47 protein-coding genes, 7 tRNA genes and 1 pseudogene (2 of these 55 running past the window's edge) are annotated in these 57,671 nt (G+C 45.5%); 29 read left to right on the plus strand and 26 right to left on the minus strand.

Annotated features, from left to right (window positions below; translation table 11 throughout):
* The 7 genes in view from MMG82_RS01945 to MMG82_RS01975 are tightly spaced (at most 16 nt apart) and all read left to right on the plus strand, a layout consistent with a single transcriptional unit that may run on beyond the window.
* On the plus strand, positions 1-188 hold the 3' portion of the coding sequence (locus MMG82_RS01945; RefSeq protein WP_037418002.1) for a response regulator. The gene continues 178 nt to the left of window position 1, outside the view; the window shows 188 of its 366 coding nt (coding positions 179-366); its start codon lies off the left edge, out of view; the stop codon is at positions 186-188.
* A 16-nt stretch (positions 189-204) separates the two neighbouring features.
* Positions 205-2,310, plus strand: a complete 2,106-nt coding sequence (locus MMG82_RS01950; protein ID WP_047537583.1) for a chemotaxis protein CheA — start codon at positions 205-207, stop codon at positions 2,308-2,310.
* A gap of 14 nt (positions 2,311-2,324) precedes the next feature.
* On the plus strand, positions 2,325-2,837 hold the full coding sequence (locus MMG82_RS01955; protein ID WP_037418008.1) for a chemotaxis protein CheW: 513 nt from the start codon (positions 2,325-2,327) through the stop codon (positions 2,835-2,837).
* Between the two features lie 5 nt (positions 2,838-2,842).
* Entirely contained in the window at positions 2,843-4,813 is a 1,971-nt protein-coding gene (locus tag MMG82_RS01960; protein ID WP_047537580.1) for a methyl-accepting chemotaxis protein, read from the plus strand.
* The gene (locus MMG82_RS01965) at positions 4,814-5,665 is read left to right on the plus strand and encodes a CheR family methyltransferase (RefSeq protein WP_047537577.1); all 852 of its coding nucleotides are present in this window, start codon (positions 4,814-4,816) and stop codon (positions 5,663-5,665) included.
* Positions 5,646-6,266, plus strand: a complete 621-nt coding sequence (gene cheD / locus MMG82_RS01970; protein ID WP_037418018.1) for a chemoreceptor glutamine deamidase CheD — start codon at positions 5,646-5,648, stop codon at positions 6,264-6,266. Before MMG82_RS01965 ends, cheD begins: the two co-directional genes overlap by 20 nt.
* A gap of 3 nt (positions 6,267-6,269) precedes the next feature.
* A complete protein-coding gene (locus MMG82_RS01975) occupies positions 6,270-7,322 on the plus strand; it encodes a chemotaxis response regulator protein-glutamate methylesterase (RefSeq protein WP_241406394.1) in 1,053 nt (350 codons plus the stop codon).
* A 30-nt stretch (positions 7,323-7,352) separates the two neighbouring features.
* On the opposite strand, the gene MMG82_RS01980 is transcribed toward MMG82_RS01975, so the two are convergent.
* A complete protein-coding gene (locus tag MMG82_RS01980) occupies positions 7,353-8,984 on the minus strand; it encodes a diguanylate cyclase (protein WP_037429090.1) in 1,632 nt (543 codons plus the stop codon).
* A 351-nt stretch (positions 8,985-9,335) separates the two neighbouring features.
* Here MMG82_RS01980 and MMG82_RS01985 point away from each other — a divergent pair, with 351 nt between their 5' ends.
* Positions 9,336-10,481 (plus strand): DUF1570 domain-containing protein, encoded by a 1,146-nt coding sequence (locus MMG82_RS01985; protein WP_241406395.1) that lies wholly within the window; start codon positions 9,336-9,338, stop codon positions 10,479-10,481.
* 115 nt (positions 10,482-10,596) lie between these two features.
* A complete protein-coding gene (locus tag MMG82_RS01990; RefSeq protein ID WP_241406396.1) occupies positions 10,597-11,046 on the plus strand; it encodes an SRPBCC family protein in 450 nt (149 codons plus the stop codon).
* Positions 11,047-11,176: 130 nt separating this feature from the next.
* Here MMG82_RS01990 and MMG82_RS01995 read toward each other — a convergent pair whose 3' ends face one another.
* Positions 11,177-12,769: an ABC-F family ATPase gene (locus MMG82_RS01995; RefSeq protein ID WP_047537566.1), complete on the minus strand. Its 1,593-nt coding sequence runs from the start codon at positions 12,767-12,769 to the stop codon at positions 11,177-11,179.
* A gap of 1,005 nt (positions 12,770-13,774) precedes the next feature.
* On the opposite strand from MMG82_RS01995, the gene MMG82_RS02000 reads away from it, so the two are divergent.
* From MMG82_RS02000 to MMG82_RS02020, 5 genes are all read left to right on the plus strand, one after another.
* Entirely contained in the window at positions 13,775-14,743 is a 969-nt protein-coding gene (locus MMG82_RS02000; RefSeq protein ID WP_144344985.1) for a helix-turn-helix domain-containing protein, read from the plus strand.
* The gene (locus MMG82_RS02005) at positions 14,740-15,945 is read left to right on the plus strand and encodes an EAL domain-containing response regulator (protein ID WP_037418632.1); all 1,206 of its coding nucleotides are present in this window, start codon (positions 14,740-14,742) and stop codon (positions 15,943-15,945) included. The genes MMG82_RS02000 and MMG82_RS02005 overlap by 4 nt, the downstream gene beginning before the upstream one ends.
* A complete protein-coding gene (locus MMG82_RS02010; RefSeq protein ID WP_241406397.1) occupies positions 15,938-16,246 on the plus strand; it encodes a hypothetical protein in 309 nt (102 codons plus the stop codon). Before MMG82_RS02005 ends, MMG82_RS02010 begins: the two co-directional genes overlap by 8 nt.
* Positions 16,236-18,170, plus strand: coding sequence for an ATP-binding protein (locus MMG82_RS02015; RefSeq protein WP_241406398.1), 1,935 nt, complete (start codon positions 16,236-16,238; stop codon positions 18,168-18,170). The genes MMG82_RS02010 and MMG82_RS02015 overlap by 11 nt, the downstream gene beginning before the upstream one ends.
* 85 nt (positions 18,171-18,255) lie before the next feature.
* A complete protein-coding gene (locus MMG82_RS02020; RefSeq protein WP_241406399.1) occupies positions 18,256-19,038 on the plus strand; it encodes a CLCA_X family protein in 783 nt (260 codons plus the stop codon).
* A gap of 10 nt (positions 19,039-19,048) precedes the next feature.
* On the opposite strand, the gene MMG82_RS02025 is transcribed toward MMG82_RS02020, so the two are convergent.
* On the minus strand, positions 19,049-19,975 hold the full coding sequence (locus tag MMG82_RS02025) for a hypothetical protein (RefSeq protein ID WP_241406400.1): 927 nt from the start codon (positions 19,973-19,975) through the stop codon (positions 19,049-19,051).
* A 476-nt stretch (positions 19,976-20,451) separates the two neighbouring features.
* On the opposite strand from MMG82_RS02025, the gene MMG82_RS02030 reads away from it, so the two are divergent.
* The 3 genes and pseudogenes from MMG82_RS02030 to MMG82_RS02040 form a co-directional block, all read left to right on the plus strand.
* Positions 20,452-21,621 (plus strand): PepSY-associated TM helix domain-containing protein, encoded by a 1,170-nt coding sequence (locus MMG82_RS02030; protein ID WP_241406401.1) that lies wholly within the window; start codon positions 20,452-20,454, stop codon positions 21,619-21,621.
* Complete coding sequence (locus tag MMG82_RS02035) at positions 21,621-22,085, plus strand: hypothetical protein (RefSeq protein WP_203431776.1); 465 nt, start codon at positions 21,621-21,623, stop codon at positions 22,083-22,085. Before MMG82_RS02030 ends, MMG82_RS02035 begins: the two co-directional genes overlap by 1 nt.
* A gap of 97 nt (positions 22,086-22,182) precedes the next feature.
* Positions 22,183-22,437, plus strand: a pseudogene (locus MMG82_RS02040) (hypothetical protein); the annotation flags it as partial.
* 179 nt (positions 22,438-22,616) lie between these two features.
* On the opposite strand, the gene nth reads toward MMG82_RS02040, so the two are convergent.
* From nth to MMG82_RS02100, 12 genes are all read right to left on the minus strand, one after another.
* A complete protein-coding gene (gene nth, locus MMG82_RS02045) occupies positions 22,617-23,258 on the minus strand; it encodes an endonuclease III (RefSeq protein ID WP_037429074.1) in 642 nt (213 codons plus the stop codon).
* 65 nt (positions 23,259-23,323) lie between these two features.
* Positions 23,324-24,022, minus strand: a complete 699-nt coding sequence (locus tag MMG82_RS02050) for an electron transport complex subunit E (protein ID WP_241406403.1) — start codon at positions 24,020-24,022, stop codon at positions 23,324-23,326.
* On the minus strand, positions 24,015-24,653 hold the full coding sequence (gene rsxG / locus MMG82_RS02055; protein WP_088585647.1) for an electron transport complex subunit RsxG: 639 nt from the start codon (positions 24,651-24,653) through the stop codon (positions 24,015-24,017). The genes MMG82_RS02050 and rsxG overlap by 8 nt, the downstream gene beginning before the upstream one ends.
* 54 nt (positions 24,654-24,707) lie before the next feature.
* A complete protein-coding gene (gene rsxD / locus MMG82_RS02060) occupies positions 24,708-25,757 on the minus strand; it encodes an electron transport complex subunit RsxD (RefSeq protein ID WP_069455019.1) in 1,050 nt (349 codons plus the stop codon).
* Between the two features lie 80 nt (positions 25,758-25,837).
* Positions 25,838-28,441, minus strand: coding sequence for an electron transport complex subunit RsxC (gene rsxC, locus MMG82_RS02065; protein ID WP_241406404.1), 2,604 nt, complete (start codon positions 28,439-28,441; stop codon positions 25,838-25,840).
* Positions 28,442-28,444: 3 nt separating this feature from the next.
* Complete coding sequence (rsxB, locus tag MMG82_RS02070; protein WP_011626120.1) at positions 28,445-29,026, minus strand: electron transport complex subunit RsxB; 582 nt, start codon at positions 29,024-29,026, stop codon at positions 28,445-28,447.
* Positions 29,027-29,605: an electron transport complex subunit RsxA gene (gene rsxA / locus MMG82_RS02075; protein WP_023267235.1), complete on the minus strand. Its 579-nt coding sequence runs from the start codon at positions 29,603-29,605 to the stop codon at positions 29,027-29,029.
* Positions 29,606-29,730: 125 nt separating this feature from the next.
* Positions 29,731-31,635 carry a GGDEF domain-containing protein gene (locus MMG82_RS02080; protein ID WP_241406405.1) on the minus strand — a complete coding sequence of 635 codons (1,905 nt, stop codon included), beginning with the start codon at positions 31,633-31,635 and terminating at the stop codon, positions 29,731-29,733.
* A 202-nt stretch (positions 31,636-31,837) separates the two neighbouring features.
* Positions 31,838-31,913 (minus strand) — tRNA-Asn (locus MMG82_RS02085).
* Between the two features lie 45 nt (positions 31,914-31,958).
* Positions 31,959-32,034 (minus strand) — tRNA-Asn (locus MMG82_RS02090).
* Between the two features lie 31 nt (positions 32,035-32,065).
* Positions 32,066-32,141: transfer RNA gene (locus MMG82_RS02095), tRNA-Asn, on the minus strand.
* A 49-nt stretch (positions 32,142-32,190) separates the two neighbouring features.
* Positions 32,191-32,266: transfer RNA gene (locus MMG82_RS02100), tRNA-Asn, on the minus strand.
* Between the two features lie 1,079 nt (positions 32,267-33,345).
* Between MMG82_RS02100 and uvrB the strand changes: the two genes are divergently transcribed.
* Positions 33,346-35,367: an excinuclease ABC subunit UvrB gene (gene uvrB / locus MMG82_RS02105; protein ID WP_241406406.1), complete on the plus strand. Its 2,022-nt coding sequence runs from the start codon at positions 33,346-33,348 to the stop codon at positions 35,365-35,367.
* Between the two features lie 148 nt (positions 35,368-35,515).
* On the opposite strand, the gene rrtA is transcribed toward uvrB, so the two are convergent.
* Together rrtA and queC are read right to left on the minus strand one after the other, a co-directional pair.
* Positions 35,516-36,130, minus strand: a complete 615-nt coding sequence (gene rrtA, locus MMG82_RS02110) for a rhombosortase (RefSeq protein ID WP_037429541.1) — start codon at positions 36,128-36,130, stop codon at positions 35,516-35,518.
* Positions 36,127-36,846, minus strand: coding sequence for a 7-cyano-7-deazaguanine synthase QueC (gene queC, locus MMG82_RS02115; RefSeq protein WP_047533484.1), 720 nt, complete (start codon positions 36,844-36,846; stop codon positions 36,127-36,129). The genes rrtA and queC overlap by 4 nt, the downstream gene beginning before the upstream one ends.
* 188 nt (positions 36,847-37,034) lie before the next feature.
* Here queC and queE point away from each other — a divergent pair, with 188 nt between their 5' ends.
* Positions 37,035-37,703 carry a 7-carboxy-7-deazaguanine synthase QueE gene (queE, locus tag MMG82_RS02120; protein ID WP_188870409.1) on the plus strand — a complete coding sequence of 223 codons (669 nt, stop codon included), beginning with the start codon at positions 37,035-37,037 and terminating at the stop codon, positions 37,701-37,703.
* Between the two features lie 180 nt (positions 37,704-37,883).
* On the opposite strand, the gene MMG82_RS02125 is transcribed toward queE, so the two are convergent.
* The 3 genes from MMG82_RS02125 to MMG82_RS02135 all read right to left on the minus strand — a co-directional run bounded on the left by MMG82_RS02125 (position 37,884) and on the right by MMG82_RS02135 (position 38,294).
* Positions 37,884-37,968, minus strand: a tRNA-Tyr gene (locus MMG82_RS02125).
* A gap of 117 nt (positions 37,969-38,085) precedes the next feature.
* A tRNA-Tyr gene (locus MMG82_RS02130) sits at positions 38,086-38,170 on the minus strand.
* 39 nt (positions 38,171-38,209) lie between these two features.
* Positions 38,210-38,294 (minus strand) — tRNA-Tyr (locus MMG82_RS02135).
* Positions 38,295-38,419: 125 nt separating this feature from the next.
* Between MMG82_RS02135 and MMG82_RS02140 the strand changes: the two genes are divergently transcribed.
* From MMG82_RS02140 to MMG82_RS02150, 3 genes are all read left to right on the plus strand, one after another.
* Positions 38,420-38,908, plus strand: coding sequence for a VC2046/SO_2500 family protein (locus MMG82_RS02140; RefSeq protein WP_055648246.1), 489 nt, complete (start codon positions 38,420-38,422; stop codon positions 38,906-38,908).
* 164 nt (positions 38,909-39,072) lie between these two features.
* The gene (locus MMG82_RS02145) at positions 39,073-39,360 is read left to right on the plus strand and encodes a DUF406 family protein (RefSeq protein WP_037418691.1); all 288 of its coding nucleotides are present in this window, start codon (positions 39,073-39,075) and stop codon (positions 39,358-39,360) included.
* A gap of 189 nt (positions 39,361-39,549) precedes the next feature.
* Positions 39,550-41,733 carry an EAL domain-containing protein gene (locus MMG82_RS02150; protein WP_037418694.1) on the plus strand — a complete coding sequence of 728 codons (2,184 nt, stop codon included), beginning with the start codon at positions 39,550-39,552 and terminating at the stop codon, positions 41,731-41,733.
* A 117-nt stretch (positions 41,734-41,850) separates the two neighbouring features.
* On the opposite strand, the gene MMG82_RS02155 is transcribed toward MMG82_RS02150, so the two are convergent.
* Both MMG82_RS02155 and MMG82_RS02160 read right to left on the minus strand, forming a co-directional pair.
* Complete coding sequence (locus MMG82_RS02155; RefSeq protein ID WP_047538457.1) at positions 41,851-42,345, minus strand: YchJ family metal-binding protein; 495 nt, start codon at positions 42,343-42,345, stop codon at positions 41,851-41,853.
* Between the two features lie 29 nt (positions 42,346-42,374).
* A complete protein-coding gene (locus MMG82_RS02160) occupies positions 42,375-42,950 on the minus strand; it encodes a hypothetical protein (protein WP_037418700.1) in 576 nt (191 codons plus the stop codon).
* 132 nt (positions 42,951-43,082) lie between these two features.
* On the opposite strand from MMG82_RS02160, the gene smrA reads away from it, so the two are divergent.
* On the plus strand, positions 43,083-43,673 hold the full coding sequence (gene smrA, locus MMG82_RS02165; RefSeq protein ID WP_037418703.1) for a DNA endonuclease SmrA: 591 nt from the start codon (positions 43,083-43,085) through the stop codon (positions 43,671-43,673).
* A 140-nt stretch (positions 43,674-43,813) separates the two neighbouring features.
* On the opposite strand, the gene MMG82_RS02170 is transcribed toward smrA, so the two are convergent.
* Positions 43,814-45,664: a M2 family metallopeptidase gene (locus tag MMG82_RS02170; protein ID WP_047538460.1), complete on the minus strand. Its 1,851-nt coding sequence runs from the start codon at positions 45,662-45,664 to the stop codon at positions 43,814-43,816.
* A gap of 218 nt (positions 45,665-45,882) precedes the next feature.
* On the opposite strand from MMG82_RS02170, the gene MMG82_RS02175 reads away from it, so the two are divergent.
* Entirely contained in the window at positions 45,883-46,521 is a 639-nt protein-coding gene (locus tag MMG82_RS02175) for a TetR/AcrR family transcriptional regulator (RefSeq protein WP_037429545.1), read from the plus strand.
* 16 nt (positions 46,522-46,537) lie between these two features.
* Positions 46,538-48,817, plus strand: coding sequence for an acyl-CoA dehydrogenase (locus tag MMG82_RS02180; protein ID WP_099458141.1), 2,280 nt, complete (start codon positions 46,538-46,540; stop codon positions 48,815-48,817).
* A gap of 140 nt (positions 48,818-48,957) precedes the next feature.
* On the opposite strand, the gene pyk is transcribed toward MMG82_RS02180, so the two are convergent.
* Together pyk and MMG82_RS02190 are read right to left on the minus strand one after the other, a co-directional pair.
* The gene (gene pyk, locus MMG82_RS02185; RefSeq protein WP_047538466.1) at positions 48,958-50,397 is read right to left on the minus strand and encodes a pyruvate kinase; all 1,440 of its coding nucleotides are present in this window, start codon (positions 50,395-50,397) and stop codon (positions 48,958-48,960) included.
* A 185-nt stretch (positions 50,398-50,582) separates the two neighbouring features.
* Positions 50,583-51,437, minus strand: coding sequence for a MurR/RpiR family transcriptional regulator (locus MMG82_RS02190; protein ID WP_011072455.1), 855 nt, complete (start codon positions 51,435-51,437; stop codon positions 50,583-50,585).
* Positions 51,438-51,749: 312 nt separating this feature from the next.
* Here MMG82_RS02190 and zwf point away from each other — a divergent pair, with 312 nt between their 5' ends.
* The 4 genes from zwf to MMG82_RS02210 are packed head-to-tail and all read left to right on the plus strand — an operon-like array spanning position 51,750 to position 56,431.
* Positions 51,750-53,222, plus strand: a complete 1,473-nt coding sequence (gene zwf / locus MMG82_RS02195; protein ID WP_037418717.1) for a glucose-6-phosphate dehydrogenase — start codon at positions 51,750-51,752, stop codon at positions 53,220-53,222.
* A gap of 9 nt (positions 53,223-53,231) precedes the next feature.
* Positions 53,232-53,930 (plus strand): 6-phosphogluconolactonase, encoded by a 699-nt coding sequence (gene pgl, locus MMG82_RS02200; protein WP_037418721.1) that lies wholly within the window; start codon positions 53,232-53,234, stop codon positions 53,928-53,930.
* Between the two features lie 12 nt (positions 53,931-53,942).
* Positions 53,943-55,769, plus strand: coding sequence for a phosphogluconate dehydratase (gene edd / locus MMG82_RS02205; protein WP_037418724.1), 1,827 nt, complete (start codon positions 53,943-53,945; stop codon positions 55,767-55,769).
* Between the two features lie 20 nt (positions 55,770-55,789).
* Positions 55,790-56,431, plus strand: coding sequence for a bifunctional 4-hydroxy-2-oxoglutarate aldolase/2-dehydro-3-deoxy-phosphogluconate aldolase (locus tag MMG82_RS02210; RefSeq protein WP_037418729.1), 642 nt, complete (start codon positions 55,790-55,792; stop codon positions 56,429-56,431).
* A 65-nt stretch (positions 56,432-56,496) separates the two neighbouring features.
* On the opposite strand, the gene MMG82_RS02215 is transcribed toward MMG82_RS02210, so the two are convergent.
* On the minus strand, positions 56,497-57,671 hold the 3' portion of the coding sequence (locus MMG82_RS02215) for an anti-phage deoxyguanosine triphosphatase (protein ID WP_218738532.1). Its footprint extends 166 nt past the window's final position; only the last 1,175 of its 1,341 coding nucleotides appear in the window; the start codon falls outside the window, past its right edge; it ends in the stop codon at positions 56,497-56,499.

The following is a 57,671-nucleotide window of genomic DNA, read 5'->3' on the forward strand; positions in this document are numbered from 1 at the left end:
ATGGTTTAACCTTAATTAAATCTTTGCGAGGGATGTCCGCATATATGCGAACCCCAATCATAATGCTAACCACTGAAGCGGGAGAAGATATGAAAGCCCAAGGAAAAGCGGTTGGTGCAACGGGATGGATGGTTAAGCCTTTTGACCCGCAAAAATTATTAGCAATAACCGCCAAAGTGCTGGGTTGAAGGTATCGGGGGCAATATGTCCATTAATATGGCTGAGTTTCATCAAGTCTTTTTTGAAGAAAGCCATGAGCATCTTGAAAGCATGGAGCAACTGCTTATTGCCCTCGATCTTCAGTCGCCAGATCCCGAGGAGTTAAATACTATTTTTCGAGCGGCGCACTCTATTAAGGGAGGCAGTGGTATTTTTGGCTTTACGGCGCTCACCAGTGTCACTCACGTAATGGAAAACCTACTCGATAAAGTGAGAAAGGGTACATTTGAGTTATCTTCCGGGGTCATTGATTTACTTTTGAAGACGGTTGACACGCTATCCCACATTCTTAGCTTGTATCGTGAAGATTCACCAATTGATTGGCAACAGGTTGAATTTGCTAAAAATCAATTAATTGCAGCATTAAATGGTGAGCCTTTTTCGATTACCCATTCTAACGAAACGTTCACTTCGCCAATTCAAACAGCAGTGCCACACACAGCAACGGTTTTACCCAAGGCCTGTGACGAGAATGATCTCGGCTTTGGTTTTTTTGAAGATGATGTCAAATTAACCTTAGCCATTGAAAATCAAGATTTTGGTTTTTTTGATGAAGCGTATATTGCGAAAGAAATTAGTATTGATGATTTAAGCAAAACGGTCACAAATAGTCAGCAACTTAGTACAGCGCCTGACGATGACTTAGGTTTTGGTTTCTTTGAGTCTTTAACAGCTGAAAGCATTGACAGTGAAATTGATGCTTTAGTGCAGATTAAAACTAATCCAGCACATCCCATCATTGAGCCAATTGCAGAGCCTATTAGTCATCATTCCGGTGCTAAAGTGCCTCGTTATACAGGCAAAGTCACGCAAACCGAAAAAACAGAACCCACAGATTTGGTTACTTCAAATGCATCAAATCAGCATGTGGCTTCTGCGGTCACATCACCACAAACAACTGTTGCGACTAAAAAAGTCAACACGACCACTCAAGATGCCACATTAAGAGTCGAAACCTCCAAAATCGATACCCTAGTCAATCTTGCGGGTGAATTGGTTATTACCCAGTCAATGTTGACCCTCATTGGTAATGAGCTGTCGGGTGAATTGGGTGAAAGGCTTAAGACTGCATTGGTCGAACTTGAGCGAAATACGCGGGAGATGCAAGAGGCTGTGATGTCGGTCCGAATGTTGCCAGTTTCCTTTGTATTCAACCGGTTTCATCGATTAGTCAGGGATTTATCAGAACAACTCGGCAAAAATGTCAATCTCGTGATCGAAGGTGGCAACACGGAAATCGATAAGGGCATGATTGAAAAGCTGGTCGATCCGCTCACGCATCTAGTACGCAATAGTTTAGACCATGGTATTGAAAAACCAGAAGTCAGGCGTGCGTTGGGTAAAGCTGAAACGGCCCAATTATCGCTTAAAGCAAGTCAGCGGGGGGGCTGTATTGTCATTGCTGTGCACGATGATGGTGCTGGATTACATCGCGAGAGGATCTTACAAAAAGCCCGAGAAAATAATATGCCAGTTGCGGATAACATGCCGGATAAACTGATTTGGCAACTGATTTTTACCGCCGGATTTTCGACCGCCAAGGAAATTACTGATGTTTCTGGCCGTGGTGTCGGGATGGATGTTGTTCGTCGAAATATTGAAGCACTAGGCGGACGAATCGATATCGATTCCGTGGCGGGTCATGGGGCTACCTTTGAAATTCAATTGCCACTGACCTTAGCCATTGTTGATGGGATGAGTGTGAGTGTGGGGAATCAAATCTATATTTTACCGCTTGTCCATATTATCGAATCAATACAACCCCATAATGAGCAGCTAACGTCCTTCGCTCACGAGCGTTTAATCCGAGTCAGGGAAGAATATTTACCCCTATTAAACCTGCATCAATTGATGGAAATCGATCCGTTTGCCAAGCGTCCCGAAGAGGGCATTGTGGTGCTCCTTGAAAGCAACAATAAACGTTTTGGATTGTTTGTTGATGCATTGGTTGGTCAGCAGCAGGTTGTGATTAAAAGTCTTGAAAAACATTATCGTCGGATCCCTGGCGTGTCTGGAGCCACCATCATGGGAGATGGTAGTGTCGCTTTAATTCTCGATGTGGAATCACTGGCCCAGCATATTAAGCATTAACTGAGGACATGCTAATGGAAAGTCGCACATTGCTCGGCCCTAAACCGGAATTTAGTGCCCATGATGAAGTAGAGTTTTTAAGTTTTGTGCTGGGTGAAGAACACTATGCATTGGACATTATGTCGGTAAAAGAAATAAGAGGTTACGAGCCTGTCACAAAAATTGCCAATGCGCCCAGTTTTATTAAAGGAGTGCTTAACCTGCGTGGTGATATCGTACCGATTGTCGATTTACGAATGAAATTTAATGTCGGAACAGCTACTTATGATGAGTTCACGATAGTGATTATGCTCAATGTTTGTGACCGAATTGTCGGCATCGTGGTCGATGCTGTTTCAGATGTCATTAAACTGGCGAGTGAAGCTATTTTACCCGCCCCGCAATTTGGCGCTGCCTTTGATAGTCGCTATCTCAAAGGTCTCGCAACCGTTGAAGAAAAAATGATTATTTTGGTCAATATTCAAGCTCTTATCAGCAGTGATGAGTTGGGGCTAATGGATACAAACAGTCTTTCTGAGCAGGAGTAAACACTATGGGTATCTTAGATATTTTCGGTAATACCGAAGAGCGCCAACGTCGAGATGAAGAGCGCCAACGTTATTTCCAATTGCTCGATAACAGTGGTAATAATTTCATGATTGCCGATAGTGAGCGCAATATCATTTACGCCAATAAAGCCGTACTGAATATGCTGTCAGAGGCTGAGGCTGATATCCGTAAACAGTTACCCCAGTTTTCCGTTGCCAAGATCGTTGGCAGTAATATCGATATCTTCCATGTTAATCCCGCTCATCAGCGCAATATGCTAGAAAGATTAACACAACCACATACGGCACAAATCAGCATTGGTAAGCGTACCTTTAAATTGATACTGACACCTATTATTTCCCGTGATAATAAGCATTTAGGGACTGGTGTTGAGTGGATTGACCGCACTGAAAGTATTGAAGCTGAACGGGCAACCCAACGCATATTAGAAGCGCTCAATAACACAAGCACCAATGTGATGATCGCCGATGCCAATCGAACCATTATTTATATGAACCGTTCAGTTGAAGCCATGTTACGCCGCTCTGAAAGTGAAATTCGCCAGGTTTTACCCCATTTCGCCGTGGATAAGATCATCGGTAGTTCTATGGATATCTTCCACCGTAATCCGGCGCATCAAGCGAGTCTGCTTGACAAGCTCGATCGTAAATATGAGTCGCAGATCAAAGTGGCGAGTTGTCATTTCCGTCTAACGGCAAGCCCGATTATTGCAAAGTCAGGTGAACGGTTAGGCACAGTTGTTGAGTGGCTCGACCGTACTGAAGAAGTACAAGTTGAACAAGAAATTGCTCGGATCGTTGGGGCAGCCGCTGCGGGAGACTTTACCCAACGTGTTGATAGTCAAAGTAAGCAGGGTTTTTTCTTAATGTTAGCGAATAGCCTCAATGCTTTGATTGAAACCTCTGATAGAGGATTACAAGATGTTGCTCGTGTGCTAATGGCCATGGCTGAAGGGGATTTGACCACGAGGATTTATAACGAGTATGAAGGCACCTTTAATGATTTAAAAAACTATTCAAACCAAACCGCTGAAAAGCTCTCTTACATGATAAGAGATATTCAAAAAGCAGCTGATACCATCAATACCGCATCTACTGAAATCGCTCAAGGCAATGCCGATCTGTCCAGTCGAACAGAGGAGCAAGCCTCGAGTCTCGAAGAAACTTCCGCCAGCATGGAAGAGTTAACGGGAACTGTAAAATTAAATGCTGATAATGCCAGCCAAGCCAATGCCTTAGCTTCAAAAGCTGCCGATGTGGCTGAAGATGGGGGAGAGCTTATCCAGCAAGTCGTGCAAACCATGGCGTCAATCAACGAATCCGCGCGCAAAATTGCCGATATTATTGGCGTGATCGATGGTATTGCCTTTCAAACCAATATATTGGCGCTCAATGCTGCGGTCGAGGCAGCCAGAGCCGGTGAGCAGGGGCGGGGGTTTGCGGTCGTGGCCTCAGAAGTGCGAAGCTTGGCTCAACGTTCTGCAAATGCAGCGAAAGACATTAAGGCATTAATCTCTGACTCGGTCAGTAAAATTGAGAGCGGCAATAGCCTCGTCGGAAAATCCGGCGATACCATGAAGGAAATTGTCATTGCAATCAAACGAGTGAACGACATTATGGCGGAAATAGCCTCCGCCTCTAATGAGCAAGCGATTGGGATCGATGAAATAGGCAAAGCCGTTGTGCAAATGGATGAAATGACGCAGCAAAATGCGGCGTTAGTCGAAGAAGCCGCTGCGGCAGCTGAAAGTATGCAATCTCAGGCGCAGCAACTAGCTGATAGTGTTGCAAATTTCAAAGTCGATGAGGAAACAAGCGTAATTGGCCGCACCTCTGAGCTTAAAAAAATAGCGACTAAAACCCCCTCATTAGCACGAGTGTCCACGAAACCTAAAGCAATGACGCCTAAGCCTAGGTTAAATAAAGTCGATCAAGATGAATGGGAAGACTTTTGATTGAGTGATCTCAGACCGCTAGGTAAGGAATATGTGTTTACATTGGCTCACTTTAAGGCGGTGAAGACCCTGCTGTATCGGTTCGCTGGTATAAAATTAGCCGACAGTAAAGACGCTATGGTGTATAGCCGATTAGTGAGGCGAATTAGGGTACTGAAATTGTCGGGATTTACGGCTTATTTAGAGTATTTACAAGCGAATGAATGCGAACACCAGGAATTTATTAATGCACTCACGACTAATCAAACCGCGTTCTTTCGTGAGCCGCATCATTTTGAGGTGTTAAAACGCTATTTACAGACTCATCCACACACAAAACGGATCTGGTGTGCTGCAAGTAGCACGGGTGAAGAACCTTATTCGATAGCTATGGTCGTCGCTGAGCATTTTGGTCGATTTAATACGCCGATTGAGATAATAGCGTCAGATATTGACAGTGCCGTCTTAAAAAAAGCGCAGACGGGGATTTATCCGATAGAGCGTATTGAGACGGTGAGCGATGAGCGTAAAACGTTATTTTTTCAGCGGGGTAAAGGGGCGAAACTCGGTCAAGTCCGTGTGATCCCGGAATTAAAGCAAATGTTGCAGTTTACTCGAATCAACTTAGTTGATTCTTTTTGGTCGATTAAAACCCCCGTCGATATTATTTTTTGCCGAAATGTAATGATTTATTTCGATAAAGCAACTCAAGAAGCCATTTTAAAACATATGGTGCTGTCACTAACGGAAGAGGGGTTATATATCGCGGGACATTCTGAAAATTTCAATATGTTTCCACAGATCCTCACCCCTGTAGGACAAACTACTTATCAGGCCGTAAAGGGAAAAACGAGTGCTAAGACCGAATATTGAATATCCTGCCCTAGGGCCAAATCGGTATTTTGATCACTTGTTTGATTGTGAAGCCGTGAAAATTATGCCGGGTGAATATTATGCCACTCGGGAGGGTAACTTAATTGTGACTGTATTAGGGTCGTGTATTGCCGTTTGCTTATATGATCTCGAACGGAAAATTGGTGGCATGAATCACTTTTTATTGCCCAGTTGCGATAATCATGGAAATGGTATTTTAGCTGAATCAGCGCGTTATGGTGTCTATGCGATGGAGTTGCTGATCAATGATTTATTGAAATTAGGTGCAAGACGGCAGTTCATTGAAGCGAAGGTGTTTGGTGGTGGCAACATGCTATCAGGATTAACATTACACAATATTGGCGAGCGTAATGCTGAATTTGTGTTGGATTACTTGCAGATAGAGCAAATACCCGTCATCGCTGCGGACTTACTCGATATTTACCCGCGTAAAGTGTACTTCTTCCCGGAAACAGGATTAGTTAAAGTTAGAAAAATCAAGACGATGCATAATAGCACTATTATGGATAGGGAAAGTGAATACCGCTTACGGATTAAAAATCTTCCGAGTGGTGGGGATGTGGAACTCTTTGGTGAATAGCAGATGGCAATAAAGGTATTAGTGGTAGACGATTCAGCCTTAATCCGCAGTCTGTTGGGCAGGATGGTCGAGTCCGATCCTGAGTTGTGTCTCGTTGGCATGGCTGTCGATGCCTATATGGCCAAGGATATGGTGAATCAATTTCGGCCAGATGTGATTACCTTAGATATTGAAATGCCAAAGGTTGATGGACTCACGTTTTTAGATCGATTAATGAAGGCAAGACCAACAGCTGTCGTGATGATTTCTGCCTTAACCGAAGAGGGCGCAGATGCGACATTCAATGCACTAGCTCTGGGAGCTGTGGATTTTATTCCTAAGCCTAAGCTGGATTCACCTCAGGGATTTAATGAATATCAGGATTTAATCCTCGAAAAAATTAAGTCTGCGGCAAAGGCAAAGTTGCAAAGCCTGCCTGCGCCGACCATAACGCTGAAACCCAGTTTAAAATCTGCCTTAAATCAACGTACTGTTAATACCCAGTTAGTGGCTATTGGAGCTTCCACTGGCGGGACCGAGGCTATTTTGCATCTTTTACAACAATTTCCTGCGGTTATGCCGCCAATTGTGATTACGCAACATATGCCTGCCGGATTTACCCGTACCTTTGCAGAACGACTAAACAAACTCACTCGCCTTAATGTAAAGCAAGCTGAGGAAGGGGAGCGGTTATTACCTTGTTATGCCTACATTGCACCAGGGGATCAGCACTTAGAAATCATCAAAGTTGGTGGGAGTTTTAAAGCAAAGCTTAGCCAAGGTGACAAAGTCAGTGGGCATAGGCCATCGGTGGACGTGTTATTCCATTCAGTGGCTCAATATGCAGGCGCGAATGTGACAGCTGTGATCCTAACTGGTATGGGTAAAGATGGGGCCGATGGGATGGAAGCGATAGATAAGCAAGGTGGCAAAACCTTTGCCCAAGGAGAGCAGAGTTGTGTGGTATTTGGTATGCCTAAAGAGGCGATCAAACGCGGCGCGATTCATCATATAGTAGAATTGCCTCAATTAGGGGATAAACTGCTCCAGTATTTGGCATCATTAAAACGAGACTAGGTCATACTGATTTTTACCCTAGGTAATACATTAAACTAAAGTATTGATAATACAATTTCGTCCGCTTCGTTTGGCTTCATACAAGTTTTTATCCGCTAATAATAAACACTCTTGAAACTGATGACATTCGGTTGAAAATGCCAAACCACCACTCAATGTGACTTTAAATTCGGCGCCTTCTTCAACAAACACAATATGGCTAAAGCTTTCGCGAATGGCATTAATTTTGGCAATCGCCAGCGGTGCGGGCATGTCAGGTATGACCAGCATAAACTCCTCGCCGCCATAACGCCCCATAAAATCCGCAGGGCGTAGGGACTGTTGTAACAGGTGCGAAAAAGCTAATAGAACCTTATCACCACCTGAATGGCCATAAGTATCATTCACTTGCTTAAAGTGATCTAGATCCAGCATCGCGATACATACGCAAGAGTTTGCTCGTTTGGCTAAGCTGAAACTATGACGAGCCGCAACAAGGATTTGAGTATGATTCAATAAGCCCGTTAAACTGTCACGGCTGGCAGAACTGCGTATATCATGGCCACGTTGCGCGCGGGAAATCACTTGGGTAACAAAGAGGCTGGGGGCCGTTTGTTTAGAGATAAGATCATCGGATCCCGCCTGAATAATGCTGACTTTATTTTGCATGGTGTCATCTGAGCTCAACACTAAAATAGGGCTTGAAGTATATTTATCGAGCTGACGGATCATTCTTGCCAGTTCTAAGCCATTTACCTCCGGCATATAGAGATCAAAGATAAATAAATCCGGTTCAAATTGCTCCAGGGTTGGCATGACGTGCTCGGGTTTGGTCATGCCTCTAACCATTAACCCATGGCTACGTAACAAGCTCGAAAAATAATCCACCATCGATTGCTGATCATCCACTAACAGCACTTTGAGGGGAGGCTTATCGGACATTTTGAGCCATTGATGAATTTTACGAACCAACAATGTTGTTTCGGCCGGTTTAACAAAATACTCGCTGACATTGGCACGAATCGCTAATAAACGCATATCAAAATCGCCACGAGAAGATAATACAAATACCCGAGTATTATTTTTCTCAAATTCGGTGGCAGCTTCGAATAGTGCCTCTTCGGTATAATCGGGCAAGATAAGATCTAATAAAATTAAATCGAATGGACTTGAGTATTGCACCTTGAGAAAGTCGGTAAAATTTAAGAAATGTTGCACATTAAAACCAAACTCGTGTAGTTGTTTTGTGATCATTAAGCCCACATTACTGTCATCTTCGATGATGGCAATACAGTATTCATGGCGAGACTTTGAGGGTTTATAGGGGCTTTGTTGCATTTGCGCCTCAACCACGGGGGCCGCAGGCTGACAATGCTGATTATTTTGCAGTAACTGGTGAAAAAGCGTATCTAGGCCTTTGATCACATTTAGCGTTGGTGCTGGGGTGTCGAGAAGATGTTTCAATTGAAGCTCAAGCTTATCGACTAGATCTTTGGTCTCGATTAAGCCAAAGGTTTCACAGGAACCTTTTAAATTATGCACTTCGCGATAAACGGCTGACAGCATATGTCCTTGCCAGTTTTTCCGTAGTGAGATCCATAACGTAATGATTTGTTTCTTTTTATCAGGCAAAGCATGTAAGTACTGACGTTTGAGTTGTTCTAAGGATTCTTCAAGACTCATAAAACCATCACCATGATAAGGATTTACAGAATAAACTGGTGCACCGGTGCTGCGTATGCAATACCCCTTAAGGATTAATTAACCCAATTCATTTAGTTGTGTTTTGTTGGGTACCTTATGAGTGTAAACCAATGGAGAAAAAATGCGGCAAAACAAGTCTTTTTCGATGGATATTTTGTTTAGTCTTAAGTGAATATTATAGTGTTGTGTATTTTGATGTTGTAGCTTGCTGACTGATCAAATAATGTCTTATTTCAACACATCTTGGTATTGAACTTTTGCCTATTGAAGAGAAGGTTTATGTGTTCACTCGTGAGCTTAATCGTCATTGAATCTTAGGGAGTGGTGGCAATGGAAAGCCGCACAAAGCATATTTTTGTAACGTTATTTTCAATGGCCATTATCGCTTTGCTAGTCGATTACTTTCACTATCAAGGTCGATGGAGCCGCATTGAGACCAGCCAACTAGTGACTAATATTATGAAGCCTGTTCATCACTACTGTGCTGCTTATCAATGGGATTGGTGCACTGCATCAGATGTTCCGCCCACAATCAGTCAAATAACACCTCGGATTGTGGAAAATGAAACACACCAAATGGATTTTGATGGATGTAATGACTTGGTAGTAAAACAGGGAGAAGAGGCTAAGCAAAGAAGAATATATACTTGGGTTGATGAAAAAGGGCTGACACATTTCTCTGATAGTAGCCATGCAATTAAGAATAGTCAGCTGACACTTTACACAGAGCCGCAATATAGTTTTGAGTTAAAAATTGATTCATTGGCTACGACTCCTCCACCATTTTTTCGAGATCGTCTTAATGCAACGATTAAAGACATTGATAGTATTTACCGAAAATACTTACCAAAACGTCAGCTTCATCCAATCAAAGTCAACTTAATGTTGGCTGGAAACCTGTCCGCTTATAACAAATTAAAGGCACGTTATGCTTCTCAAGTAGGTGCAAGCCAAGGATTTTATTCCGGTCAACATAACCTAGCAGCAGTATGGCATCGTGAAGATGCCCAAGCATTTAGAACTGCAATCCATGAGAGTGTTCATGTAATCAATGCCGGACAATTTGGTGGTATACCTCGCTGGTTAAATGAAGGACTTGCTGAGTACTTTGAATCTTCAGAATTCTTAGAAACCGTTGAGTTAAATACTCGATATGAATCAATTATTAACAATAATACTCGGAACAAGTCGAATATGGTTTTTGTAGATGATAAAGCTCATTTATCAATGGGGCTTGTTGAGCTACTTGTATCAGAACAAGATTGGCAAGGACAGATGCAAGATGCGCTCTATCAACATTCTCACAGTTTTGTTCGCTTCTTGTTTCAACATAAAAATGGCAAACAGTTATTAAGGCGGTTATTTGAGCACCTTAGTACGCAGCGTTGTGGAACTAAGAATGTTGACGAAATACTCGCTTCTTACCCAGGGGGGATCAGTCAATTAAATAGAGATTGGCTGGGATGGAGGCAATAATAGATGGAGAATTTTAACTATAGAAATTACACGAGCAACTATAATCTTGTTTTTTGCTCGTGCTAAATACTGATGTTAGACACGGTGCTTAAACGTCATTTTAAAGGATAAGGATATGTCGGATAACAGAGGTACAGTGAGATTACATAGGGTGTTGCGTGCACCAGCGGCGTTAGTCTACAAAGCATTTACCGATAAAGCGGCGTTAGAACGTTGGTTACCACCTTATGGCTTTGTCGGGACAATTCATGAGTTTGAGTTGGCTGTCGGTGCAGGGTATTCCATGAGTTTTACCCAATTTGCGACCGGGTACAGTCATTCTTTTAAGGTGACTTATACCGAGCTAATCCCTAATACACTTATCCGCCATAGCGACCAATTTGATGATACTAATCTACCCGGGGTGATGCAGGTGACAATTGAACTTGCCGAGGTAGCCTGTGGTACCCGCTTGCAGATAGTACAGGAGGGCATTCCTGCGATCATTCCTGAGGAGATGTGTTACTTAGGCTGGCAAGAGTCACTACTGCAACTTGCGGCTTTGGTGGAAGCGAAGACGGAATGAGGTCGTCAGTCACTGGGTGATATAAAAAGGGTGATATAAAAAAGACGCTTATCTCGAGTAGAGTGAAGCGTCTTTTTTATTGGCAAAGGATAAAGCCTTTAAAAAGGCTTAGTACCTAGTACCCGTAGGGCTACGCACTGGCAAGGTTTGCCAGATACTCATCAAACGTCCCTTGAAAGTTCACCAATTTTCTATCACGAATATCAATAATGCGAGTCGCTAACGAAGAAACAAATTCGCGGTCATGACTGACAAAAATCAGCGTGCCTTCAAAATCTTTGAGGGCATTATTGAGCGCTTCAATTGCTTCCATATCCATATGGTTAGTCGGTTCGTCCATAATGATGACGTTGATATCTTGCATCATTAACTTACCGAAAATTAAACGGTTTTTCTCTCCGCCGGAGCAGTTTTTAGCCTTTTTATTGGCATCATCTTCGGTAAACAGCAAACGACCTAACATGGCGCGTACCATCAAATCGTTATGTTTGGGTTGGCGCCATTGGTCCATCCATTCAATAATAGTCAAGTCATTATCGAAATCGCTGGTACTGTCCTGTGGGCAATAGCCGATAGCGGCATTTTCGGACCACTTAATCGTGCCTTCATTATGGATTAATTCATTGACTAAACAGCGTAATAGGGTGGTTTTACCCACACCGTTCTCGCCAATAATTGCTAGTTTTGCGCCAGCTTCGAGAATTAAATCACCTCCTTCGAATAAGTTTTCGCCATCAAAACCATGGCCAAGATTTTCCAGCACTAAGGCTTGACGATGCATTTTCTTGCCAGCAGCGAAACGAATCGATGGGGTAATTCGGCTGGAGGATTTCACTTCATCCAGTTTAATTTTGTCCATGCGTTTGGCGCGCGAGCTGGCTTGTTTTGCCTTAGAAGCGTTGGCACCAAAGCGGTTAACAAAGTCCTGTAATTCTTCAATCTCGGCGCTCTTTTTGGCGTTGCCAGCTAAGAGTTGTTCACGCAACAATGCCGATTGCGCTAAAAAGTAGTCATAGTTGCCGGGATAAATACGCAGTTCGCCGTAATCGATATCCGCCATATGGGTACACACTGCATTAAGGAAATGCCTATCGTGGGAGATGATGATCATGGTACATTTGCGTTTATTCAGCTCAGTTTCAAGCCAACTAATGGTATGAATATCTAAGTTGTTTGTCGGTTCGTCGAGTAGCAAGATATCAGGGTTAGCAAACAGCGCTTGGGCTAATAACACCCGCAGTTTCCAGCCTGGCGCAACCTGAGACATAGGACCGTAGTGGAAAGACTCTTCGATACCGGCTTCGATGAGGATTTCGCCCGCGCGGCTCTCGGCGCTGTAACCGTCCATCTCGGCAAATTCGCTTTCAAGATCGCCTACACGCATACCGTCTTCTTCGCTCATATCTGGCTTGGCGTAGATGGCGTCCCGTTCTTGTTTGATTTTCCACAGCTGGGTATCACCCATAATCACTGCATCAATAACCGTGTATTGCTCGAAGGCAAATTGATCTTGGCTTAGGGTGCCGACCTTTAAGCCCGGCGTGATAGACACGTTGCCCGATGTCGGGGCGAGGGCGCCACTTAAGATTTTCATAAAGGTGGATTTGCCGCAGCCGTTAGCGCCAATCAAACCATAACGGTTGCCGTTGCCAAATTTTGCCGAGATATTTTCAAATAATGGCTCGGGGCCGAATTGCATGGTGATATTTGCGGTAGAGATCAAGGGTATGTCCTAGGGGTAACGTCTTAATAAAAGGCTTAAACCGGCTGCGTTGCTGACAAATGCCGCTGCAACAATCATGCTGATGCCAGCAAGGTCTTGGCCAAGATAATTTGGCCGCGCAGTATAGCGATTTCACGCACAATATGCGAGTTACAAACAAATCCTTAAAGATAATAAACTTTGCCGTTGAAGCCCGTTTAATAAGCACGCTGTGTCTCTTGGCTCCGCGCGGGAAGAGCATCTACGGAAGCGCCTTAATCCTTGAGTGATGCCCGTGATTAGCACTATCCATCTAAACCTTGGAGTGGTTAATTACTGCTTATTTCCACTATGGGTTCGCCTCGTTTACCCCCTAACGCGGGGTTTTGCTCACCAAGCGCATAGGTTATTTTGAATTACTATTCACTAATGTGCATATCCTTTAGCAAAATTCCCGAGGTTAGCTTTTTATTTATGCAAATTTTAGAATAAAAAACCGCTTAGGGTTTCAGTACCTTCCTCACTGTCATGCCCCCTTGATTCGATAATTAGTCTCGTTAGTCGGCATGAGTTGCCGTCGTTGTCTGCTTATCGAAATACTGGTGTTAGCGATTACGCCTTTATTTTCTTTGAGGCCGATATTTAACTGAATGGTAATAAAACATTGCAATTCTATGTTTGATTTCTGTATCTATTTGTATCGTCAGTAATATAGCTTGTTCGAATAGATATTACCGCATGGATCACTAGACACTTTTTCCCATGACACACTGTAATAGTGCCATGGTCTTATTTAAAAGATGACACTTATACTGCTATTACCGTAGCAAAAATATGGTTATATGGCTAAATCTATAAAGGTATAAGTGATGCAAGAAGAGAAAATCACTGGTCTCTATTTTGTGGAAGAACAGCAACGTATCTGGATTATCTATACCCTAAGGTATCCAGAACCAATAGATGATGTTGACCTTGAGACATATATGGAGCTGCTTGAGAAAATAAAAAAGACTGATGGAACACGCTATGATTTGTACACCTATCTCCTATCAAAGCAAAACAAGTGCACAGACATTCTCCAATTTCTTAAAACACACACGCACTGAAAATCAACTTTCACAGGAGGATTTATGTTGTTTACTCAGGGAAAAAAGTTGTTTATTTGATGCGTTAGATGCGATTACGATTAGCCGTTGGGAGCGAGGAGTCAATATCCCATCGCTAGCAAAACAGGCAGAAATTGTAGAAATTTTTGGTTCAGAATTATTTGATATTTATCGGCAGGATAAAAGTTTTGTTAGTGAAGGACTCGCCTCGATTAATTTATTTGATTCGAGTGTCGAACGTAGCGAACATCCTTATTATCGTAATAAACCTTATCGTGTCGAATTTATTGATAACCATCATGATAACTTTTTGACCTTACTACAGTTGAGCCTGGTGTATGAGAGTAACCCTCGGCTTTGTTTGAATAATTGTCAATTATCGCAACCCTTTTTTTTGGGATTATCGCTCGTTGTTGCATTTAGTTTTGGTGAGCAGATTGTTGGGCATTGTTTGTTTTGCCGTACGCACGCTAAGGTTGCGCTCGAGTTTATGAATGATGAAGTGGATTTGTTTGAGGTCATTAGCCATAACAGTCAGTCTAGCCCCGATACCTTAATGGTGTTTTCTTCTTTTGGTGTCACACCTCATATTGAAAACTATATGATGTCTGTCTACCTGAATGAAATGGCTTTATGTCGTTCGATAAAGTACTTAAGTTTCAGCATCTGTGATGAATCCTTAAAAAGGAAGCTTTCCCAATTCAAGTTACCTATTTTTAAAATTAGAACCTTAGAAAACAATCATAGATCTATAAAGAATTATTCCTTTTTCGCCAGTAGAACCGAAGTCATGGCTAATCGAAATTTGCTGAAATTATCAGTTATTCCTTCGGCTAAGTCTCAGACAATCGATCCTATTTTCTTTATGCAGCTAGAGACCAATATATGAATATACTCATTATTGATGATCAAAAATTTATCCGAGAAACGCTCAAAGCGGATATCAATAAATGTTTAGCCGAAAATGAAATTAATATTTATGAAGCCAGTAATGGCAATCAAGGGATTGATTTAATTATGGGGTTAAATGTATCACTCGATCTCATCATTATCGATTTGAAGATGGAGCAGGGTGATGGTATTGCTGTCATCAATATGTTGGCGACAGAGCCTCGGTGGATGTCGATTCCGATTGCCGTGATCAGTTCTTCCGATAAACGAACTCTTGAATTGGTAGACTGTATTATTCATACACTCAGGTTAAACCTATTGGGTGTGTTTGCAAAGCCTGTCAATGCCAGTGATATCTTAATGCCATTGCTGACGACCGACACCGAAGATGTGCCTGAGTCAACTACGCATCGTCATCGAGGTCAGCGACATGCAAATATCAACGTTCAACAGTTACTTAAGGATGAACAGTTGATCCTCTGTTACCAGCCAAAGATTAATTTAAAAACCCAAGAAATTACTGGTTTTGAGGTGTTGTCTCGTTTATGTGATCGCCACCATGGTTATATTTATCCCGACGTATTTTTGCCTTTAATCAATCAACAGGGATTAAACAGTATTTTTTCGCGGATGGTGATTTCTCAGGCGTTGCAGTGTTGGCTACGCCAGCCGCTACTCACCCCATTTTCATTATCAATCAATATTACGGCAGATGATCTCACTTGTGAGGAATTAATTGAATACATTATCGAGTCTAGTCGTGCTCATACGGGGATTCACTTAATTTTAGAGTTAACTGAATCACAGGAAATCATTAATCAAGATCGAGTTCTTAATTCAATTGCCCGACTCATTATTAATAATATTGATATTTCACTGGATGATTTTGGTAAAAGCTATTCGACCTATGATCGTCTTGATGCTATTCCTTTTAAAGAAATAAAAATTGATAAAAGTTTTGTCTCCGATATGGATATCAATCATCAACATTATTTAATTGTTGAGTCGACCATTGCCCTAGCGCAAAAGATGCACGTAAAAGTGGTTGCCGAAGGCGTAGAAACTGCCGCTATTGCCGCTATTTTGACAGCCTTAGGTTGTGATGTGGCACAGGGATATTTGTATAGTCCACCCATTGAAGGTCGTTACCTTATTAACTGGATAGGCCATTATCAAAGTGAGTGTTTAATACATGAATAATCATGGGCTTGAACACCAAGTGAAGCAAGCGCTGTCTGTTTTTTTGGCGCAATATCAACAGCCGCAGCAACAAGTGTTAAGGCGAGCTTTACTCATAGAGCTTGAACGCATGAGTCTGCAACTTATGTCACTCAACGCTGAAGAATGTTTTTCTGACCTTAGGCATGAGTTTTTGGGGATGACGAGTTATCTCGGCTTGGATGAGACGTTGTGTGTTTCAAATTTGGCTTCAGTATCGGCTTTTAACACCCAGATCCAATTGTTGTTAAATGCCGTAAAGGAGCAAGATAATGGGGAGTAAATATACTTCAAGCATGTACTTGCTTACCGGGTTATTTATTACGCTGATTATTATTTGCTTAACACTTGCCCATTCAATTAATGAATTTAAAGCGGTTTATCAAAAAAAAGCTCAGGCAGTATTTTCATCATCCCAAGATATGTTTTTACAACACCGTATTATGTTAGACGCATTGCGATCGTTTTTTAATGCTTCCGCTGCGGTGACCACAAAAGAATTTGAAGTATTTGCTAAGGATTTGCTGAAGATTAAATCTGCCGTTGCCTTCACATTAACCCCTGAACTCGAACTGGCGTATATTTCTGATCCGTCCGTCTTACCAGAACTTAAATCATTAACATTAAGTATGATGGACAACGGGAGTTTACACGCCAGGCTAATTAATTATACCCTTTTGACCGTTAAGATTGATGAACCTCAGATGCCTTATTTGATTTATGCCATTTCCCAAAAAAGGATTTTGACGCGTATCGATCAAGAGCAAGATATATGCATTACGTATCAGTTCGAGCATTCAATTTTACGAAGCGCTTTTTGTGATATCCCTGCTGCAACGGGGATTTGGCGCTTATTTGCCTATTCAGATCGTCAGTTTATTACATTGAACGAATATCAGACCCGTTTCAATTTACAGGTTTATTATCAGGTACCTCGAGCGGAAGTGATTGAGCTTTTCGTTATAATCCTATCGATTGCGCTTCTTGGGCTAGCATTTTCGCTACTATGGTTTTTTAAAGCGAAACATCAACAGCTTATTGAACGCATCGAATGTGAAAATCGTTCGAAATTAGCGGTAATGGCCAGTATTAATCATGAGATCCGTACGCCAATAAATGCGTTGCTTGGTTATAGCCGGATGCTCAAGAAAACTCTTTCAATACCATCCGAGCGAGCGCAGCAGGGCACATCAAAACAGGAGCTAAGCCATATTGTCGATAAAATGATCTGGTCAGCAAATTTGCTTTATTCGGTTGCTGAAAACACATTAAATTACAGTAAGGCTGAAGTTGGAAAACTCACATTAGATCAGCATGCGATTAACCTCAGAGAATATGTTGGTCGCATTCAGGAATACTATCAAGCTTTCAATACTACTTCGGGTAAAACCCTCACGGTGTCGGTGAGTGATACGTTACCTGACTTGCTTAAGCTTGATGGCACTAAGCTATTCCAACTTGTCACCAATATTATTAATAATGCTTTTAAATACAGTACTGGTGAGCAGGTACACTGTTATATGGATTTACATCCTTCATTTAATCAAGCTTCAGCTTCACCTATGTTGAGGGTGTTGATCCGTGATTTTGGTGAAGGTATGCCTATGCAGGCAAAGCGGGCGTTAGATAGTCCCTTTATTTATCAATCACTGTCCAGCTCCTATGGTATTTCGGGAATAGGGCTTGGGCTTTATACCTGTAAGCGATTATTGGAGCAGATTGGCGGTAAATTACGGATACGCAGTCAGCAAGGACGAGGAACCACGGTATTAATGCACTTTCCGTGTCAGTTTTATCACCAGAAGCAGGAGCCAATACACCGTTATACCCAGCAACCATTACTATTAGTGGACGATAATCTGTTTAATCTTGAGATTTGCCGTGGAGCGCTCGAGTCCCATTTTGCCCAAATCCACTGTACAGATCAGGCTGAATCGGCGTTAAGGCTATTTAAAACGCTGCGGCCACGATTGGTGATTGTCGATTATCGGTTAAAGGAGACTGACGGATTAGTATTAATCCAACAAATGCGCCAGATTATCATTGAGATGGATGATAGTACTTGGGAATGCCAGTATTTTCTGCTCTCAGCCAATGATAGTGATGAGATCCCAGCACTTGGGCGATTCCCCGATGTGGTCTTTATCCAAAAGCCCTTTAGTTTAGAAGTGTTTTTGAGCAAATTAGCGGCAATTACGCCAGTATAGGATGGCTACTGGAACACTATAAATGCATTCGGCTTTCACATAGAATGGCCTTTATACATTACTTAACCGACGATTCTAACGGATTGTGCTAATCCATCAGCAATACCACCGTCATGGCCCCGATTATCGCTTTGGGGAGCAAATGACTTTTCTCGACGTGAAACAAACCTTTGGCTTTAGTCATGTGCGCGTAGGGCGTTGGGTTACGCGGGAAGAATCCTTAATTGCCGCTAATTTAGTGTTTGATTCGCTGGCAGACCTTGCCTTTATCCTGCATTTACCGCCCTTAACCTTAGGGCTAAGGCAAACCTTAAGTCTTGCCTTTGGTCATGGCGGGCAAAAGGGTGTGCAAGCCCATTATGCTCCCGCGGCTAGAGAGCTGGCATTAGCAAAAAATGCCGGCGCTGGCGCCTTGGCCCATGAGTTTTGGCATGCGTTTGACCATTATGTGGCGCCTAAGGCGTTTTCGCGAACCACGGGACGTTTTAAGTGCGCCAGTGAGCTCTGGCTTGCTGATCTGCCGCTCATTGATCATCCGTTAAATCATCGTTTAGCAGAAATTTTTCGAGTGACATTACTCTCTGAGGACAATCTAGCGCCGAGCGATTATGTACGCCGTGCAATAGCATTAGATAAGCGTTATGGTGCGCAGTATTTTGCTAAACCCACCGAAATGATGGCTCGGGCCTTTGAAGCGTGTATCGAATCCTATCAAGGGATCCAAAATCCATATTTGGTGTCTGGCACACGTTACTCTGCGCAGGCAAAGGAAGGAGCTTATCCCGATGAATCACATAGACAACGTATCTTTAATGCCTTGATAGCCTACTTTGAGCCATTAGGCATAGCGTTAGGGAAAGTTGGATAAGCGATCAGTGTTAATCGGCGAGTTGCTGCTGGCAGTAGGCAAGTTGGTGGCGAATGGCATCGAGCCATTGTGAGGCGCGGTAATCCATTAAATACCAAGGGCTGAGCTGTGTTTCGGGCTGATGATTAAAAAACAGCGACTCACATGCGATGAGTTTAGCTTTATCCGCACACTGCAACCAAATAGCGCTTGGCGTATGTGCTAACTCGGCTAAATGCTGTCGTACTCCTTGTTTGGTATCCTCATTTACACACTCAATGAGACGATATTGTCTCAATAAATCCAGTTTGATAAAGGGATCTTCACTTTCACTGATAAAGTTTATTTGGTGTGTTGCCTCCGTTGTTTGCTCCCAAGGTTTAAGCGTAAATTCAGTCCAGTCTAAGCGATCACAGAGTAGGGCTTTAGCGATTCTTCTTTCCCCTAACCAGTTATGAACCATGCAGGGGAGATGGACCGTCTCGGGCAGTTCAACACTGCGCCGTAAGCTGGGCAGTAGCGACATGCGCTGAACTTGTAGTTGTTGTGCCAAGGTCATCATAAGAACGATCGCCGTTAAGCCCGATGATGGCCAGCAACCGAGAGTTGCAGTGAGATCGGTGGCGACTTGGGTTAATGCTTTCGCCAGTTGCACACCTTGGGGATGACCTTGTACTTCAAAAGCATATTGCGATTCGGCAAAGCCACCATTGGCAATCGTAACCACATGACCATGGGGCGTGAAATGCTGCGGACATTGCGTACCATTAAAAATAAAGGTGAGACCTTTCGCGGCAGGTTGCCATTCCCCTGACGCATTGCCAATGATGGTGGCTTGCTCAAGCTTGAGTTGCTCGGCAAGTGCTTTGAGGGAAATCCTAGGTTGCGGCTTAGCCAATTGACGGTGCATATGCGTATGTGGCTGAGGCGCATCGGCTAAGGGGTGTGAATAGGGCATACTCGCAAGGACTCTCTAAAGCAAAGAGGGCTAGTGTACTGGATCTTCTGTGCTGACTAAAGAATTATTGCCTACAAGCTATCGGTAAAATAATTAATAAAATTTTATAATAACAGTACGTTACACTGTTTCGTTTACCAGTATTACTTATTCACTAATCATCATAAACACAGATATCTCAGCAAGAAACCTAAACCAATTGCTCCTGAGTTTTATCTAGGCGCGCCTTCGACAGTCTAAGGAATATATGTCGATTTGAATCGGTGGTAATCAGCAGCATGCTATAAACATTTTCATTTAAACCTATCTTACTTCATCCATCCTGAGCGCTGCTTGAGTTGAATATCCAGAGGCTGGCTGTCCCAAAATGTGTGACTGATCTTGTAAATATAGTAGATTACCCATATACCGTATTGATAATAATTCGTATTAACTTTACACTGACAGGATTTTAAAAGAGGTAGGAACAACTCCCCATGGCGAAAATAAGTAATCGCTTCTGGTTTATGTTACACGGCTGGGTATCATTGCCCATCTGGATTTTATTCAGTTTCATCTGCTTAACGGGCACGGTTGCAGTACTTAGTCATGAACTGACTTGGCTGACTAACCCTGCAGCCCGTGCGACCAATCCGAATGAGCTACCCGCTAAACCCGTTGATGAATTAATGCTGGTGGTGGAAAAGGCCTATCCGAATGCGCAAGTCATGGGAGCGATGACCTTTGAGCCTTATATAGTCAATGCCATTACTTTTACCGATGCCGATAAGCCTTATGCTATCGCCTATGTGAATCAATATACGGGTGAGATCCAGCAGATCAACGAAGGCATCACTTTTATCGGCTTTATGCGTTCATTACATGGTTGGCTGTTGTTTCCGTGGCAAGGCGGTTATAGCTTGGGGTATTACCTAGTGTGCTCTATGGCGCTCTTGATGCTTGCCTCATTAGTGACAGGGCTCATTGTGTACAAACGCTTTTGGCGCAGCTTTTTTGCACCTAAATTACGTCTAATGCAAGGAAAGAAGACCTTGTTGTCGGATCTGCATAAGTTATCGGGTGTTTGGTCGATTTGGTTTATCGCGATTATGAGCCTCACTGGGCTTTGGTATTTAGTCCAAGCTATCTTCTGGCATGCGGATATTGATATCGAGCCCCATGCATCATTGATTGCTGCCGAGCAAGTGCCGCTAGTACAGGCTGGCGATTCAAAAGTGCCAAGCGCCAATGTCTCTTTTACCGAGGCTTTAAGTTTAGCCAAACAGCGTTTCCCCGATTTTCAACCAAGTTATGTGATGCTGCCTGAGCATCAACGGGATATGTATCATTTAAGCGGCAGCGGCGATCATATTTTTTATGATCAATATTCCTATAATCTCAGCATTAATCCATGGACCGGCGAAATTGCCAGTGTCAGCTCGCCAGAAACCATGACAGGTATGCAAACCTTAATGCATATTGCCGATCCGCTGCATTACGGCACCTTGGGAGGGATTTGGACTAAGTTTATTTGGTTCTTTTTTGGTCTGGTGCTTTCTGGAATGTCAATCACTGGTTTTATGATGTGGGGATTGCGCCATGTTCGCGCCTTTAAACAGGCCGAAACCACAGATTTGGCTGCAGATATGATTGGGGAGGCTCGCTAATGGCAAAATCAGTATTTTGGTTAAAGCATAAATACAAGCTCAGTGGCTTGATTTTAATCTTACCCTTAGTGTTCCTCTATCAGTCGCTTAGCCCGAGTTTTCCACCAGCTTGGCCGAGTAAGCAACTGGGGGAGTTTAAGATTGCGCCTATGCCGTTAGATTTAAAGTCGCCCTATAAACACCACGATGATTACGTTAAAGATTTTATGTTGATCTTTGAACAGGGAGATGTGGCCCATATTCGTCAAGCTTATGCCAATATCGGCCCAGTGGCACTGCCATTAGAAGCCCTACAAAAAGGTGAAAATGGGGTGTTACATGGCAGCAAACATGGCCAGCATGTGCATGCGATTACGGGCGCTAAGTTAGCGGCAACGGACAGCTTGTGGGTGTCGATTCAAAATTGGCAGGGCGAATGGTTGGTTAGCCAATGGCCCGTGCCCGAGGCGGTGTTAGTTCAGTAATAACGCTATAAAATTGTTTGCAGTAAAACCGCCCTCAGGTGCAAACTGTGCCTGAGGGTTATTTTTATCGGGTAGGTTTTACTGCATAGGATGTGATATGGAATTTACTGAAGCAGAACTCGCGTTAATCGCGGCCGCAACACAAAAAGTGCAAATGGCGCAGCGGGTGCGGATGGGTGTGATTATTTTGCTTATCTTAGGTACGTTCACGTTGCTGGCAGGATTTTGGAGTCACCCGTACGCGATTTATATTGCCTTTGCGCTGGTGGTCTTTGCGGTCGCGCTACCTCAGTTTGGCCAAGGGCCAAAATATGAAGAATTGCTAGCCCTATTGCAGCAAAAAGCCGCTCAAGCAAAACGATTAATCTGCACTACAGGGCTAATATCAATAGGGCTAATAACAGTGTTAAAGACAACGCTAATAACAAAGGGCTTTCAGCTTAACTAGCCGAAAGTATTCTCTAGCCTGAAAGCCCTTGTTACTTACTCATTCCGTTAGTTAGAGTGCTTAACGACCGCATTGTGGAGCCCTTATTCTTCGGGATAGACCTTTTCCTTAAACTCGCAAAGGTCCTCAATTATACAGCTGCCACAGCGCGGTTTGCGAGCCAGACAGGTATAGCGACCATGCAGAATAAACCAGTGGTGCACATCGACCTTAAATTCAGCGGGAACAACCTTTAACATACGCTCCTCGACGTCGACCACGTTTTTACCTGGGGCGAATTTAGTGCGGTTTGCGAGGCGAAAGATATGGGTGTCGACGGCGATGGTTGGCCAGCCAAAGGCGGTATTGAGCACCACGTTGGCGGTTTTGCGGCCGACACCGGGAAGCGACTCTAGCGCTTCTCTGTCCTCTGGGACTTCGCCATTGTATTTTTCAATCAAGATCTCACAGGTTTTAATCACATTGATAGCCTTGTTGTTATACAGGCCAATCGTCTTGATATATTCCTTTAATCCTTCCACGCCTAAGGCATAAATGCTGTGGGCGGTATTGGCCACCGGAAACAGTTTATCGGTCGCCTTATTCACGCTCACATCAGTTGCTTGTGCCGACAAGGTCACCGCCACCAGTAATTCAAAGGGACTGGAGAAATTCAGCTCAGTTTCGGGTTTGGGATTGTTTTCACGTAGGCGGGTGAGGATTTGGATGCGTTTTTGTTGATTCATAGTGATCCTTGTCAGTAGTGGGTTTAACGTTAAACCCACTACTTAAGCTGTTATCTCAATGAGGCTTAACTCACTTTGGTGATCCGCGCCCGTGTCACACTAGGCTGAGCTGCTGCTTGTGGCTGGCGCTCTTTAAGCTTTTTATCGATAACGTTTTTAAGGGCGATAAGCAGGCCCATCACGATAAAGGCACCAGGCGGCAACATAGCGAGCAAGAAAGGGGTATCGACTTGCCATACTTGAATGGTTAAAGCCTTTGCCCATGGGCCGAGCAATTGGTCGGCGCCGTCAAATAGCGTGCCTTGGCCAAGAATTTCCCGCGTAGCCCCAAGCACGGCTAATACTAAGGTAAAGCCTAGTCCCATCATCAAGCCATCGAAGGCCGAGCTAAAAGCATTATTACGGGAAGCAAATGCTTCGGCGCGGCCAATGATAATGCAGTTGGTCACAATCAGCGGTAGGAAGATCCCTAACGACATATACAACCCATAGGCGTAGGCATTGACTAACAGTTGCACCGCTGTCACCAGCGCCGCAATGATCATCACAAACACGGGGATACGGATTTCCTTCGGCACATAGTCGCGCACTAACGAGACTAAAACGTTTGAGCCAATCAGCACCAGCATTGTTGCGATACCTAGGCCAAGGGCGTTGGTGAGGGTTGCGGTTACGGCTAACAGTGGGCAAAGCCCCAGCAGTTGCACTAACCCTGGGTTATTTTTCCACAGTCCTTGCCACGCAATTTCACGATAATTAGTCATGCTTGGCCTCACAATTCAGTGGTTGGCTGAAAATTTCTGTTTGATGCTGAGTAAAGTACCACACGGCGCGTTTAACGGCTTTCACATAGGCGCGTGGCGTAATTGTCGCGCCAGTGAATTGGTCGAAATCGCCGCCGTCTTTTTGCACCTGCCACTGCTTATCATCTTCAGATGTAAGCACTTTACCGACAAATTTGGTGACCCAATCGGATTTACGTAACTCGATTTTATCCCCAAGCCCGGGCGTTTCTTGGTGGGAAAGCGTACGAACGCCTAATACTTCACCTTGGGTGTTGATACCTACAATCAGCTTAATATTACCGTTGTAACCATCGGGAGCGATGGCTTCTAAGGCGATAGCAACGGGTTTACCCGCTGCGGTGGCAATATACGCAGGCAAGGCATCTTCAGTGCCGAGCGCCTCTTTATTTTGCAGTAACGTGCACTGCGCGGTCAGCTCATTGTCATGGAGTTCATCTGGGATAAGTTGATGTAAGATGCCCATCAGTTCTTTCTGCTGTTGCAGCTTTATTTCATCAAAGGTCTGTTGATTAACCACAGCCACTAAGCCGGTGCAGAGCAGGGCAAATAGGGCAAGTAGCAGACCATTTTTAATCATTGGGTTATTCAATTTTTTTCCTCAAGAGTCTTTGTTCAAGCTCGCTTGATTCTCTATTTCACAGGTCTAGCCCGCTGAGTGGCCATAGGCACGCGGACGCACATAATAGTCAATAAATGGCGCGCACAGGTTGGCGAGCAATACAGCAAAAGCAAATGCGTCGGGATAACCGCCTTGGGTACGGATGATATATACCAAGACACCGATTAAAGCACCGAAAATCAAACGGCCGCGTGGGCTGGTGGCGGCGGTGACAGGATCGGTCGCAATAAAGAAGGCGGCGAGCATGGTCGCACCCGAGAATAAATGGAACAGCGGGCTTGCCTGCATATCGGGCGACAGTAAAAAGCCGATGCTCGAGGCCACAAATAATCCTGCCAAGACGCCAGTACTGATGTGCCAACGAATAGCTTTTAATTTAAGCAGCACTAACCCGCCAGCGAGATACGCCAAATTGACCCAAAACCAACCTACGCCAGTGCCGCCATCGAATATGCTTTTGGTCATACTTTCAGTGGTGGTGAGCCCTAGTGACAAATCGGTTTTGAGGGTATCGAGCGGCGTTGCCATACTGATACCATCAATCCCTAAACGGAATTGATCCATCCCACCATGGGCACCGAGATTGAAGATCAATTGCAAGCTATCGATAACACTTGGGGTATTGAGTGCAACGGTACTTGGCGCAATCCAGCTGGTCATCTGTAGTGGAAACGACACCAGTAGCAACACATAGGCAGCCATGGCAGGGTTAAACAGGTTATGGCCTAAGCCGCCATAGAGGTGCTTAACAATAACAATCGCAAAGGCGGTGCCCATCACGATCATCCACCAAGGTGCCAGTGGCGGGATTGCAACCCCAATTAAGATTGCCGTCAGCATGGCGCTGTTATCGCTTAAGCTCGCTTTGATGCTGCGATGACGCAGTTTCATCACCGCTGCTTCACAGCTTAGGGCCACGATAATCGCCAGTAACACTTGAATAAGCGTGCCCCAGCCAAAAAAGGCACATTGCACCACAAGGCCGGGCAACAAGCATAAAATAACCCGTTGCATAACCGTTGAAGTATGCAAGTTACGGGTAACATGGGGTGATGAGGCTATTTTAAACGCCATTGTGATCCCTTTTATCTAATCTTGAGTCACTGATTTTTAAGCTAATAATTTTTAATATACTGATGTCAAAATCAGCAGTGCTATTCATTTGAGTCACTGAGCGCATCCGCTTCTCTGGCTGCTTTTTTGGCTTTCGCGCGAGCAACCGCAGCAGCGACCTTGGCCTTTTTCTCATCATCAGGACTGAGTGGCGCACTTGGTTCGGTGGCTGAGTCTGATTCATCGCCTGACTCATTGGTTGACTCTGGCTTAGCCTCTGTTACTAACTCGGGCTGAACCTCGGCAACCTCACTCGAATCCGCTTGCTGTGCGGCGGCCTTTTTGGCTTTCGCGCGAGCAACCGCAGCAGCGACCTTGGCTTTTTTCTCATCTTCAGGACTAAGCGGCGCGCTTAGTTCAGCGGCTGAGCCTAATTCATTGCGTGATTCAATGTCAGAGCCTGACTCTTGCTTAGCGTCTGCGACTAACTCGGGCTGAACTTCGGCCACATTACTCGATTCAGCTTGCTGTGCGGCGACTTTTTTGGCTTTCGCGCGAGCAACCGCAGCAGCGACCTTGGCCTTCTTCTCATCTTCAGGGCTAAGCGGCGCACTTAGTTCAGCGGCTGAGCCTAATTCATTGCGTGATTCAACGTCAGAGCCTGACTCTTGCTTAGCGACTAACTCGGGCTGAACTTCGGCCACATCACTCGATTCAGCTTGCTGTGCGGCGGTCTTTTTGGCTTTTGCGCGGGCGACGGCAGCAGCGACTTTGGCTTTTTTGTCATCCGCCTCTGTGCTCGTAGCCGTTTCTGCTACTGGCTGATTCGCATTGACAGTCGCTTCAGTATCGCCATTGGCATCCGAGTCGGCCTTCAATGCCGTTTTTTTCGCTTTGGCACGAGCGATGGCGGCGGCGACTTTATCTTTTTGTGATAAAGACTCGGATTGCTCAGTTGGCTCGCTTGGCTCAGAAGAAGCTGTTTGCACAGAAGAGACTGCTTGTTGAGACGATTCTACTTCATCGGCCCCTTGAGCCGCAGCGGCGGCTTTCTTGGCTTTTGCACGAGCAATCGCGGCGGCAACGGCCGCCTTACCCTTAGGCGCTTCTGTGTTGCTCGTATCAGCAACAACGACCTCGACCGTCGCGTTATCGGTTGTGGCTTCTGCCGCTGCTGCCTTTTTGGCCGCAATCCGCGCCATGGCTTCAGCTACAGCATTCTTATCCGTTGAGGTCATGGTCGCTTGGCGACGCGCAGCGGCTTCTTTAGCCTTGGCTTCGCGGGCGAGTTTTTCTTCTTCGAGGCGTTGAATACGCGCCTCGAAGCGCAGTTTGGCGCGCTCGGCTTGATGCTTCTCATCGGCGGCTTGTTTTAGTGCCGATTTAGCGATGCGGTAGTATTCCACCAGTGGAATATCACTGGGGCACACATAACTACAGCAACCGCATTCGATACAGTCTTTTAGGTTGTAGCTGGCCGCCTTGTCATATTCTTCGGCTTTTGCATGCCAAAACAGTTGTTGTGGTAGCAAGAGTGCAGGGCAGGCATTGGCACATTCGCCGCAGCGGATACAGGCCTTTTCCTCTGGAGTTATCCCAATCTCTTGACTGCTCGGGACCAAAATACAGTTTGTGCCCTTTAAAATCGGTACTTGGATGGTTGGCAATGCGTGGCCCATCATTGGCCCGCCAATAATCACTTTTTGTTCGGCTTCGGCATTAAATTCAGTTTGCTTGAGCACATGTTCAACGGGCGTGCCTATGGGTAACCAATAGTTGCCAGGTTTACCCACATTTTGCCCGGTAACGGTTACCACACGTTCAATCAGCGGTTTTCCTTGGGTCACGGCTTGATGAATCGCAAAGGCGGTTCCCACGTTATGCACGACAATCCCAAGCTTAGCGGGAATGGCGCCCGAGGGCACTTCACGACCTGTGATGATTTGGATCAGCTGTTTTTCACCGCCAGAGGGATACTTCGTTGGGATCACCGTTACCCGAGTGCTGCCGGCAGGGAGCGTAGATTGACTCACCGCCTGTTGCATCACCTTTATGGCTTCAGGTTTGTTGTCTTCGATAGCAATCACAATGCGTTTTGGCGACAAAAGGCGATGGATAATCGCAATCCCCGCCAGAATGTCTTGGCTGTATTCGCGCATTAAGCGATCGTCGGCGCTGATATAAGGCTCACATTCCACGCCGTTGATTATCACTAATTCAATTTCACTAACGGGATTGAGCTTAATATGGCTTGGGAAGGCGGCGCCACCCATGCCGGCTATACCTGCGCCATGGATTTTGGCAATTATCTCCTGATTGCTGAGCTCAATAGAGCCTGGCGTTAACTCGCACCAGCGGTCTTCACCATCGGCAGCAATTACACAGGTATTGACCGGCAAGGCCGAGGCATGGTTACTGGCTCTTGGCTCAATGGCGACCACAGTGCCAGAGGTCGGTGCATGTACGGGCAAATGCCAAATTGAGGTACCTTGAGTTAATGGCGCGCCTTTTAATACTTTGTCACCCACTTTGACTGCAAGGGTGCAGTTTTCGCCTACCTGTGGCACAGGCACAAGGTATTCCTGCGCTAATGGCAGTTGGCTAATCGGTGTGGTGTTTGAGAGGAATTTGACTTCAGGTGGATGAATGCCACCAGGTGAGCGCCAAAGGGTTCCTTTATCTAATTGATCTAATAAAGTCTGCACCGCTTATCCTCTCTTTTCTTCGTGCGGGGTCTCTTGGATAAGAGTCACGGGAATGGCATTTAAGCGCCAGTTCCAGTTTTTCAGATTTTGGCCCACAGGGATCATATCGATACAGTCAACGGGGCAGGGCTCGACACAGAGATCGCAACCTGTGCAGTCAGCGGTGAGCACGGTATGCATGAGTTTGCCCGCGCCAATAATGGCGTCGACAGGACAGGCCTGAATACATTTAGTGCAGCCAATACATTCATCTTCGCGAATATAGGCGACTTTTTTGACTTGGGACTGAGCCTCGGCGTTGAGCGGCTCTGGCTCGACCCCCATTAAGCTGGCGAGTTTTTCCATGGTCGCAGTGCCGCCGGGCGGGCACTTGTTGACTTTATCACCATTGGCAATGGCTTCGGCGTAAGGACGACAACCGGGATAACCACATTGACCGCATTGAGTTTGCGGCAGAATCGCTTCGAGTTCATCGACGATAGGATTACCTTCAACCTTAAATTTTAAGGCGGCAAATCCGAGTAATACCCCAAAGAACAATGCCAATAGGGTCAATAAGATAACGGCAATTAACATGGTGGACATCTATTTAACCAATCCTGTAAATCCCATAAAGGCCAATGACATCAGGCCCGCGGTGATCATGGCGATAGCACCGCCTTTAAACGGCATGGGCACATCGGCCGCCGCTAAACGTTCACGCATCGCGGAAAACAGAATTAACACTAAGGAAAAACCCACCGCAGCACCAAAACCATAGATAGCAGATTGAATAAAATCGTGTTTTTCGTTCACGTTTAATAGGGCTACCCCTAATACTGCACAGTTAGTGGTGATCAGCGGCAGATAAATTCCCAGTGCGCGATGTAGGGCTGCACTGGTTTTCTGCACTACCATCTCGGTAAATTGCACTACCACCGCAATCACCAGAATAAAGCTCATGGTACGCAGATAACTGAGATCAAAAGGCAATAATAGGTATTGATTCACTAGGTAACTGAGAATGGATGCCAAGGTCAACACGAAAGTGGTCGCCATAGACATACCGATAGCGGACTCCAGTTTGCTGGAGACCCCCATAAATGGACATAAGCCTAAGAATTTCACTAATACGAAATTGTTGACCAGTACAGTGCTGATCAACAACAGGAGATATTCACTCATCTCAATACTTGTCTAAACGGATCTTGGCCGTATTATCGACTTTTCCGTTTGCATAAACAACATATAGAATGCAGGGTTAACTATCTTTACTGTAAATATGCATGCTTGATTAACCCTGCATTGGTTTAAATTTGATCAGTTAGGGTGATGGCCTGTGGCTGGGCAATGTAATAGCCTTGGAGGCCATCAACGAGAAGTTTTTCGAGGGTTAATTTTTCTTCTTGGCGCTCAACACTGGTCGCAATTACGCGGATACCTATACGTCTGGCAACGTCTACCATCATCCGCACAAAGAATTTGTTATTGCTGTCTTCATCGATCGCCGAGGTGTAGCTACCATCAAGCTTAATGTAGTCTGGGCGCACTTCGCTGAAGAATTTGAACGAGGTAAAACTCATGCCAAAACGCTCAATTGATACCCTCGAACCTACGCCATGCACTTCACGTACAAACTTATAACTCGCCCCTAAATTGGCTTGCATACCGGATTCGTTAATCTCAAATACTAAGCGTGAAGCGATATATTTATGTTTGCCAAGAATATCCTTTAACCAGCCAACAAACAGTTCTTGATGCGCTGAAAAGGCACTGATATTGACCCCAAAATTGCCGCTAATGGTGGGATTTTCTTTAAGCATTTTTAATGTAGTGATCACCACGAGTTTATCTAATTCTGTGCTCATTCCATGGCGCTCCGCCATGGCAATGACTGTGGTGGTCGGTAAAAACTTCCCTTCACTATTGTAGAAGCGTGCCAGCAACTCGCGATATACCTCGACATCGTTACGGCAAGGTTGAATCGGTTGTTGGAAAAATTTAAGCGCTTGGCGGGTGACTAAGTCGTTGATTGCCAGTTTCCAACGGTCGTCACCAAATTGCTGATCCGCATTGAGTTTCTCTTGAATATGATAACTATTAGGACCAAGGGTTTGCGCTATGCTGACAGCCGTATCTGCAAGGGATAGCAAATTGACGGGATCAGTCCCTTGTTGGTATGGGACAAGCCCGATATGTGCCGCGGATTCTGCTTTGATCATCTGTTGATATTCATCAAGGAAAATTTTCAGTTGATCTAAAAACTTAGGTCCATCCTTTAACACTAAATCGGGCAAAAAAATCGCAAAATCGGCACTGGAAACGCGGTAGCACTCTGCATCGGGATATTTTGAACAGGCTTTACGAATGCAATTAGCCACATTCGATAAATAATCGTCACCCGCTGAGCGCCCTTGAAGTTGGTTGATATGAGCCAGTTCAGTCGCTTTAACCATGGCCATTAATCCGAGTTGAGGAATCGCACGATTGCTAATACTTTCCAACTTGGAGGTAAAACGAGGACGACTGCCAAACCCCGTAATGGGATCTTGATAAGCCACTTTATGCAGTTTCTGGTTTTCCTGTGTGAGGCTATCGACTCGTGATTTTAACGTTGTACGGCATTCCTCAAGCGCTAATCTGACGGGGGTCATTTCGCCATTCAGTCTAGAAGACTCTATGGCTGAAAAACTCAACTCCGGAACATGCATAATATAATCGGCAGCATAACGGATAGAAGATTTTAATTTATTGATAAGTAATAAAAAAACAACAACTAATACAATGTAAGCTAGCAGCAATGAGAATCCTAGCTGCTGGGTATTGGCAATGGCGTTTTCGATGGCTTGGTTAACACTCAACTTAACTTGTAACCGACCCGCAGGCAGCTTTTGTGTATGTGACAAATCTAAGGAAAATAACCCAGCAAGTGGGTGAGCCATTTGGGCGTTGAGTTCACCTTGAGTGTAATTAAGTTGCCCATCAGTATCATCAATATATTGAAAAAATTGCAGAGGGTAATGTTCGGAGAGGCGTTGGTAAAGTTCGCTACCATTACCTTGCCACTGGTCAAAGTTGACCATGTATTGTTTGAAATTATTGAGTTCCTGCTGTTGTTCTGCCTGTAACTGGTGATTTTCGCTTTGATAAATCCAACCAAAAAGGCCTAAAAAGATCAGCAACAAAAAAATGGGATACGATTTAGACATCGCCATAAAATTCGCTCTCAATATGTCAAAGTATGTGCAATAAGATATTGCATGAGATTTGAAATAACACCGTTATCTGCGTGATGATACACGGTATTTTGGTTAACAAACTGCTCACAGTGTAACCGTATTTAAGGCAAAACAGAAATGAAAAGCGTGATCTATAAGCGTTAGATGTAGGATAAAAAACAGATGAAGTGAAATAAAATGGCTCCCCTGACTGGACTTGAACCAGTGACATACGGATTAACAGTCCGCCGTTCTACCGACTGAACTACAGGGGAGTAGAGGGTGCGATATGACTATCGACTTTAGATATTACTTTAAAATGGCTCCCCTGACTGGACTTGAACCAGTGACATACGGATTAACAGTCCGCCGTTCTACCGACTGAACTACAGGGGAATCGTTTTAACGTATCAGCTTGCTAACTAAGTGGCTCCCCTGACTGGACTTGAACCAGTGACATACGGATTAACAGTCCGCCGTTCTACCGACTGAACTACAGGGGAATCGTTAGTTATCTAACTGTATTCTCATTGATTATCAATGATTAAAGAGTGGCTCCCCTGACTGGACTTGAACCAGTGACATACGGATTAACAGTCCGCCGTTCTACCGACTGAACTACAGGGGAATCGCTTTAATCGTCTCGATGACTCGTTGAGAACGGAGCGCATAGTAAAACGCTCTGTTGGAGGAGTCAACTCGAGTTACTAAAAAAAGTGTAATTATGCTGTTAAGTGCTCATCTAATGTGCATCATGGTGTAGAAATCAGCATTTTGATGAAGAAATAACTTAACTTTTCGCAAGATAGCGCTGTTCGGTACCATAAAATTTGTCAATGAAAAGTGCTCAAAGGCTGGCTCATATCTTCAATTGCTTAAAGATCCGTCGCTTGAGCATCAAAATCACTACGGCATTGAATAAATACACGAAAGTGCAAAATTGGCTGAATGTTTACAGGAACTAATAGCAAACAAAGTCAATGCGGATTCCGGCAGATGCGAACCCTTACTCAGAAAGGTTTTTGCCCGCATAAATAATCGCTTACCTCGTTATAATGTTAATGATGCTATTTGGGCTGAGTCTATTGCGTGAGTAGTGAGCGCTGACGTTTAGGCGAATAGAGCCACAACTCGGGCATTATCCTCTTTCTAGTCACTAGATGAGCGCCGTTAAACATTAAGATGACCATTTGATTGCAGCAAAGTGAAACTTTTTGACTACGGCGTTTTAGTGCTCAAACTGACGATAAAACGCACTGAAATTCAGGATTAATGCCAAATTAATACACAAGGAAGGACTTTCATCTGCTTACAAAATTGCAACTTAAATTTATGCTAAAAAAGATAAGGCTTGCAATTGTCAACTATCTGAAATTTAAGGATTAATATTTTTATCGCCAAAATAGTGCAATTTAAGTCCATCGCCCGTGCACCAAGGGTTTGCCGCTTGTTTTAAGTCGCAACTCACAGGGTTATCCACAGAATTTGTTGATAAGTCGAAATAAGCGAGAAACCATGCGGGATTGAGGAGTATTTTTCATCCCCAACATTGGAGATAAATGGTTTGTAATTTAATTACATTTGATAAAAGTTACTACTTGTTACATTGGCGTTTATGTTCAGTGTAGGCTGATTATAAGATAACTGCTGGAGCTTAATCTGTCTCTTGATTAGAATGGTTCGACTAACCACAAGGATATGTAGCGCGTGTCAGAATCTGTTTTTCAGCTTGAATCCCAATTTGCCCCCGCAGGTGACCAGCCAACAGCCATTGCTAAATTGGTTGATGGCCTCGAATCAGGCCTTGCTTGCCAAACCCTATTAGGGGTGACGGGCTCTGGTAAGACGTTCACCATCGCCAATGTGATTGCCAAGCTTGGGCGACCGACCATTATTATGGCGCCAAACAAAACACTCGCCGCACAGTTATATGGCGAGATGAAAGAGTTTTTCCCCAATAATGCGGTGGAATATTTTGTCTCCTATTACGATTACTATCAGCCTGAGGCGTATGTCCCCGCATCTAATACCTTTATAGAAAAAGATGCCTCGGTAAACGCCCATATTGAACAAATGCGGCTCTCGGCCACTAAAGCCCTGCTGGAACGCAAGGATGTGGTGCTGATTGCCTCGGTATCGGCGATTTATGGTCTTGGCGATCCTGACTCTTACCTAAAGATGCTATTGCACCTGCGCCAGGGCGATACCATGGGACAGCGGGAAATTCTTAAGCGCTTGAGTGAATTGCAATACACCCGCAATGATATCGAGTTGCAGCGCGGTACCTTTCGTGTTCGCGGCGAAGTGATTGATATTTTCCCAGCCGATTCAGACCGCTACGCGATTCGGGTGGAGCTATTTGACGATGAAATTGAACGCTTAAGTGAGTTTGATCCGTTAACTGGGCAGATTATCAAACGTATCGCTCGCACTACAGTGTACCCTAAGACCCACTATGTGACGCCGCGGGAAAAGATCCTTGAAGCCACCGAGCTGATTAAGCAAGAGCTGCGTGAGCGCAAGCAATATCTGCTCGACAATAATAAATTGATTGAAGCACAGCGGATCCACGAGCGTGTGCAATACGACATTGAAATGATGGTGGAGCTAGGCTATTGCTCCGGCATTGAAAACTACTCCCGCTATTTATCAGGACGCGCCCCCGGTGAGGGGCCGCCAACGCTGCTCGATTACTTACCCGCTGATGGTTTATTGGTTATCGACGAATCCCATGTCACCGTGCCACAAATTGGTGCCATGTATAAGGGTGACCGTTCCCGTAAAACCACCTTGGTGGAATATGGCTTTCGTTTGCCCTCGGCGTTGGATAACCGGCCGCTGAAGTTTGAAGAGTTTGAGCAGTTAATGCCGCAGACGATTTATGTGTCGGCGACGCCAAATCCCTATGAATTGGATAAGAGTGGCGGCGAGATTGTTGAACAAGTTGTGCGGCCCACAGGATTGCTCGACCCTGAGCTTGAGGTGCGCCCCGTTGGCATTCAAGTGGACGATTTGCTCTCTGAGGTCGCTAAACGGGTTGCGGTAAACGAGCGGGTGTTAGTCACCACGTTAACTAAACGTATGTCGGAGGATTTAACCGAATACCTCGATGAGCATGGCGTCAAAGTCCGTTATTTGCATTCGGACATTGATACCGTGGAGCGGGTGGAGATCATCCGCGATCTGCGCCTGGGTAAGTTTGATGTGCTGGTCGGGATTAACTTGCTGCGCGAAGGCTTAGATATGCCGGAAGTCTCACTCATCTGTATTTTGGATGCAGATAAGGAAGGTTTTTTACGTTCGGAGCGTTCGCTGATCCAGACCATTGGTCGCGCCGCGCGTAACGTTAATGGTAAGGTGATCCTCTATGCCGATCGCATCACCAACTCGATGGCAAAGGCGATGGGCGAAACCGAGCGCCGCCGTGAGAAACAGCGAGCCTACAACCTTGAGCATGGCATTGTGCCAAAAGGCGTGGTCAAGCGTATTACCGATGTGATGGATGTGGACGATGGCAGAGAGTCTGAAAAGGGTTATGGTCAAGCATCCCTTGGCAGAGTCGCTGAGCCTAAAGCCAAACGTTATCATGCAGATGCTGCCCAGCTGAGCCATGATATCGATAAGCTCGAGAAGCAAATGCATGAACATGCGCGTAACTTGGAGTTTGAACAGGCGGCGGCCTTGCGTGATGAGGTGAAACGCTTAAGGGAATTACTGATCAGCGCATAAATGAGTTTCTCGCCTAAGCAAGGCGTTAAGACTCGACGCTGTGATGCTAACGTTCTGCCACTAGGGTGTTTTACTGAATAAAAAGCCGCTAAACACATTGTGTTAGCGGCTTTTTATTGGATTAGATCATCAAAGAAGAATCGAGACTTTATGCTTTTTCTTTGGTTAGCATCGTGCGTGGGAGCATAAAGAATAAGAGCGCGCAGACTAAGCCACAGATCAAACCAACTAAATGCGCCTCGGTGGCCACCCGCGCGCCGATCATTGCGGTTACATCATCACTGGCACCATAGAACTGTTCATGGCAGACTTTGACTATCACCCCGAGCAGCAGCAAATAACCAGAGTACATTTTGCGGCGAATATCCTGCACTGCACCAAAGGTAAATAGGCCATGTAACATGCCGCTCAAGCCTACATAGCCAAATAATTGTGGGTAACCTAAATACAGACCAATGCCTTCAAACAGACAAAGCAGGATAAACAGCGCGGTTAATCCCTTAAGCTGGTAGTGAAAGTGGTGCAAAAACAGTACTACCCATAATCCAGCGAGGTTCATCAACAGGTGCCAATGATTGGTATGCAGCAGATTACCGGTAATCAGGCGCCACCACTGGCCGTCACTGATATCGCTGCGTCGATAGGCGAGCAGATTATCTACGCTTGGGGTAAAAAGTCCCGCAACATACAAGAGCGCGCAGAGCAGACTGACGACAAGCGCCAGCCAATAGGGGCCGAGTTTTGTTAACGTCACCAGTCTCACGCCTGCGGTTTACCCGTTTCAGTTGCCTTGTCGAGCGAGGTCATCACCTCTGCTTTATTTTGCAGGTAATCCTCTAAGCCTCGTTTACGAAGGTGGCAAGCAGGGCAGTCACCACAACCATCACCGACAATGCCGTTATAACAGGTCAGGGTATGGTGGCGAACTAAATCGAGCTGCTGGTATTTATCGGCCAGCGCCCAAGTTTGGGCCTTGTTGAGCCACATTAATGGCGTGATGATCTCAAGCTTTTTATCCATGCCTTGCACCAGTGCTGATTCCATTGCACGGACAAAGTCGTGGCGACAGTCGGGATAACCCGAAAAATCGGTTTCGCAGACACCGGTAATAATCGCCTCTGCCCCTAATTGGTAGGCGTAGATCCCCGCCAAAGTCAAAAATAGGATATTACGCCCAGGCACAAAGGTATTGGGCAGGCCGTTTTCCATTAACTCGTGGGACACTGGGATCGCATCCCGGGTGAGGGCAGAAATGGCTAACTCGTTGAGTAAACTCACATCCATCACTTTATGGCTGGTGATGTTTAAGCGTTTGGCGAGGGATTTAGCCACGTCAATTTCTTCACGGTGGCGCTGTCCATAATCGAAGGTGATCCCATGGACTTCATCATACTGTGTTAAGGCTTGAATAAGACAAGTCGTTGAGTCTTGTCCGCCACTGAAAACCACTACCACCTTTGAAACTGATGCTGCTGACATAGGATCCACTTAAATTGACACATAAAATAGGGCGTAAGTGTAACTCAGGCGCTAGGGCTTGCAAACTCTTTGCTGGCGCGTGGCGACGGGTATGCGGCACTTAGTATCACAATGGCAGAGGCGGTAAAAACTTGCAGCTGCATCTAAAATCCTCTATAAATGCCGCCCCAGAAAAACGGAACGCTAGCATGAATTACCCAGTCAACGAAGTCTTTGAAACCATTCAAGGTGAAGGTGTCTTTACCGGAGTACCCGCCATTTTTGTGCGTTTACAGGGTTGCCCTGTGGGATGCGCTTGGTGTGATACGAAACAGACTTGGGATCTGCTTGAGGAAAACAAGGTGTCACCCGAACAAGTGATTACCGTCGATGGTTCTGTGGGTCGCTGGGCAAACCATACGGCGCAGAGTCTTATCGAGGCGTTCAATGCTAAGGGATACACGGCGCGCCATGTGGTGATCACAGGTGGTGAACCTTGTATGTACGATCTGCATGAATTAACTCACACGTTCCATGCTGCCGGCTTTGCCACTCAAATCGAGACCAGTGGCACCTTTGAGGTGAAGTGTGATGCTGATACCTGGGTGACTGTCTCGCCCAAGATCAATATGAAAGGGGGTTATAAGGTGTTAGCGCAGGCATTGACCCGCGCCAACGAGATAAAGCATCCGATAGCGACCGAACATCATATCGACGAACTCGATGAGTTACTCAAAGGGATTGATGTGTCAGCGAAAACTATTTGTTTGCAACCGATCAGCCAAAAACCAAGGGCGACGGAATTAGCCATGAAGGTGTGTATTGCTCGCAACTGGCGTTTATCGATTCAGACCCATAAGTACTTGAATATCGATTAATCGCCGCTTAGTGCTGTGCACTCTTCTTTAACGATCCGAATGGGGCGTTTTTTATCAGCTAAATCTATGAATTAAAGACAATAGTTTTAAGTAAGCGATAAAAATAATTTTGGATAAGGTGGAGTGTTAGAAACAAAACTTAGGGAATAAAGCGGTATATAGCGTGAGATGAGAAAGAAGTGGTGGAGGGAGAAGGATTCGAACCTTCGAAGGCGGAGCCGTCAGATTTACAGTCTGATCCCTTTGGCCACTCGGGAACCCCTCCACATATTTTCTTCCGACTTTTAAGTTGCGCTTAAAAATCATCTTAAATCTTGGCCAGATTTAAGGGTAAAGCAAGTTTACAGCAGACTAACGATTGACGAAGCACAGAAGATAAAAGTGGTGGAGGGAGAAGGATTCGAACCTTCGAAGGCGGAGCCGTCAGATTTACAGTCTGATCCCTTTGGCCACTCGGGAACCCCTCCACGAGTATCTTTTATAGCATCGCTAATTGTTAGTGCAAATGGTGGAGGGAGAAGGATTCGAACCTTCGAAGGCGGAGCCGTCAGATTTACAGTCTGATCCCTTTGGCCACTCGGGAACCCCTCCTCAATTGCGGCCGCCATAGTAGTCAGAAACCTTAGGCATGTAAAGTCTAAATATGAAAATTTTCCTAAAGTTCTTGTTCAACTGGTCGATTAACTGACAACGAGTTGTTTTAGCGATGTTTTTTTATGCAAATCGATGTTCCTTTAATCAATGAAGCCCAAATTGGCTCCCGCTTAAATGCGGCAATCGAACACAACAGGCGAGGTGAGTTTGCCCTGTTGCTGTCGCTATTGTCTGCTGACGCGAGGGACATGGCGCAGTTTCAATGGCAAAAAGAACTCGATACTGCCGAAAAACTACAACGTCAGTTTGAATTACCACCAAAACAAACGTTAGTGGCGGATTTATCCTCAGACAATCATATTATCGACAATAGCGCCGTGTTTATGCAGCAAGGGGCAAGAGCATTTCAATTGCAACAGGCCTTGCGACCGGAAGCGTTAGTGATCCGAGGTGGTGAACCCATCGCCATGGCCGAAGCCTTAAGTAACTGTGAGTTTACAACTCGCTTGCGTCAGCGTGGACAATTGCAATCTCCTCAAGTTGAAATCATGCACTTTGCTGATCAACTGGCGATCCAACGTAATTTGATCCCACGCTTAGCCAGTGCTTAATGCTACTGAGGCTATTTATTATCAAAGGTATTATTTCGGGTAATAAGCGTGAGCAATACCAGAGTCTCTCTCATCATCATTCCCTATAATTAGTCGTTAGTGATATTAATGTTGAGTCGATTATGTTGAGTTTTTAACATGAGACCATTAGAGAGGATAACCCTATGAAAGGTATCATTGCAGGACAAACCCCCACAGTAAACGACACATGTACCGATTGCGGCAGCTTTGTCGACATCGGTGCTGTGATTGATGAACAAGATACTGTGCTTGAGTTGCAGTTTACGGGTGGCGAGGCGGAAAATGAGGCGGCAAAGATGGTTGAGCGTGCCCAGACACGTTTTCGACACACGCAAGCGAGCGTTACTCGAGGTGAAACGGGTGTGACGCTCAAACTGGTATTTGATGTCAGTGTCGAAAAAATGATTTTCCAGTTAGAGAATGGTCTATAGCGCAACCCCTGTGATACAAGTCGAGGTTAATTTGTAATAAAGTGTGGCCGATGTTGCTGTTTTAAATGTAGATCGTGTAATCTGCGTCAACAAAAACAATGATAAATCGGCTCCATTAACACTCCTATCTTTGGTGTGTTAGTCGCAGCATTATCGTTTTACCCAACACGAAGTTTTGTAGGGATCAGAGTGAAGCGACGTCAGCATCAACACTTATTAGAGTCTTTAGTCCATTCTACGGCAAAGCAGCAGGGTGATTTCACTAAGACGGCAGAGTTAGCGACAGAGCTACTGTGTCAGAATTTAGCGGTCTCCTTGGTGTCGGTGTGGATTTTTTCTGCCGAGCAAAACACCCAATCTCTCGTCGCCCAGTTTGGGGCGATGGCGCTGCAGGACATCTACCGTCCTAAACTGCTGCAAACGGTGCCGCGTTATTTAAATGAACTAAAAAATCACAGACATATAGATGCTGGTAATACGCTTATTGACCCGCGGTTGACCGAATTAGTCGATAGTTATTTTATTCCACGCCAAATTTTATCCAGTCTCGAAGTCGGCATCCGTATCAATGGCCATCTTGAGGGCGTGCTCTGCATTGAGCGCGCGCAGCTCACACACCATTGGCACGATAGTGAAATTCATCTGGCTTGCCAAATGGCCGATCAATTAGCCCTCACTCTTGCTACCAAACATGCTTACGATAAAGAAGAACGTCTCAGCCTTTTTCGCTGCGCCATAGAACAATCTCGTCAAATGACTATGTTGATTAACTTGCACACTGAAAAAGTGGAGTACGTTAACCAAGCACATCAGGATATTAGTGGTATTTCGCGGAGCAGGAGCGTTGGCACTAATTTACGTGATTTAACTTTTTTCAAACAGCACAATGCGTTAGCTGAGCAGACCTTAGCAAAAATTTTCAGAGGTGAACTGGCAAAAGGTGAAGTGCAATTTAATCGTGCTGATGGTAGTCGTTATTGGCTGAAATATGTTGTGAGCCAATTTATCACCGATAGAGGCAATCATTACGCTTTAGTGTCGGGTGAAGAAAGTACGGATGAGCATAACTACAAAGCGGAGTTGGAACGTCTGGCGTGGCGTTGTAGCTTGACTGGACTTAACAATCGCAGTCACTTTAATCGAGTGCTCGAGCGAACAACACATGGGCTACTGTTGCTAGTCGATTTAGTCGCCTTTAAGCGTTTTAACGATACTTATGGTCATGAAAATGGCGACAGCCTGTTGATTGAGATTGGCCGGCGCTTAAAGCATTTTTCAGACATCAACAAAGCGACTGAAATCGCTCGTGTCGGTAGTGATGAGTTTGCGGTATTACTGACCGACGATAACGCAGTTTATGATCTGGACTATATCAGCACCCGCTTATACCAGCATTTAGCCATGCCGATATTAATTGGCCGTGAACAAGTGGAACCTAAACCCGCACTGGCCGTGGTTGATATTGCGTCGGTGGCAAATTTATTTGCACCACTGACCTGCGCCGATATTGCAGTGCAATATGCGAAGAAGAAAAAGGGCACAGCAATTCAAGTCTTTAACAGTACATTGCTGAGTGCGTTTAAGGAAGATGCGCAAATTGAACGCGATTTGCATAGTGCTATTCGCGGTCGACAATTTGAGCTTTATTACCAGCCCTTAAGGGATCTCGAACAGCAAACTTATATCGGTGCCGAAGCGCTTATTCGTTGGCATCATCCCAAAAGAGGCGTGCTATATCCCGGCGCGTTTATTGATATTGCCGAGCAATCGGGGATGATTAATGCGATAGGCAGTTGGGTATTAGAGGCGGCCTGTCGGCAATTGAATATTTGGCAGCATCACAATGCCGATCTTAGCATGCATGTTAATGTGTCTGCGCGGCAGTTTTTTAGTGGTAATTTGTATGAACAAGTATGGCAACTCTTGACCCGTTATCGTTTAAAGCCCAAAACCTTAATTTTGGAAATTACAGAGACGGAACTCATGGGCGATATTCGCCATGCGACCTTATTGTGTCAGGAGTTGGCTGAACTGGGGGTAGGCTTGGCTATCGATGATTTTGGGACGGGTTACAGCTCGATGCGCTACCTTAAACAGTTTCCTATCAGTAAGTTAAAAATCGATCGCTCGTTTATTTCAGATTTGACGATTAGCCGCGAAAGCCAAGAAATCGTCTCGGCCATTATTGCGATGGCGAGTGCGCTCAATATTTCCTTGACCGCAGAAGGGGTAGAAACCGTCGAGCAGGAGGCGTTTTTAGCCAAGAGTTTGTGTCATCAGGCACAGGGATATTTATACAGTCCAGCCCTGCGAGAACCCGAGTTTGCGCAGTTTTTGCTGGCCGCGAAACAATCGAGTTTTATCGCCCACTAAACCAGATGTTCGTATTGGTGTGATGAAAAAATTAAGGCAATCAATTGATTGCCTTTATTTTATGAGTCGATTGTTTTATGAATCGATAGTTTTATGAGTCGATACTGTCATCAACAACTATCGTGTTAAGCAGCACTGTTTAAATTTCTTACCACTCTGGCAAACACAGGGATCGTTGCGCCCAGGGCGTTTGGCTTGCATTTGTTGTCCTTGGGTATAGTACCAACGGCCCTGTTCAAATATAAACTCAGATCGTTCATAGATTGCATCAATCTCACCCGCGAGTTTATACCAAGCTTTGAAGGTCACATTGCCGCGTTGAGTACCATCGGGATAGATTTTTTCATTCGCAGCTAAGACCTCAAGCCCTAACCAATGTGGATGTGGGCCTTGCTGTAGTTGTTCGAAGGTTAAGCCATCGAGAAAGTCTACATGGTGAGTTTTAATAATGTAATCAAAATTTTTCAACACAAATGCGCAGTAGCGTGAACGCATTAGTTGTTCGGGACTGGTGGCCACTTGAGTCCCTGAATCAACATTAAGGTGCAACGTTTCACAACAGTGCTGATAAGTTTTTTGGCTGCCACAGGGACAATAGGCTTCTGGTGTCATGAGTGTAACTTGCTCAATAATAAAGATTATTATTTTGGTTTTTTACTGTCAGGTAACGGCGGAAACTGACGGCCATAGTAAAGATTTGGCACAGGCTTCGCATTCAAATAAAAACTAGGCTCGGCTCGATTGTTCATATCAAGGGTGACATTCCAGCGGTGCTGGGTGTCTTTTTGTGTGCCAATGACGAACTTGCCAGCAAATTCACTCACGGGTTCGCCAGTCTCTTCGGCGGGATAAAAACGCACTAAATAATAGCCTGTGTCGAACGCGCTGTTGCCTGATAATTTGCGGTTTAGCACCCGAAAGTCGATATCGATACGGGCCTTTTTGGTTCGGATTTTATCAAAAAAGCGTTGATAAATGGCGACAATATTATCACGGCCATAATAAATTTCTTTACTTTGACTTTCTGACAGATAACTTGCGTCTTTAGCATAAATCTCGGCAGTGACGTCGTGATTAAGTTCATTAAATGCTTGAGTAAACAAAGGATAATTCGCATTTATCAATTGATCTGTTGTCATGCTGGTCTTGGCTTTTGAGGGGGTCGCAAAACTCGGCAGCGACAATAGGCATATCAGGGCTAGCAGCAAAAATCTCATTACATTATTCTAATCAAGCATTCATGGCGCCACTATAATGGAGGCGCCCGCTGAACTAAAGGGGTGAATGTTTACAAAGTGTGTTTCTGTTGTAAAAGTGCACACTGAGTGTGAAGAGTGGAGGAGCTTGCCATGCTGGATAATGAATCGGCACTATTTTTTGAAGAAATGGCGGGAGTTGTGCCACTTAAAGGTGATGTCAAGGTGGTGAATTTACAACCTAAGGCATTAACGGATGAGCAAATTCAGCGCCGTGATGCGCTTCAACGTGAGGCTTATTTGGCTTGTATGCCGCTGGATTTAAGCTTGATCCCGATTATGGCACCCGATGATATAGCCAGTTTTAAGCGTGAAGGGGTTCAGGGGGCTGTTTTTAAGCGCTTAAGGCTGGGGCAGTACAGTATTAAAATGGAGTTAGATGTGCATGCCTACCGTTTGAGTCAGGCCAGAGATGCGTTACTCAATTATTTGTTAGCGGCGCAGGCCCATGGTGAACGTTGTGTGATGCTCATTCATGGTAAAGGCCATAACAGTAAACCCGTGGCTGGATTGCTTAAATCAGCGGTATGTCACTGGTTATCTCAGCTTGATATGGTACTTGCCTACCATTCTGCGAAAACCGAGCAGGGCGGCACGGGCGCCTTATATGTGATGTTGACTAAATCCGAGCAGCTTAAGATTGAGAATAAAGAGGCAAATCGTAAGGGAATGGGTTGGCGTTAATGGATTTGCGAACGCATTGATTTCTCTGATTGGCGCGAGCGTTAGACCTTAATACTGGAGCTTAAAAAAATGCCCAACATTGTTGGGCATTTTTATCGGTTTAGTTTAAGGCGTGGATATGACTCGCACCTGAGGCTTAATTACCAGCCACATTGACGATTCGCAGCTTTGTTCTGCTCATCAAGCCAGATTTTAAGCGGCGCAAAATAATCGAGTACTGCGCTCGCATCCATCATTTCCGTTCCTGTGACTTCTTTTAAGGCAACGGGCCAAGGTTGGCTTGCACCAAGCGCTAACATTTTATTGAGTTTTTCTCCAGCCGCTTGATTGCCGTAAATACTGCATCGATGCACTGGGCCCTTGTCTCCAGCCGTTTCACACAGCGCCTTGTGGAACTGGAATTGCAGAATATGCGCGAGGAAATAGCGGGTATAAGGCACATTACCGGGCACATGGTATTTTGCACCTGGGTCAAAATCGGCTTCGCTGCGATCAGTCGGGGCCTTAACACCTTGGTATTTCTCTCTTAATTCCCACCAGGCTTGGTTATACTGCGCTGGAGTGATTTCACCGCTAAAGACTTTCCAGCGCCACTGGTCAATCATCAAACCAAAGGGGAGAAAGGCGATTTTATCCAGAGCTTGTTTAAGCAGTAAGCCAATATCCTTCGAAGCATCGGGCACGTCTTCGAGCAAGCCAATCTGTTTTAGATAGCTCGGGGTGATAGATAGTGCAATCGTGTCACCAATGGCCTCATGGAAACCATCATTGGCACTGTTTTTAAACAGGAAAGGCTGCTGTTTATAGGCACGTTGATAGAAGTTGTGTCCAAGTTCGTGGTGAATGACGGTGAAGTCTTCAGCGGTTTTCTGGATACACATCTTGATGCGGATATCATCGAGGTTATCCAGATCCCATGCCGAGGCGTGACAAACGACATCACGGTCTTTGGGTTGTAAGAATAAAGAGCGGCTCCAGAAACTTTCGGGCAGCGGCGCAAAGCCCAAAGAGGTGAAAAAGCTTTCGGCTTGTTTCACCATCTTCTGCTCATCGTAGCCTTTCTGCTCAAGTAGCTCGGTCACATCATAGCCTGGATCGGCATCATTCGGGGCGACGAGATCGTACACATTCCCCCATTGCTGCGCCCACATATTCCCTAGCAAATGTGCCGGAATCGGGCCTGTTTTCGGCGCAATGGCATCACCGTATTCGTTATTCAGCTCGCCGCGAACATAACAATGCAGGGATTCGTAGAGGGGTTTAACTTGTCCCCATAAACGGTTTAATTCCTGTGAAAATTCATCGGGTTTCATATCGTATTGGCTGCGCCACAACTCGGACAGATTCGCGTAGCCTAAGTCTTTTGCGCCTTCGTTAGCGAGTTCAACTTCACGTTGAAATAGCGGACGCATTGGTTTTGCAATTTCACGCCAGCCTTTCCACGCTTCAAGTAATTTAGCGGGATCCCGCGATTCCGCCATCAGGGTAGACAGTTCAGGTTGCGTCATACATTTGCCATCGGCGAAGCAATATTTGCCTTTACCGTAGAGCCCATTGAGTTCGGAGCTAATTTGCGCCAGCTCAGCATTTTTGGCGGGATCCAGCGGCGCCGGTAACACAAGTGCACTGCGAAGAATATTCAGTTTGCGCGCATTGGCGGGATCGAGTTCCACATTGGCATACTTTGCGGCTTCAGTGGCAAACTTAACGGAAGCGGCGCTGACTTTTTCACCCACGGCGGCCGATAATGCTGCGGTATCTTCGGTAATAAAGTTGCTGTAAATCCATTCGGCACGATTCGCTTCGATGGATAACTGCGCCATTTGCGCTTCCGCATCTTGTATAAAGGCAATGGCCTGGGCTTTATCGGGCGCATTTTTGTTAGCTGTAGTAGCATCGGCCTTGCTTTGTGCATCATTACAGGCGCTTAAGCCTAAGGTTAGCGCAATGGTGAGCGCGAGTGTCGTGGGATGATTTAATCGAATAGTCATGTATTACAATCCGCTGTTGTTTTTGTGTTGCACATTCTACCTAAGTGGATTGTATTTTGAATAAAACTTGATGGCTTTTGGCTCTTTTTTGCAATCACTGTGATTGGCTTGTTAAGCCTCGTTGTTGTGACGAAGCTTATTTGGTCATTTTTCGTTTGACAATGACCATACCAATGTTTAATTTAAACGAGTGTTTTAAATTAATTCAAGGTCACGGAATGGCAAGTCGATCTGATACAAAAACAAGAATACTTGATGCTGCAGAGAAACTCTTTGCTGAAAGAGGTTTTTCTGAGACGTCATTACGACTTATCACTAGCAAGGCAGAGGTCAATTTAGCGTCGGTGAATTATCACTTTGGCTCTAAAAAAGAGTTAATCCGTGCAGTGTTAGCCCGCTATTTAGACGTTTTTATGCCCGCTGCATCGACGGCTATAAAACGTTTACATACTGCATCCTCTCAGGCTTCGCTAGAGGATATTTTATCGGCGTTAGTCGATCCGTTATTGGATTTAAATGACTTGCGCACGGAAGGTACCACAATTTTCCTACAGCTACTTGGACGAGGTTATATCGAAAGCCAAGGGCATCTCCGCTGGTTTATCACCACCCACTATGGACAACATCTAGATACCTTTGTGAAGGCGGTATCGGCTAGTGCTCCGCATATTCCTCAGGCAGAAATGTTTTGGCGCTTACACTTTACCCTCGGCACAATCGTTTTCACTATGGCTTCAGCTGACGCCTTAAACGATATTGCTGCGGCCGAATTTGGCGAGCACAACGATATTGAAGCCGTGATCCGTAAAGTGATCCCCTACATGGCCGCGGGCGTATCAGTTCCCGTAGCTTCTTAATAAAAAGGTCTTGATTATGTTGACGATTATAATTATTGCCCTGATAGCTGTTATTGCGCTGTTTGCAGTAAAAAGCCTCAGAATGCAATTTATCACCCAGCCAGTTTTCCATTTTTTCAAAAAAGTGTTACCGCCATTATCCGATACTGAGCGCGAAGCGATGGAAGCGGGCGATGTATGGTGGGAAGGGGAATTATTCCGCGGTAATCCGAACTGGAACACGCTGCACAGCTACGGCAAGCCAACGCTGACGGCAGAAGAGAAGGACTTTATTGATAATCAGGTCATGACGGCCCTGACAATGATCGATGATTTTGACATTGTCCATAATCGTAAAGATTTGCCGCCAGAGCTGTGGGATTATTTCAAAAAAGAAGGCTTCTTTGCGCTGATCATTCCGAAAAAATTTGGTGGTAAAGCGTTTTCGGCTTATGCCAATTCGACGATTGTGAGCAAGTTAGCTAGTCGTAGCGTGAGTGCTGCGGTAACTGTGATGGTACCTAACTCATTAGGCCCTGGTGAATTATTAACTCACTATGGCACTGAAGAGCAAAAGGAACGTTGGTTACCTGCATTAGCTAAAGGCGATGAAATACCTTGCTTTGCGTTAACAGGCCCAGAAGCAGGCAGTGACGCGGGCGCAATCCCAGATGTGGGCATTGTGTGCCGTGGTGAGTTTAACGGCGAAGAGGTATTAGGCCTTAAATTAACCTGGAATAAGCGTTATATCACCTTAGCACCTGTTGCAACGGTATTAGGTTTAGCCTTCCAGATGCGCGATCCTGACGGTCTATTAGGTGATAAAAAGAATCTTGGTATTACCTGCGCGTTGATCCCAACGGATCATCCCGGTGTGGTGATTGGTCGTCGTCATAATCCACTTAATATGGCGTTTATGAATGGTACAACCCAGGGCGATGAAGTCTTTATTCCGCTCGATTGGATCATTGGCGGTCCAGAATTTGCGGGCAGAGGCTGGCGCATGCTGGTTGAATGCTTATCAGCGGGTCGCGGTATTTCTCTGCCAGCGCTGGCAACTGCTTCAGGCCATATGGCAACCAAAACCACCACAGCGTACAGTTATGTGCGCCACCAATTTGGCATGGCGATTGGTCAGTTTGAAGGGGTGCAAGAAGCCCTTGCTCGCATTATTGCCAATACCTACCAGTTAGAAGCTGCACGTCGTTTAACCACCACAGGCATTGACCTTAAAGTCAAACCCTCAGTGGTGACGGCTATTGCGAAGTTCCACATGACCGAACTTGGCCGAGCTGTTATGAACGATGCGATGGATATTCAGTCGGGTAAGGGGATCCAATTAGGACCTAAAAACTACCTCGGCCATCCTTATATGTCGAATCCAATTTCGATCACCGTAGAAGGCGCGAATATTCTTACCCGCTCGTTAATGATCTTTGGTCAAGGCGCAACCCGTTGTCATCCTTACGTTCTGGCCGAAATGGAAGCGGCAGCTATGGAAAATCAGCACGAGGCGCTTGCGCGTTTTGACTCGTTGCTAATGGGCCATATGGGGTATGCGACGCGTAACGCGTTCAGTGCATTATTTAGTGCCTTAACTGCGAGCCGTTTTGGTAGCGCCCCAGTAAGTGGCGAAACCAAACAGTACTACAAAGATATGTCCCGTTTATCTTCGGCGCTGGCCTTTATGACGGACATTTCAATGTTGATTATGGGCGGCGATTTAAAACGCAAGGAAATGTTGTCTGCACGGATGGGCGATGTATTGAGTCAGTTGTACTTAGGCTCTGCAACGCTAAAACTATTTGAAGACAATGGTCGCCAACAGGATGATTTACCTGCGGTACGTTATGTAATGGCTAATCGCTTGCACTTAGCGGCGAAAGCACTAGAGGATGTGATCCGCAACTTCCCAAACCGCCCTGTTGCTTGGTTATTGCGAGCACTCATTTTCCCCATCGGCAATCATTTTAATGCGCCGAGCGATAAAATGGCGACTGAGCTTGTCTCTGGCATGTTAAAACCAAGTCCTGCCCGTGAGCGTATTACCTTCCTTTGTCCTGAGTTTGAAGGCGATGTGGGTGGTATTGCTGAAGTAGAACAAGCGTTTGTAGCACAGTATGCCTGTAAAGAGATTTACAAAAAGCTCAAAAAAGCACAGCGCAGCGGTGAGTTACCTGCAAAAGTACCAAACTTGGTTCTATTTGCTAAAGCGTTAGAGCAGGGCACGATTAATAGCGAAGAACATCAAACACTATTGCATGCGGATAAGTTACGTTTAGCCGCTATCAATGTGAATGATTTTGAAGCCTTATAATCTGATTTGCTAGCACGACTACAATAGTTTGACGCTGTTACAAAAGATAAAAAAACCACCTCAACTGAGGTGGTTTTTGTTTTTAAGTTTAATGACTTTTCGCCTAACTTTTTCGTCTAACGAAAGCCAATCAGCAAAGATTAAGCGACGATTAGCACTTTACAAGTGTTAGTGCCACCGATGGTTTCCATCGCATCACCTTTGGTCATTAACACTAAGTCACCGCTGTGTAAGTAACCCGCTTTGGTTAATGACTCCAATGCTTTTTGCGCGAGCTCATCGGCTGGATAGATCGTTGAGTCGAAGTTAATCGGTAATACACCACGGTACAGAGCCATCTTCGCCAGTGTTGTGTCATGGCGAGATAGGCCAAGGATTGGTAAAGATGAACTGATACGCGACATCAGTTTAGGTGTTGCACCTGATTCTGTTAAAGCAATAATCGCTTTAACACCTTCTAGGTGGTTTGCCGCATACATAGTCGATAGGGCGATGGTTTCTTCAACTGAGGTGAAACGTGCATCCAATCTGTGTTTAGAGACTTTCACACTTGGGTGAGATTCTGCACCAACACACACATTCGCCATTGCTTTAACCGTTTCTTCAGGGAAGTCACCGGCAGCGGTTTCGGCTGATAACATCACGGCGTCTGTACCATCAAGCACGGCGTTTGCCACGTCCATCACTTCTGCACGGGTTGGCATTGGGCTTGAGATCATTGACTCCATCATTTGGGTAGCAGTGATGACGATTTTATTGAGCTGACGTGAACGGGCGATGAGTTTCTTTTGCACTGCCACAAGTGCAGCATCACCAATCTCAACCCCTAAATCTCCACGGGCAACCATGACAACGTCAGAGGCTAAAATCACATCATCCATTGCTTCATCGCTAGCAACGGCTTCTGCACGTTCAACTTTCGCGACGATCAGTGCATTGCTACCAGCCTGCTGTGCTAAAGAACGTGCGTATTCTAAATCGGCACCGCTACGTGGGAAGGAAACCGCTAGATAATCCACTTGGATCATCGCTGCGGTGAGAATGTCAGCCTTGTCTTTTTCGGTCAGTGCCGCAGCGGACAAACCACCACCTTGCTTGTTGATCCCTTTATTGTTTGATAAAGGACCAGCAACCGTTACCGTCGTATGGACTTTACGACCTTCGACGCGCTCAACACGTAGTTGGACTCGGCCGTCATCGAGCATCAGGATGTCGCCAACATTCACATCATCAGGTAATTGCTTATAGTCGATACCGACTTGATTCTCATCGCCTTCACCTTTGGGGAGTTCAGCATCAAGAATATAAGCTTGGCCTAATTTCAGTTGGACTTTCTTGTTGTCTTTAAAGGTAGAGACACGGATTTTAGGACCTTGTAGGTCACCTAAAATCGCTACATGTACACCTAATTCTTTTGCAATTTCGCGAGCTTGAGTCGCGCGTTTGAGATGATCTTCGGGGGAGCCGTGGGAGAAGTTAAGACGAACAACGTTTGCACCTGCCGCGATAATGCGGCGTAAGTTATCGTCACGGTCAGTGGCGGGGCCCAGGGTGGTGACGATTTTGGTTCTGCGGAACATAAGATACTCCGTTAAAGTTAAAAAAATCTTGTGACTATATTAGCATGCAATTCCAAATTATGTAGTAAAGTTACAATCAAATTGATCTGAAGTTATGTTTTAAAATTGTGAGGTATCGCTGAAATTTGCTTTAAAAAAGGCTAGACGTAGGGTTTGCGCTAGCCTTTTTAAAGATAGGAAGTGAATTACAGTATCGGATCTTTATTGATACGAGACTCTTTCAACACTTCTTTTACCCGTTTTAAATTATCACGGAAACGAGGGCCGCGGCGTAGGGTAAAACCCGTCGCCAATACATCTATAGTCACCAATTGCGCTAAACGCGAGGCCATAGGTAAATACATATCTGTATCCTCTGGCACCTCCATCGTCACAGGCAGTGTACATTCCATCGATAACGGCGAGTTACGAGCCGTAATACCAATAACGGCAGCGCCGTTTTCTCTTGCTAAACGTGCTATTTCAATCAATGACTTAGTGCGGCCTGTGTGGGAAATTAAAACCACAACATCGCCTTCATTGCTGTTGATACAACTCATGCGTTGCATCAGAACATCGTCAAAACAGATGACAGGCACATTAAAACGGAAAAATTTATTTTGTGCGTCATGGGCGACTGAGGCTGATGCCCCTAAGCCAAAGAATGAAATTGTCTTGGCCTGAGTCAGAATATCAACGGCTTTATTGATGGCCGCTACGTCTAAACTTTGACGGGCAGTATCTAAAGAAGCCATTGAAGATTCGAATATTTTTGTTGTGTATGATTCGGGAGAATCATCTTCTTCAACATGGCGACTCACATAAGGCGTGCCGTTTGCGAGACTTTGTGCCAGATGTAACTTAAAATCAGGAAAGCCTTTAGTATCTAAGCGGCGACAGAAACGGTTCACAGTAGGTTCACTGACATCAGCCATCTTAGCGAGTGTGGCGATACTGGAGTGAATAGCTGTTTGCGGAGAGGCTAAGATGACCTCTGCAACCTTGCGTTCTGACTTACTAAAATGGGTGAGGCTTTTTTGAACCTTTTCTAGGGTATTCATACGCGTATGTCCGCTAAATTGAGTATGTAATTTTATTTTTTTTTGTTTAGTGCCACAGATCAGCTTGACGATCCCACTAATCAAGATTGCTTAAGTAAGTTTTACGTCGGTTTTTGAAATAAGAATTTACTATCATCAGTAATTTAAGCACAAAAATCATATCAGATTTATGCCTTAGGTGCCTAGTTAGCTAGAATGTTAATATTGATAAAAAGAGATGCATTTAACAAATTCTGTTGTTATATTACAACAAAAGTGTGGATTCCTTCATTAGCATGAAGGGACACGACATACAAAGGAGAGCGTAACGCAATGGGCAAAACATCATCAGGCGCCAAAGCTTGTGACTTCGTACTCTTTGGTACTAAAGGCGACTTGGCAAGACGCAAGTTGTTACCTTCTTTATACCAGTTAGATAAGGCTGAACTTCTCGACAAAGATACTAAGGTGATCGGTGTCGCAAAAGATGAATTTAGTCAGGATGAGTTTAGAGAGCTAGTCATTCTTGCGTTAAACACCTTCGTCAAAGAACCCCTCTGCGAAGAAACGCTTAACCGATTCGTGTCCCGTTGTCATTATGTCGGCACTAATTTTACTGATTCAGCAGGTTACAGCGCCTTCCATGAATTGCTCAAACCAGAAGAGCGCGTCATGGTCAGTTACTTTGCCACCCCACCGTCGATTTTTGGGGATATCTGCCGCTGTTTACATGAACAAAATCTGATCCACAGCGACTCGCGCGTCGTTCTCGAAAAACCCATTGGCTCTGATCTCGCATCTTCCCGTGTGATTAACGATCAAGTTTCTGCCTACTTTAAAGAAAGCCAAGTCTACCGTATCGACCATTATCTCGGTAAAGAGACAGTTCAAAACTTAATTGCGCTGCGTTTTGCTAACTCCTTATTTGCCTCTAAATGGGATAACCGGACCATTGACCATGTCCAGATCACGGTTGCCGAAGAAGTGGGTATCGAAGGCCGTTGGGGTTACTTCGATAAAGCTGGTCAAATGCGAGATATGATCCAAAACCACTTACTGCAAGTGTTGACGCTGGTTGCGATGGATCCCCCTGTTAACTTAGATGCTGACAGTATCCGCGATGAAAAGGTGAAAGTACTGAAGTCGCTGCGGCCGATTAATGCTGACAATGTCTATGAAAACACCGTCCGTGGTCAGTACAGTGCGGGCTTCCTCAAGGGCAGTCCAGTGCCTGGTTATTTAGAGGAAGAAGGGGCGAACGTGCACTCGCATACTGAAACCTTTGTGGCGCTGCGTGTCGATATTGATAACTGGCGTTGGGCTGGCGTGCCGTTTTATCTGCGCAGCGGTAAGCGCATGCCGTTTAAGAGTTCTGAAATTGTGGTGTATTTTAAAAATCCACCGCATAACTTGTATCGCTCTAGCTACCGTAACTTGCCACCTAACAAGTTAACCATCCGTCTGCAACCACACGAAGGGGTTGAGATCCAGATGATGAACAAGGTGCCAGGGTTAGAGCAAAAACAACGTTTGCAAACCACCAAACTCGACTTGAGTTTCTCTGATACTTTCAAAAACGAGCGCATTGCCGATGCCTACGAGCGTTTATTGCTTGAAGCCATGCTCGGTAATCAAGCCTTGTTCGTTCGCCGAGACGAAGTGGAGCAAGCTTGGACATGGGTTGATGGCATCATCCAAGCATGGGAACAGAGCAATGAAAAACCGAAACCTTATCCTGCGGGCACTTGGGGCCCCGTGGCTTCCGTCGCGCTGATCACCAAAGACGGTCGTTCGTGGGATGAATAGGGGGCTTTGATGATTAAAGAAACCGTATTTAAATCCTTTGATACACCTGCTGCGCTCGAGCAACAGTTAGCGAATAAGATCGCTAGCCAGTTACAAGAGGCGGTGGATGCCCGTGGTAAGGCGAGTTTAGTGGTCTCTGGCGGCTCAACGCCGCTGAAACTGTTTGAGCTACTTAGCATGAAATCTATCGACTGGAGTGATGTTTACATTACGCTTGCCGATGAGCGTTGGGTCGATGTCGAAGATAGCGCCTCTAACGAACGTTTAGTGCGCGAGCATTTATTGCAAAACCGCGCGGCCAATGCCAAGTTCCGCGGATTGAAGAATATGTTTTCCACCGCCGAAGCGGGCGCCGATATGACCGCCGAGTTGCTGTCTAACTTCCCGCGTCCCTTCGATGTGGTGGTGCTCGGGATGGGCAACGATGGTCACACTTGCTCATGGTTCCCTTGCAGTGCTGAGTTAAACGATGCCTTAACTACTCAAGCTTTGTGCGTGGCAACCAACCCAACCACGGCGCCCCATGGTCGGATCACATTATCTAAGAATGCGATCCTCAATAGCAGACAGATTTATCTGCATTTGGTTGGGGAACAGAAATTATCCGTATATCGTCAAGCCTTAGAAAATGATGATGTTAATGCTATGCCTATCAGAGCCGTATTAGCGCAGCGTAAAACGCCCGTTGACGTGTTCTGGAGCGCTTAAGGAGTCACTCTCATGCACTCAGTCGTTCAATCTGTTACCGACAGAATTATTGCCCGTAGCAAAGCATCACGTGAAGCATACCTTGCTGCATTAAACGATGCCCGTAACCATGGCGTACACCGTAGCTCGTTAAGCTGCGGTAACTTAGCTCATGGTTTTGCGGCTTGTAACCCCGATGATAAAAGCGCATTACGTCAATTGACGAAGGCCAATATCGGGATTATTACTGCATTCAACGATATGTTGTCAGCACATCAACCCTATGAAACGTATCCTGATTTGCTGAAAAAGGCCTGTCAGGAAGTGGGTAGTGTTGCGCAGGTGGCCGGTGGTGTTCCCGCCATGTGTGACGGCGTGACTCAAGGTCAACCTGGGATGGAGCTGAGCTTACTGAGTCGTGAAGTGATTGCCATGGCAACCGCGGTTGGCTTATCCCACAATATGTTCGATGGCGCCTTACTCCTTGGTATTTGCGACAAAATCGTGCCCGGTTTATTGATTGGTGCGTTAAGTTTTGGCCATTTACCTATGCTGTTTGTGCCAGCAGGCCCGATGAAATCGGGTATTCCTAACAAGGAAAAAGCCCGTATTCGTCAGCAATTTGCCCAAGGTAAGGTCGATAGAGCACAACTACTCGAAGCGGAAGCGCAGTCTTACCACAGTGCGGGTACTTGTACCTTCTATGGTACGGCTAACTCAAACCAATTGATGCTCGAAGTCATGGGCCTACAATTGCCCGGTTCATCTTTTGTGAATCCAGACGACCCACTGCGTGAAGCCCTGAATAAAATGGCGGCGAAGCAGGTTTGTCGCTTAACCGAACTGGGCACTCAATACACGCCTATTGGTGAAGTTGTTAATGAAAAATCGATAGTGAACGGCATTGTTGCATTGCTGGCGACCGGTGGTTCAACAAACTTAACCATGCATATCGTGGCGGCGGCGCGTGCAGCGGGCATTATCGTGAACTGGGATGATTTTTCTGAATTATCCGATGCGGTGCCATTGCTGGCTCGGGTTTATCCAAACGGTCATGCGGATATTAACCATTTCCACGCCGCGGGCGGGATGGCCTTCCTTATCAAAGAATTACTCGATGCGGGCTTACTGCACGAGGATGTCAACACAGTTGCAGGTTTTGGTCTACGTCGTTACACCCAAGAGCCCAAATTACTCGATGGCGAGCTGCGCTGGGTCGATGGTCCAACCGTCAGCTTAGATACCGAAGTATTAACCTCTGTCGCTACACCTTTCCAAAACAACGGTGGTTTAAAACTGCTTAAGGGCAACTTAGGCCGCGCGGTGATAAAAGTGTCTGCCGTTCAACCGCAGCATCGAGTGGTGGAAGCGCCCGCTGTGGTGATTGACGATCAAAACAAACTCGATGCGTTATTTAAATCCGGCGCATTAGACCGAGATTGTGTGGTGGTGGTGAAAGGCCAAGGGCCGAAAGCCAATGGTATGCCAGAGCTGCATAAACTAACGCCGCTGCTAGGTTCACTACAGGATAAAGGCTTTAAAGTGGCGCTGATGACCGACGGTCGTATGTCGGGTGCATCGGGCAAAGTGCCTGCGGCGATTCATTTAACCCCAGAAGCGATTGATGGTGGGTTAATTGCAAAGGTACAAGACGGCGATTTAATTCGTGTTGATGCGCTGACCGGCGAGCTGAGTTTATTAGTCTCAGACACCGTGCTTGCAGCCAGAACTGCCGCTGAAATTGATTTACGCCATTCTCGTTATGGCATGGGTCGTGAGTTATTTGGGGCACTGCGTTCAAACTTAAGCAGTCCAGAAACCGGTGCGCGTAGTACTAGCGCCATCGATGAACTTTACTAATACAAAGGAAGAATAACGCAATGCTTGAGAATAACTGGTCATTACAACCACAAGATATTTTTAAACGCAGCCCTATTGTTCCTGTTATGGTGATTAACAAGATTGAACATGCGGTGCCGTTAGCCAAAGCACTGGTCGCCGGTGGGATTAGCGTGTTAGAAGTGACATTACGCACGCCGTGTGCTCTTGAAGCGATCACTAAAATTGCTAAGGAAGTGCCAGAGGCGCTGGTCGGCGCGGGGACTATTTTAAATGAAGCCCAGCTTGAGCAAGCGATTGCCGCTGGCGCGCAATTTATTATCACCCCTGGTGCAACAGTTGAACTGCTCAAAGCGGGGATGCAAGGCCCGGTGCCGTTAATTCCTGGCGTTGCCAGTATTTCCGAAGTGATGACGGGTATGGCGCTTGGTTACACCCACTTTAAATTCTTCCCTGCTGAAGCGTCTGGTGGAGTGGATGCTCTCAAGGCTTTCTCTGGCCCATTAGCGGATATCCGTTTCTGTCCAACGGGTGGAATTACGCCAAGCAGCTATAAAGATTACTTAGCGCTTAAAAATGTTGATTGTATTGGTGGCAGTTGGATTGCGCCTACCGATGCGATGGAGCAGGGCGATTGGGCGCGTATTACTCAGCTGTGTAAAGAGGCAATTGGCGGACTTTAATCCGTGATTGCTCGCCCTAATAAAAAACCACCTTCTCGGTGGTTTTTTATTACTATATCAAGAGGTTACATTTCTTTACTCAACTCCACGTTTGAGCCAGCCTTAGGGCTAAAGAGTTGTTGATAGAGCCGTCCGGCAAACTCGTCCGTCATCCCTGATATATAATCGGCTAAGACTCTGTGACTGTTTAGACCCTGTTGTTCGCTTGCGCGCCAACGCTCTTGAGTGTTAAGCGGTAACAGGCGCTCGGGATCGGAGGCAAATGCTTCAAATAACCCCATCACAATTTGTTGCCCTTTGTATTCGAGCATTTGGATCTCGGGTTTACGGATAACATATTTATACACTAGCTGTTTTAACACATTGAGCGCATGGGCAAAGTCGGGTTCAAGGCTGGCATTAAACCGCAGCAACGGTTCCTCGAAAGCCGGATCGTCATTGATGATAATGGCGGTGACAAAGCCATTCACTAAGGTACCTATGGCATCTTTACGCAGATGATGCTCGTGGGAGAACAGTTTAGTACCGATATCGGCCAATTCTTGGCGGATCCAGAGATCATTACTGTGCTCAAATGTTGGCGCCACATCCTGCTGCCATTGTGATGCCGTTACTATCCCCATGACGATGGCATCTTCAAGATCATGTACTGCATAGGCAATATCGTCCGCCAGCTCCATGATGGAACAATCGAAGGATTTATATTGGGTACGCAGGTGCGGGTAGTTGGGCTGAACACTTGGTTGGACTGAGGTAAAGCGAGTTCTATCTGCCGCAGATAATGGCTCAAGCACCCAGTCGAAGATGTCATTATCATCGTCGAATATGCCTTTAACAGGCGGCCATTGTGACGGTTTAAGCTGTCTGTGGTTGGTGATTTCAGGATGATTGCCTGCGACAAACAGGTGCGATTGTGGTGCGGGATATTTTAAAATTCCTAACATGGTTCTGCGGCACAGATTCATCCCAAAATCTAAGGTGTAGGGCTCGAGTTTAGAGAGAATACGAAATGTCTGGCCATTGCCTTCAAAGCCTCCGTGGTGGCGCATCATATAGTTAAGGGCTACTTCACCACCATGACCAAAGGGCGGATGGCCAATATCATGGGCAAGGCATAAGGATTCCAGCAAACTCATTGAGTCTAATAAGGGCTTATGCTCGGGATATTTACGGCTCAGCTGAGCGGCGATCCCCGTGCCGATTTGTGAGACCTCCAATGAGTGGGTTAAGCGTGTGCGAT

Origin of the sequence: Shewanella sp. MM_2022_3 (assembly GCF_022557375.1) — a bacterium.
In the GTDB taxonomy this organism is placed as follows: Bacteria; Pseudomonadota; Gammaproteobacteria; order Enterobacterales; family Shewanellaceae; genus Shewanella; species Shewanella xiamenensis.

Excerpts from the sequence above, each read along its gene's own strand:
- MMG82_RS02030 (WP_241406401.1), top strand. The coding sequence starts at position 20,452 with ATGGCGAAAATAAGTAATCGCTTCTGGTTTATGTTACACGGCTGGGTA.
- zwf (WP_037418717.1), top strand. The coding sequence starts at position 51,750 with ATGGGCAAAACATCATCAGGCGCCAAAGCTTGTGACTTCGTACTCTTT.
- MMG82_RS01980 (WP_037429090.1), bottom strand. The coding sequence starts at position 8,984 with ATGAGTCTTGAAGAATCCTTAGAACAACTCAAACGTCAGTACTTACAT.
- MMG82_RS02175 (WP_037429545.1), top strand. The coding sequence starts at position 45,883 with ATGGCAAGTCGATCTGATACAAAAACAAGAATACTTGATGCTGCAGAG.
- MMG82_RS02010 (WP_241406397.1), top strand. The coding sequence starts at position 15,938 with ATGAATAATCATGGGCTTGAACACCAAGTGAAGCAAGCGCTGTCTGTT.
- MMG82_RS02145 (WP_037418691.1), top strand. The coding sequence starts at position 39,073 with ATGAAAGGTATCATTGCAGGACAAACCCCCACAGTAAACGACACATGT.
- MMG82_RS01955 (WP_037418008.1), top strand. The coding sequence starts at position 2,325 with ATGGAAAGTCGCACATTGCTCGGCCCTAAACCGGAATTTAGTGCCCAT.
- MMG82_RS02155 (WP_047538457.1), bottom strand. The coding sequence starts at position 42,345 with ATGACACCAGAAGCCTATTGTCCCTGTGGCAGCCAAAAAACTTATCAG.
- queC (WP_047533484.1), bottom strand. The coding sequence starts at position 36,846 with ATGTCAGCAGCATCAGTTTCAAAGGTGGTAGTGGTTTTCAGTGGCGGA.
- rsxB (WP_011626120.1), bottom strand. The coding sequence starts at position 29,026 with ATGTCCACCATGTTAATTGCCGTTATCTTATTGACCCTATTGGCATTG.
- MMG82_RS02140 (WP_055648246.1), top strand. The coding sequence starts at position 38,420 with ATGCAAATCGATGTTCCTTTAATCAATGAAGCCCAAATTGGCTCCCGC.
- queE (WP_188870409.1), top strand. The coding sequence starts at position 37,035 with ATGAATTACCCAGTCAACGAAGTCTTTGAAACCATTCAAGGTGAAGGT.
- MMG82_RS02050 (WP_241406403.1), bottom strand. The coding sequence starts at position 24,022 with ATGACTAATTATCGTGAAATTGCGTGGCAAGGACTGTGGAAAAATAAC.
- pyk (WP_047538466.1), bottom strand. The coding sequence starts at position 50,397 with ATGTTCCGCAGAACCAAAATCGTCACCACCCTGGGCCCCGCCACTGAC.
- MMG82_RS02080 (WP_241406405.1), bottom strand. The coding sequence starts at position 31,635 with ATGGCGATGTCTAAATCGTATCCCATTTTTTTGTTGCTGATCTTTTTA.
- rsxD (WP_069455019.1), bottom strand. The coding sequence starts at position 25,757 with ATGGCGTTTAAAATAGCCTCATCACCCCATGTTACCCGTAACTTGCAT.
- MMG82_RS02015 (WP_241406398.1), top strand. The coding sequence starts at position 16,236 with ATGGGGAGTAAATATACTTCAAGCATGTACTTGCTTACCGGGTTATTT.
- rsxA (WP_023267235.1), bottom strand. The coding sequence starts at position 29,605 with ATGAGTGAATATCTCCTGTTGTTGATCAGCACTGTACTGGTCAACAAT.
- nth (WP_037429074.1), bottom strand. The coding sequence starts at position 23,258 with ATGAATCAACAAAAACGCATCCAAATCCTCACCCGCCTACGTGAAAAC.
- MMG82_RS01985 (WP_241406395.1), top strand. The coding sequence starts at position 9,336 with ATGGAAAGCCGCACAAAGCATATTTTTGTAACGTTATTTTCAATGGCC.
- smrA (WP_037418703.1), top strand. The coding sequence starts at position 43,083 with ATGCTGGATAATGAATCGGCACTATTTTTTGAAGAAATGGCGGGAGTT.
- MMG82_RS02005 (WP_037418632.1), top strand. The coding sequence starts at position 14,740 with ATGAATATACTCATTATTGATGATCAAAAATTTATCCGAGAAACGCTC.
- edd (WP_037418724.1), top strand. The coding sequence starts at position 53,943 with ATGCACTCAGTCGTTCAATCTGTTACCGACAGAATTATTGCCCGTAGC.
- MMG82_RS02180 (WP_099458141.1), top strand. The coding sequence starts at position 46,538 with ATGTTGACGATTATAATTATTGCCCTGATAGCTGTTATTGCGCTGTTT.
- MMG82_RS02025 (WP_241406400.1), bottom strand. The coding sequence starts at position 19,975 with ATGCCCTATTCACACCCCTTAGCCGATGCGCCTCAGCCACATACGCAT.
- MMG82_RS02190 (WP_011072455.1), bottom strand. The coding sequence starts at position 51,437 with ATGAATACCCTAGAAAAGGTTCAAAAAAGCCTCACCCATTTTAGTAAG.
- MMG82_RS02160 (WP_037418700.1), bottom strand. The coding sequence starts at position 42,950 with ATGAGATTTTTGCTGCTAGCCCTGATATGCCTATTGTCGCTGCCGAGT.
- MMG82_RS02000 (WP_144344985.1), top strand. The coding sequence starts at position 13,775 with ATGATTTGTACACCTATCTCCTATCAAAGCAAAACAAGTGCACAGACA.
- MMG82_RS01990 (WP_241406396.1), top strand. The coding sequence starts at position 10,597 with ATGTCGGATAACAGAGGTACAGTGAGATTACATAGGGTGTTGCGTGCA.
- MMG82_RS02170 (WP_047538460.1), bottom strand. The coding sequence starts at position 45,664 with ATGACTATTCGATTAAATCATCCCACGACACTCGCGCTCACCATTGCG.
- pgl (WP_037418721.1), top strand. The coding sequence starts at position 53,232 with ATGATTAAAGAAACCGTATTTAAATCCTTTGATACACCTGCTGCGCTC.
- MMG82_RS01960 (WP_047537580.1), top strand. The coding sequence starts at position 2,843 with ATGGGTATCTTAGATATTTTCGGTAATACCGAAGAGCGCCAACGTCGA.
- MMG82_RS01975 (WP_241406394.1), top strand. The coding sequence starts at position 6,270 with ATGGCAATAAAGGTATTAGTGGTAGACGATTCAGCCTTAATCCGCAGT.
- MMG82_RS02210 (WP_037418729.1), top strand. The coding sequence starts at position 55,790 with ATGCTTGAGAATAACTGGTCATTACAACCACAAGATATTTTTAAACGC.
- MMG82_RS01950 (WP_047537583.1), top strand. The coding sequence starts at position 205 with ATGTCCATTAATATGGCTGAGTTTCATCAAGTCTTTTTTGAAGAAAGC.
- MMG82_RS02035 (WP_203431776.1), top strand. The coding sequence starts at position 21,621 with ATGGCAAAATCAGTATTTTGGTTAAAGCATAAATACAAGCTCAGTGGC.